Origin of the sequence: Devosia sp. (assembly GCF_030689745.1) — a bacterium.
In the GTDB taxonomy this organism is placed as follows: domain Bacteria; phylum Pseudomonadota; class Alphaproteobacteria; order Rhizobiales; family Devosiaceae; genus Devosia; species Devosia alba.
The window spans coordinates 1-41,522 of sequence record NZ_JAUYGL010000141.1 but is presented as its reverse complement, the minus strand read 5'-3'; the positions used below and the strand labels follow the sequence as shown (position 1 = coordinate 41,522).

The 41,522-nt window shown below is 61.2% G+C and carries 40 protein-coding genes; 8 read left to right on the top strand and 32 right to left on the bottom strand.

Annotated elements, in window-relative coordinates; translation table 11 throughout:
• The 7 genes from hflX to dusB all read right to left on the bottom strand — a co-directional run.
• A partial coding sequence (gene hflX / locus Q8O80_RS12470; protein ID WP_305579773.1) for a GTPase HflX occupies positions 1–1,208 on the bottom strand: 1,208 nt, incomplete at its 3' end.
• A gap of 9 nt (positions 1,209–1,217) precedes the next feature.
• Entirely contained in the window at positions 1,218–1,469 is a 252-nt protein-coding gene (gene hfq, locus Q8O80_RS12465; RefSeq protein WP_305579772.1) for an RNA chaperone Hfq, read from the bottom strand.
• Between the two features lie 182 nt (positions 1,470–1,651).
• Positions 1,652–3,034 (bottom strand): sigma-54 dependent transcriptional regulator, encoded by a 1,383-nt coding sequence (locus Q8O80_RS12460; RefSeq protein ID WP_305579771.1) that lies wholly within the window; start codon positions 3,032–3,034, stop codon positions 1,652–1,654.
• A complete protein-coding gene (locus Q8O80_RS12455; protein WP_305579770.1) occupies positions 3,034–5,370 on the bottom strand; it encodes a PAS domain-containing sensor histidine kinase in 2,337 nt (778 codons plus the stop codon). The genes Q8O80_RS12460 and Q8O80_RS12455 overlap by 1 nt, the downstream gene beginning before the upstream one ends.
• Before the next feature lie 229 nt (positions 5,371–5,599).
• Positions 5,600–7,048 carry a nitrogen regulation protein NR(I) gene (gene ntrC / locus Q8O80_RS12450; protein ID WP_305579769.1) on the bottom strand — a complete coding sequence of 483 codons (1,449 nt, stop codon included), beginning with the start codon at positions 7,046–7,048 and terminating at the stop codon, positions 5,600–5,602.
• A complete protein-coding gene (locus Q8O80_RS12445) occupies positions 7,045–8,178 on the bottom strand; it encodes a nitrogen regulation protein NR(II) (RefSeq protein ID WP_305579775.1) in 1,134 nt (377 codons plus the stop codon). Before Q8O80_RS12445 ends, ntrC begins: the two co-directional genes overlap by 4 nt.
• Entirely contained in the window at positions 8,178–9,176 is a 999-nt protein-coding gene (gene dusB / locus Q8O80_RS12440) for a tRNA dihydrouridine synthase DusB (protein WP_305579768.1), read from the bottom strand. The genes Q8O80_RS12445 and dusB overlap by 1 nt, the downstream gene beginning before the upstream one ends.
• A gap of 154 nt (positions 9,177–9,330) precedes the next feature.
• Between dusB and Q8O80_RS12435 the strand changes: the two genes are divergently transcribed.
• Together Q8O80_RS12435 and Q8O80_RS12430 are read left to right on the top strand one after the other, a co-directional pair.
• On the top strand, positions 9,331–10,542 hold the full coding sequence (locus Q8O80_RS12435) for a bifunctional 2-C-methyl-D-erythritol 4-phosphate cytidylyltransferase/2-C-methyl-D-erythritol 2,4-cyclodiphosphate synthase (protein ID WP_305579767.1): 1,212 nt from the start codon (positions 9,331–9,333) through the stop codon (positions 10,540–10,542).
• Positions 10,542–11,060, top strand: a complete 519-nt coding sequence (locus Q8O80_RS12430; protein WP_305579766.1) for a CinA family protein — start codon at positions 10,542–10,544, stop codon at positions 11,058–11,060. The genes Q8O80_RS12435 and Q8O80_RS12430 overlap by 1 nt, the downstream gene beginning before the upstream one ends.
• Before the next feature lie 6 nt (positions 11,061–11,066).
• Here Q8O80_RS12430 and Q8O80_RS12425 read toward each other — a convergent pair whose 3' ends face one another.
• The 15 genes from Q8O80_RS12425 to aspS all read right to left on the bottom strand — a co-directional run bounded on the left by Q8O80_RS12425 (position 11,067) and on the right by aspS (position 26,828).
• On the bottom strand, positions 11,067–11,510 hold the full coding sequence (locus Q8O80_RS12425) for a type II toxin-antitoxin system RatA family toxin (protein WP_305579765.1): 444 nt from the start codon (positions 11,508–11,510) through the stop codon (positions 11,067–11,069).
• A complete protein-coding gene (gene lipA / locus Q8O80_RS12420; RefSeq protein WP_305579764.1) occupies positions 11,510–12,463 on the bottom strand; it encodes a lipoyl synthase in 954 nt (317 codons plus the stop codon). The genes Q8O80_RS12425 and lipA overlap by 1 nt, the downstream gene beginning before the upstream one ends.
• 15 nt (positions 12,464–12,478) lie before the next feature.
• Positions 12,479–12,736 (bottom strand): GlsB/YeaQ/YmgE family stress response membrane protein, encoded by a 258-nt coding sequence (locus tag Q8O80_RS12415; protein ID WP_305579763.1) that lies wholly within the window; start codon positions 12,734–12,736, stop codon positions 12,479–12,481.
• 109 nt (positions 12,737–12,845) lie between these two features.
• The gene (locus Q8O80_RS12410) at positions 12,846–13,103 is read right to left on the bottom strand and encodes a GlsB/YeaQ/YmgE family stress response membrane protein (protein ID WP_305579762.1); all 258 of its coding nucleotides are present in this window, start codon (positions 13,101–13,103) and stop codon (positions 12,846–12,848) included.
• A 200-nt stretch (positions 13,104–13,303) separates the two neighbouring features.
• Positions 13,304–14,743: a dihydrolipoyl dehydrogenase gene (gene lpdA / locus Q8O80_RS12405; protein ID WP_305579761.1), complete on the bottom strand. Its 1,440-nt coding sequence runs from the start codon at positions 14,741–14,743 to the stop codon at positions 13,304–13,306.
• 30 nt (positions 14,744–14,773) lie between these two features.
• Positions 14,774–15,403 (bottom strand): SGNH/GDSL hydrolase family protein, encoded by a 630-nt coding sequence (locus Q8O80_RS12400; RefSeq protein ID WP_305579760.1) that lies wholly within the window; start codon positions 15,401–15,403, stop codon positions 14,774–14,776.
• Positions 15,404–15,568: 165 nt separating this feature from the next.
• The gene (locus tag Q8O80_RS12395; protein ID WP_305579759.1) at positions 15,569–16,957 is read right to left on the bottom strand and encodes a pyruvate dehydrogenase complex dihydrolipoamide acetyltransferase; all 1,389 of its coding nucleotides are present in this window, start codon (positions 16,955–16,957) and stop codon (positions 15,569–15,571) included.
• Between the two features lie 11 nt (positions 16,958–16,968).
• A complete protein-coding gene (locus Q8O80_RS12390) occupies positions 16,969–18,360 on the bottom strand; it encodes a pyruvate dehydrogenase complex E1 component subunit beta (RefSeq protein WP_305579758.1) in 1,392 nt (463 codons plus the stop codon).
• A gap of 1 nt (position 18,361) precedes the next feature.
• Positions 18,362–18,757 (bottom strand): hypothetical protein, encoded by a 396-nt coding sequence (locus Q8O80_RS12385; protein WP_305579757.1) that lies wholly within the window; start codon positions 18,755–18,757, stop codon positions 18,362–18,364.
• Between the two features lie 11 nt (positions 18,758–18,768).
• A complete protein-coding gene (gene pdhA, locus Q8O80_RS12380) occupies positions 18,769–19,788 on the bottom strand; it encodes a pyruvate dehydrogenase (acetyl-transferring) E1 component subunit alpha (protein WP_305579756.1) in 1,020 nt (339 codons plus the stop codon).
• A 115-nt stretch (positions 19,789–19,903) separates the two neighbouring features.
• Positions 19,904–20,305, bottom strand: coding sequence for a septum formation initiator family protein (locus Q8O80_RS12375; protein ID WP_305579755.1), 402 nt, complete (start codon positions 20,303–20,305; stop codon positions 19,904–19,906).
• A 225-nt stretch (positions 20,306–20,530) separates the two neighbouring features.
• The gene (locus Q8O80_RS12370) at positions 20,531–20,821 is read right to left on the bottom strand and encodes a Dabb family protein (protein ID WP_305579754.1); all 291 of its coding nucleotides are present in this window, start codon (positions 20,819–20,821) and stop codon (positions 20,531–20,533) included.
• Positions 20,818–23,109, bottom strand: a complete 2,292-nt coding sequence (locus tag Q8O80_RS12365; protein ID WP_371136186.1) for an NADP-dependent malic enzyme — start codon at positions 23,107–23,109, stop codon at positions 20,818–20,820. The genes Q8O80_RS12370 and Q8O80_RS12365 overlap by 4 nt, the downstream gene beginning before the upstream one ends.
• A 128-nt stretch (positions 23,110–23,237) precedes the next feature.
• Positions 23,238–24,848 carry an EAL domain-containing protein gene (locus tag Q8O80_RS12360; RefSeq protein ID WP_305579753.1) on the bottom strand — a complete coding sequence of 537 codons (1,611 nt, stop codon included), beginning with the start codon at positions 24,846–24,848 and terminating at the stop codon, positions 23,238–23,240.
• Positions 24,849–25,031: 183 nt separating this feature from the next.
• Positions 25,032–26,828, bottom strand: a complete 1,797-nt coding sequence (aspS, locus tag Q8O80_RS12355) for an aspartate--tRNA ligase (protein ID WP_305579752.1) — start codon at positions 26,826–26,828, stop codon at positions 25,032–25,034.
• A gap of 233 nt (positions 26,829–27,061) precedes the next feature.
• Here aspS and rnd point away from each other — a divergent pair, with 233 nt between their 5' ends.
• Positions 27,062–28,240 (top strand): ribonuclease D, encoded by a 1,179-nt coding sequence (gene rnd / locus Q8O80_RS12350; protein ID WP_305579751.1) that lies wholly within the window; start codon positions 27,062–27,064, stop codon positions 28,238–28,240.
• Positions 28,241–28,245: 5 nt separating this feature from the next.
• On the opposite strand, the gene Q8O80_RS12345 is transcribed toward rnd, so the two are convergent.
• Genes Q8O80_RS12345 through Q8O80_RS12330 form a run of 4 tightly spaced genes read right to left on the bottom strand, consistent with a single transcriptional unit; the run spans position 28,246 to position 33,784 of the window.
• On the bottom strand, positions 28,246–29,781 hold the full coding sequence (locus Q8O80_RS12345) for a Ppx/GppA phosphatase family protein (protein ID WP_305579750.1): 1,536 nt from the start codon (positions 29,779–29,781) through the stop codon (positions 28,246–28,248).
• A gap of 2 nt (positions 29,782–29,783) precedes the next feature.
• On the bottom strand, positions 29,784–31,940 hold the full coding sequence (locus Q8O80_RS12340; protein ID WP_305579749.1) for an RNA degradosome polyphosphate kinase: 2,157 nt from the start codon (positions 31,938–31,940) through the stop codon (positions 29,784–29,786).
• A gap of 1 nt (position 31,941) precedes the next feature.
• Entirely contained in the window at positions 31,942–32,688 is a 747-nt protein-coding gene (locus Q8O80_RS12335; protein ID WP_305579748.1) for a hypothetical protein, read from the bottom strand.
• Positions 32,666–33,784, bottom strand: a complete 1,119-nt coding sequence (locus Q8O80_RS12330) for an AI-2E family transporter (RefSeq protein ID WP_305579747.1) — start codon at positions 33,782–33,784, stop codon at positions 32,666–32,668. The genes Q8O80_RS12335 and Q8O80_RS12330 overlap by 23 nt, the downstream gene beginning before the upstream one ends.
• Positions 33,785–33,918: 134 nt before the next feature.
• On the opposite strand from Q8O80_RS12330, the gene purM reads away from it, so the two are divergent.
• Entirely contained in the window at positions 33,919–34,995 is a 1,077-nt protein-coding gene (purM, locus tag Q8O80_RS12325) for a phosphoribosylformylglycinamidine cyclo-ligase (RefSeq protein ID WP_305579746.1), read from the top strand.
• 44 nt (positions 34,996–35,039) lie between these two features.
• Positions 35,040–35,582: a phosphoribosylglycinamide formyltransferase gene (gene purN / locus Q8O80_RS12320; protein WP_371136184.1), complete on the top strand. Its 543-nt coding sequence runs from the start codon at positions 35,040–35,042 to the stop codon at positions 35,580–35,582.
• A 2-nt stretch (positions 35,583–35,584) separates the two neighbouring features.
• On the opposite strand, the gene Q8O80_RS12315 is transcribed toward purN, so the two are convergent.
• On the bottom strand, positions 35,585–36,067 hold the full coding sequence (locus tag Q8O80_RS12315) for a DUF1801 domain-containing protein (RefSeq protein WP_305579744.1): 483 nt from the start codon (positions 36,065–36,067) through the stop codon (positions 35,585–35,587).
• Between the two features lie 156 nt (positions 36,068–36,223).
• Here Q8O80_RS12315 and Q8O80_RS12310 point away from each other — a divergent pair, with 156 nt between their 5' ends.
• Together Q8O80_RS12310 and Q8O80_RS12305 are read left to right on the top strand one after the other, a co-directional pair.
• The gene (locus Q8O80_RS12310) at positions 36,224–37,114 is read left to right on the top strand and encodes a DMT family transporter (protein ID WP_305579743.1); all 891 of its coding nucleotides are present in this window, start codon (positions 36,224–36,226) and stop codon (positions 37,112–37,114) included.
• Positions 37,115–37,164: 50 nt separating this feature from the next.
• Positions 37,165–37,377 (top strand): hypothetical protein, encoded by a 213-nt coding sequence (locus Q8O80_RS12305; protein ID WP_305579742.1) that lies wholly within the window; start codon positions 37,165–37,167, stop codon positions 37,375–37,377.
• Between the two features lie 89 nt (positions 37,378–37,466).
• Here the strand turns inward: Q8O80_RS12305 and gatB are convergent, their stop codons facing one another.
• The 3 genes from gatB to Q8O80_RS12290 form a co-directional block, all read right to left on the bottom strand.
• Entirely contained in the window at positions 37,467–38,966 is a 1,500-nt protein-coding gene (gene gatB, locus Q8O80_RS12300; RefSeq protein ID WP_305579741.1) for an Asp-tRNA(Asn)/Glu-tRNA(Gln) amidotransferase subunit GatB, read from the bottom strand.
• Positions 38,967–39,049: 83 nt separating this feature from the next.
• Positions 39,050–39,562 (bottom strand): GNAT family N-acetyltransferase, encoded by a 513-nt coding sequence (locus Q8O80_RS12295; RefSeq protein ID WP_305579740.1) that lies wholly within the window; start codon positions 39,560–39,562, stop codon positions 39,050–39,052.
• Positions 39,563–39,573: 11 nt separating this feature from the next.
• On the bottom strand, positions 39,574–39,885 hold the full coding sequence (locus Q8O80_RS12290) for a chorismate mutase (protein WP_305579739.1): 312 nt from the start codon (positions 39,883–39,885) through the stop codon (positions 39,574–39,576).
• A 249-nt stretch (positions 39,886–40,134) separates the two neighbouring features.
• Here Q8O80_RS12290 and Q8O80_RS12285 point away from each other — a divergent pair, with 249 nt between their 5' ends.
• Positions 40,135–40,392, top strand: coding sequence for a YjhX family toxin (locus tag Q8O80_RS12285; RefSeq protein WP_305579738.1), 258 nt, complete (start codon positions 40,135–40,137; stop codon positions 40,390–40,392).
• Positions 40,393–40,515: 123 nt separating this feature from the next.
• Here Q8O80_RS12285 and Q8O80_RS12280 read toward each other — a convergent pair whose 3' ends face one another.
• Entirely contained in the window at positions 40,516–40,833 is a 318-nt protein-coding gene (locus Q8O80_RS12280; RefSeq protein ID WP_305579737.1) for a hypothetical protein, read from the bottom strand.
• Positions 40,834–40,953: 120 nt separating this feature from the next.
• A partial coding sequence (locus Q8O80_RS12275; RefSeq protein WP_305579736.1) for an amidase family protein occupies positions 40,954–41,522 on the bottom strand: 569 nt, incomplete at its 5' end.

Genomic DNA, 41,522 nt, shown 5'->3' with positions numbered 1-41,522 from the left:
ACCTGCACATGATAGGTTCGGCTTTTCTCGCCCAATGCCGTCTCAATGGCCAGCAGCAGGGCATCGATCCCCTGCCCCTTCACTGCTGATACGGGCACCACGGCGGCAACCTTGCCCACCGGCGTAATGCTGGCAAGTGCGTCCTCAAGCGGCAGATCGTCCCGTCCCAACAGGTCAATCTTGTTCCAGACCTCAATGATCGGCGTGGTTTCGGCCGAAACACCCAGATCGGCCAGCACACCGATAACATCCAGTGCCTGTGCCAGATGGTCCGGATTGGCGACATCACGGGCATGCAGGATCACATCGGCGTCGATCACCTCCTCAAGCGTGGCGCGGAACGCTGCGACCAGATCGGTCGGCAAATCGGCGACAAAGCCAACCGTATCGCTCAGCATGACGTCGCGGCCATGCGGCAGTTCCAGCTTGCGCACCGTGGTGTCCAGCGTGGCAAACAGCAAATCCTTGGCGAACACGTCCGATCGCGTCAACGCATTGAACAAGCTCGATTTTCCGGCATTGGTATAGCCGACCAGCGCGACAATGGGCGTACCTTCGCGTTGCGAACGCTGCTGCATACGGGTCTTCTTGACCTTCTCCAGCCGATCCTCAAGCAACACGATGCGGTCCATGATCTGGCGCCGATCGCTTTCGATCTGCGTCTCGCCCGGGCCACCCATGAAGCCGCTGCCACCGCTGCCGCGCTGGCGTTCAAGGTGGGTCCAGGAGCGGACGAGACGGCCCTTCTGATAGTTCAGATGGGCCAGTTCGACCTGCAGCACGCCTTCACGCGTTGCGGCCCGGTCGCCAAAGATCTCCAGGATCAGCCCGGTCCGGTCCAGCACCTTGGCGCCGGTTTCCGTTTCGAGATTGCGCTGCTGAATCGGTGTCAGCTGTGCATCAACCAGCAGCAGATCAATTGTCTCGTCCTTGACGCGCGCCGCCAGGGTCTCGGTATGGCCGCCGCCGATAAAGGTCGCTGGCTTGATTTCGCGGACCTTGATGACCTCGGAAAAGATGATGTCGAGCCCGATGGCCTCGGCCAGACCCTCGAACTCAGCCTGACGCGCCTCGATGGAATGCTGCGAGAAGTGCCCCCGTACATCAGGCACCACAACGCCGACGCGGAACGGCCGGTCCCGCTGGTCAATAAACGCCTTTGGGCCGCCCTTTTGGACGGCCTCGTCGTCGTCATCAAATTCGTTCATGTAAACTCGTTAGTCACTGTCTTGAGGCTGCTCGGGATCGAACAGCTGGATTGGCGCGCCTGGCATGATTGTCGAGATGGCGTGCTTGTAGACAAGCTGCGACTGCGCATCGCGGCGCAGTAGCAGACAGAAATTGTCAAACCAGGTGATCACCCCCTGCAGCTTGACGCCATTCACCAGAAAAATGGTGACCGGCACCTTCTGCTTGCGAACGTGATTGAGGAAGGTATCTTGTAGGTTTTGCTGCTTTTCGCTGCCCATGGAGGCCTCTAGTTTCGCGGCATTGCTTGTCGCTGTTGTCGTTGCGCTTGCCCGCCTGCCGGCAACGGACTGCCGCCCAGTCCGCCCGCTGTGCATTTATCACACACCCAGCACTATGGCACAGTTCCAATTTCATGCCTACCCGGACTAAACGCATGGCAGGGTACGAAAATTTACCTTCGCTACAACCCCAATGACTTGATCTTGCGGTGCAGCGCGCTACGTTCCATGCCAACAAATTCTGCCGTCTTGGAAATATTTCCGCCAAACCGTTCAATCTGCGCCAACAGATACTGCCGTTCGAACACTTCGCGCGCATCGCGCAGCGGCAGGCTCATCAGATGGGCGGAGGCATCGGTGTCGCCAACAGTTGGCAGCACTTCACCGATATCGGACGGCAGCATCGCCGCAGTGATCAAGCCATCCTCGGGCTGCTGGTCTTTCATCAGAATCAATAGCCGCTCGATGGAGTTGCGCAATTGCCGTGCATTGCCCGGCCATTCCTGCGCCTGCAGCACGGCCATGGCGTCGTCGCCGACGGTCAGGCGCTGCAGATTGTGCATCCGCGCCACCTGCTCAATGAACACCTGGACCAGTGGCGGCACGTCCTCACGCCGTTCCTTCAGCGGGATCAGGGGCAGCGGCACGATCGAGAGCCGGTGGAACAGGTCCGAGCGGAACTCGCCACTCTCGACCTGGGAAGCCACATTCTGTGAACTCGAGGCGATGATCCGGACGTCGATTGGTACCGCCTGGGTGCCACCGACCCGGTTGAAACGGTTCTCCACCAGGGTGCGCAGCAACAGTGCCTGGGTCTGGGCCGGCAGCGTGGTCACCTCGGACAGATAAAGTGTGCCCCCATGGGCCTTCTCGAGTGCCCCGACCTCCACTTTTAGAATGCCGCTCTTCTCGCGCATTTCGCGCCCGAACAGCACAACGGGGACTTCTTCGGGAGCATAGAGCGAGGCATTGATCTCGACAAAGGGCGAATCGGCGCGCGGGCTGCGCTGATGGATCATCCGCGCTACCAGACCTTTGCCGGCCCCCGATGGGCCGGAAATGAAGATGCGCGAATTGGTCGGCGCCGACTTCTCGATGGTCGCCCGGATCGCCTGCAATGCCCCTGAGGTACCCACCATGTCGATGTTCTTGCTGGCTGAGCGTTCCTTGAGCTCTGCCACCTCATTGCGCAGCCGCGTTGCCTCCATTGCCCGCTGGGTTATGTGCAGCAAACGATCAATCTTGAAGGGCTTTTCGATATAGTCATAGGCACCGCGGCGAATGGCCGAGACGGCGGTTTCGACATTGCCATGCCCCGAGATCATCACCACCGGCATGTCCGGATGCTGGCTCTGGAAAACATCAAGCAATTGCAGCCCGTCCAGCCGCGATCCCTGCATCCAGATATCGAGGAACACCAGGCTGGGCCGCCGCCTGGCGATTTCGTTCAGACCACTATCGGCATCATGGGCCTGCCGGGCCTCATAGCCCTCATCCTCCAGAATGCCGGCGATCAGGTCGCGGATATCGTCTTCGTCATCGATGATCAGGATATCGAGTGCCATTATTTATGAACCGCCGCTGATTGGAGCGACTCCTCCTGTGGAGCAGTCGGAGCGGACAAACCTGCCCCCTCCTCTGCCGCTAACGTCTTGATGGGAGATTGCAAAGGCAGCGTGAAAGTCACGCAGGCCCCGACCCGACCGGTGGCGTCGGGCTCAGCGTCGACCAGCTCAACGATACCGCCGTGCTGCTCGATGATTTTGGCCACGATGGCCAGGCCAAGGCCGGTGCCCTTTTCTCTTGTCGTCATGTAGGGCTCAAGCAGGCGCTGCCGGTTTTCCCTGGGCCAACCCTTGCCATTGTCCGATACTGAAATTCGCGCATGGTTACCCTCAATGTGACCCTCCACGGTAATGACGGGTTGCAGATCTTCACTGCGATCGACCAATTCGAACGATTCCACAGCGTTCTTGATCAGATTGGTCAGCGTCTGGGAGATCAGCCGGACGTCACACCACGCCACGATTGGCTCATCGGGCAATGTGGTGACGATGGAGATTTCCGGCAACCGCACGCTCTCAAGAAACACTGCCTGCCGCACGGTGTCAGAGAGGTCCGCAAGTTCTGGCGCCGCTTCGGGCATGCGCGCAAAGGCCGAAAACTCATCGACCATGCGGCCAATATCGCCCACCTGCCGCACAATGGTATTGATGCACTTGTCGAAAATTTCGCGGTCACCCTCAAGCTTGGAGCCATAACGGCGGCGCAAGCGTTCGGCGGACAACTGGATCGGGGTCAGCGGATTCTTGATTTCATGGGCAATCCGGCGGGCCACGTCGGCCCAGGCGCTGATGCGCTGCGCCGATTCAAGGTCGGTGATGTCGTCAAATGTCAGCACGTAGCCCTTGGATTCGGTGATGGACCCTTCCCGCGTCAACTGCACCTGATAGGTCCGCCGATCGGCTTCATTGCCCAGCTGGATCTGATCGCGAACCTGGCCACGCCGCGCCGAACGTGCCCGCTCCAGAATGGGGGCCAGTTGCGGCATGGCCACCTCAATGCGCTCACCCATCAGGCCGATTTCGTCGCGTCCCAGCATCTCGCAGGCCCGCGCATTGACCAGCGTCACGGTGCCGAATGGATCGAGCCCGATAATCCCGGCCGACACGCCCTCCACTACCGCCTCGGTAAACTGACGGCGCTTCTCGTTCATTTCATTGGCAGCCAGCAGAGCTTCGCGCTGATACTTAAGTTGCTGCGTCATGCGGTTGAAACCGCTGGACAAATCACGCAAATCTCCTCGGCCTTCTTGCACCGGAACCTGGACGTCGAGGTCACCGCCGCGCACACGTGTGGAAGCGATCATCAGGTTGCGGATCGGGTCCACGAAACGGTTGGCCAGGGCAATGCCAATCCACAGTGCCGCCAGCAGCAGCACCACGGCCAGGCCGACATACATGATGGTGAAGGTGATCTGGAACACCAGCCGATTGGAGGCATATTGCCGATATTCGGTAATGTTCTCCTCGGTCAGCCGCATATATTCGAGCACTTCGGCTTCCACCGGTCGGGCCACGAACAGAAAGGTGTCGTCATAACCGCGCAGCTTGATCACCGAGCCGACCAGATTGACCCGCCCCGGGGCAATGGCCGCCGGAACGCCTTCAACCAGCCCGGTCGTAATCCCGTCAGGCAGTTTTGGGTAGGCGCCCTGCACCGCAATCTGCGCCCGCATCAGAGTCTCGCCCTGGCTGTTGACCAGTGAGGTAAACGGCAATGAACGCGTTACGGCCAGGGCCGTCAGAATGCCCTGAAACCGTTGCGGATCGCTGTCATAGGTCGGCTTAGCCTGCTCGAGTTCAGTGGCGGTCCAGATAATGTCATCGCGCAGCACCTGCGCGTGTTCGAGCATGTAGGAGCGCGCCACCAGCCGCGAACTCTCCACCATGGCGCGTGTCCGTTCGCTGAACCACTGATCAAGCCCCTGATTGAGCGCAATCGTCGCCACAACCGCCACAATGGCCGCCGGGATCGCCGCCACCAGGGCAAACATCGTGACCATGCGGATCTGCAAGCCGGCGCCGGCCTGTTTGCGTATGCGCGCCTGAAACAGCAGCGCCGCCTCGGTCACCACCAGGGCAATCACCAGCAGGACCAGCACACCCGTGACAATCCAGATCACGGTCCACACCGTGGCCGATGGTTCAATATTGGTCGCGCCCGTCAGAATCAGGAACGAGATTGAGGACATCATCACCGAGGCAACGACGACCACAAAGCCCAGGACGCGGAGCGGCGCATTGCTGCGCATGCCGAATAGTGGCGCGCGTGCAGGCTTGCCGGCGTCATCTCCCGAAGCCCGCCTTGGCTCGTCTTCGCTGGTGGTTAGATCACTCATAAATGCCGAATGGCACTCCATTTCCGACCGCAAGCGGCGAGCCTGACGCAATTCGCCGGACCCTTCAAGACAATTGTTGCCAAAATGTGACACCGATCGCCGTCGTCGATGGCGGCAAAACACACCGGCGGCGTGTTTTCAGGCGATCGGGCGCAAAGCGCTACGCTCGCAGGGCCAGATTGTACCACAAAACCGATCTGGTGGGCTCTGGTGCCAGGACCTGGGGTCTCTAACCGTTCCGCCGGCTGTGCTTGACGATCTCAATGCTATGCGTGCGGATTTTCTTGCGCAGCGTGTTGCGGTTGAGCCCGAGCAGGTCCGCTGCCTTGATCTGATTGCCGCCGCAGGCATTGAGCGCCATGGCAATCAGCGGTGCCTCGACCCGGTCGATCACGCGCTGGTAGAGCCCGGGAGGCGGCAGCTCGGGTTCATACTCGCGCAGCACCTGGCCGACATGGGTTTCTACCGCCATGGACACATCGATCGGCCCCGCTGGACCGGACGGCGAGTTGTGCTCGACGATGTTGAGCTCGTTCTGCACGATTTCGGCTGAAATGCTCTCATCGGCATAAAGCGCCGACAGCCGCCGCACCAGGTTCTCCAGCTCGCGCACATTGCCCGGCCAGGAATAGTTCTGCATCAGCTTGATGGCTTCCGGCGAGATCGACTTCACCGGCTCACCCTCGCGCTGCGCCACCTTGAGAAAGTGCAGCGCCAGATCGCCCACATCGTCAACTCGCTCGCGCAAGGGCGGCAGGCGGATCGGCACCACATTAAGCCGATAGTACAGATCCTCGCGGAACAGTCCCTGCCGGATCATCTGGCTGAGATCGCGATGGGTTGCCGCCACGATGCGCACATTGGTCTTGATCGCGCTACGACCGCCAACCATGGTGTATTCGCCCTCCTGCAGCACGCGCAACAGTCGGGTCTGGGCATCCATCGGCATATCCCCGATCTCGTCGAGAAACAGCGTGCCCCCCTCGGCCTGCTCGAACCGGCCAGAAGAGCGCGTATTGGCGCCGGTGAAGGCACCCTTCTCGTGGCCGAACAGTTCAGCCTCAATCAGATCGCGCGGAATGGCCGCCATGTTGATGGCCACGAACGGGCCGTTGCGGCGCTTGCCGAAGTCATGCAGCGCCCGCGCCACCAGCTCCTTGCCGGTGCCGCTTTCGCCGGTAATCATCACCGTCAGATCGGTCTGCATCAGCCGCGCCAAGGCTCGATAGATGTCCTGCATCGCGGTAGAGCGGCCCACCAGCGGCATGGTTTCACCGGGCTCTTCAGCATCGCGCTCGGCTTTGGTTGGCTTTTTGGCATCCGCCAGTGCCCGCGCCACCACCGAGAGCACTTCGGTGATGTCGAAGGGCTTGGGCAGATATTCATAGGCCCCCACTTCGGAAGCACGGATGGCCGTCATGAAGGTGTTTTGCGCACTCATCACGATCATCGGCAGATCGGGCCGCAGCTTCTTGATCTTGGGCATCACCTCAAAGGCGTTGCCATCGGGCATCGCCACGTCGGTGATCAGAATGTCGCCCTCGCCCCGGCTCACCCAGTTCCACATGGTGGAGATATTGCCGGTCGGTCGGACCTCATAGCCGGCGCGGGTCAACGCCTGATTGAGTACCATGCGGATGGCGGCATCGTCATCGGCTAGCAGGACAACGTGGCTCATGCCATTCCCTCTTTTTGTGAATTCTGGGCGGGACCGCTCGCCACGGGTAGTAGAATGCGGAATTTGGTGCGGCCGGGCCGGCTGTCACAATCAATCACCCCGCCATGGTCGCCGACAATCTTGGCGACCAGCGCCAGACCCAGGCCGGAGCCGTTCTGCTTGGTGGTGACAAAGGGATCAAACAGGAAGGGCAGGATATCGGCTGGCACACCCGGACCATTGTCCTCGATGGTGATTTCGAGCGGCAGCGATATACGCTCGGAAACGCCGGTCACCGCAATGCGAATGCCGGGCCGGAACGCCGTTGAGAACTTGATCTCGGGATTCTGTGTCCGATCAAGGGACTCCGAGGCGTTCTTCACCAGGTTCAGGAAGACCTGGATCAACTGGTCGCGGTTGCCATGCACCGGTGGCAACGATGGATCATAGTCTTCCGAGAAGGCAATGCCGCGCGCCACGCCATTGCGCGCCAGCAGTTTCACCCGGTCCAGCACGACGTGGATATTGATGGGTTCGCGCTCCATCGGCCGTTCATCGCCAAACACTTCCACCCGGTCGATCAGATGCACGATCCGGTCGGTTTCCTCGCGGATCAGGCGGGCCAGCGGGATTTCCTCGCTGGTCACGGTCTGCTCCAGCAATTGGGCCGCACCGCGAATGCCCGAGAGCGGGTTCTTGATCTCATGTGCCAGCATCGAGGCGAGCCCCGTCACCGACCGTGCAGCGCCACGCGACACCATCTGCCGGTCGATCTTGTCGGCCATGGTCCGTTCCTGGATCAGCAGCGCCACTCCCCCGTCATTGTCGGTCAGCGGGCTGGCGAACACGTCGGCGATACGTTCATCGCCAAACCGCGACGACCCCACCAGCACCCGATACTCCGTCATCGGGGACCGCCGCAGCGCCACGGTTTCAACCAGGCTGATAATGGGCGAACCAAAGGCGATCAGATCGTCGAGCCGATGGCGGATCAGCACACTCTGGGAGGCGCCAAAAAACGCTTCAGCCGCATAGTTGACGAAAACGATCTGCCGATCGTCGCCGCACACGATGATCGGCTGGGGCAAGGCTTGAATGACCGCTGCGGCAGATACCGAAATGGCCGCGTCTTTGGCCTCAATTGCGCTCATCATGCAGCCTTCCGGTCGTCTGAAAAAATGTTGCCGATCATGGTGAGTACCGCGGCGGGGGTGTCGTTATTGAGAAGCGCAGCGCGGGTTGGCTTGTCCAGATCAATACCCGCTGCCGCCAGATACCAACCCAGATGCTTGCGCGCGGCCCGCAGGCCGACGGCCACGCCGTATTCGACCAGCATGTCCTCATATTGCTCGCAGATCAGCGCCACCAGCGCCGCGCCGCCCGGCTGCTCCAAGGGCACCTTGCCACCCAGTGCCGCGCCAATCTGGCCGACCCGCCAGGGTTGCCCCTGCGCCCCCCGCCCCAGCATCACCGCCGCTGCCCCCGATAGCTGTAACGCCTCGCGCGCCGCATCGAGGTCCACAATGTCGCCATTGACCACCACAGGCACGTCAACGGCCTCTACCACGGCACGCACCAGTTCCCAGCGCGCACTGCCCTTGTAGAATTGCTGCCGGGTGCGGCCATGCACCGAGATCATCTGCACCCCTGCGTCGACGGCCCGCCGCGCCATCTCGGCGGCATTGAGGCTGTCATCGTCCCAGCCCAGCCGCATCTTGATGGTCACCGGTAGCGGCGTCGCCGCCACGACGGCATCCGCCAGGGTCATGGCGTGGTCGGGCACCCGCATCAGCGCTGACCCGGCAAAGCCATTGGTCACCCGCTTGGAAGGGCAGCCAAAATTGATATCGATAATGTCGGCGCCGGCATCATGGGCCAGCTTGGCGCCGCGGGTCATCCACTCAGCCTCGCAGCCAGCCAGTTGCACCATGTGCGGCAAGTGGTGGGGCTTGCCCAGCCGGCGCGCCATATCCTTGTTGCCGGTAGCCAGCGCGGTGCTGGCGATCATCTCGGAAACCACCATGCCTGCGCCGTAGCGCTCCGCCATCTTGCGGAATGCCAGATCGGTAATGCCGGCCATTGGCGCCAAGAAGGCATTGTTGTGGACCGAATGGTTCCCGATGCGCAATGTGGAGGCATTTTCAGACACGAACTGCCCCATAAATGGTCAAAGGCGGAAATATGCCTGTATAATAGTCAAGCGCCATCCTGGCGCAATAGCTTTCTCAGTCCCGCACCGTTCGGCAGCCCTGCACTTGCCGCATGGGAGAGCCGACGCTAGACCATCCCAATGTGACTGTTTCTTGTCCGAGTTCCTGGCTGCCATGCGCTCAAAATCCATTGCCGTTATCATCGTCGCCGCAGGTAAAGGCGAGCGCGCCAATGCTCATACTGCTCCCGATCCGAAACAGTATCGCCCGCTTGGCGGCGTTCCCACGCTCACCCGAACGGTTGGCGCCTTTCTCGCGGTGCCCGAGATCACCAGCGTGGTGGCGGTGATCCACCCCGATCATGCCGACCGTTACGCGGCGCTCAATCTGGTGGATGATCGGCTGCTGCCGCCCGTAATCGGCGGCGACAATCGCCAGGCCTCGGTATTGGCCGGTCTCAAGGCGCTGGCACCCGCTCGACCCGACCTGGTGCTCATTCAGGACGCTGCACGCCCCTTCGCCACCCCAAAGCTCATCAGCGACGTCATCACCGCGTTAGCCCGGTATGACGGCGCCCTGCCCACTCTTGCCGTCACCGATACCATCAAGCGGTCATCCGATGGCACCCAGATCGCCGCCACCGAGGACCGCCAGCAATTATTCGCGGCCCAGACGCCGCAAGGCTTCCGCTTCGGACAGATTTTTTCGGCTCATATGCGCGCCGCCACCATCCGGCGACAATTCACCGATGATGCGGAGATTGCCGAATGGGCCGGGCTCGGGGTGGCCATGGTCAAGGGCGATCCCAACAACCTCAAATTGACCTATCCCGGCGATTTCGCGCGGGCCGAACGCATCTTGTCTGGAGATCACGTCATGGAAACGCGCATTGGCACCGGCTATGACGTGCACTCGTTCGAGCCTGGCGACCATATCTGGCTTGGCGGCGTCCGTATTGCCCACAAGGCCCGGTTGAACGGGCATTCCGATTCCGATGTTGCGCTGCATGCCCTGACCGACGCCATCTATGGCGCCATTGGTGCAGGCGACATTGGCGTGCACTTTCCCCCTTCCGACATGCAGTGGAAAGGCGCTGCCTCCACCATCTTCCTCAAGCACGCCGGCGGACTGGTCGCCAAGGCGCAGGGTCGGATCGTCAATCTCGACGTGACAATCGTCTGCGAAGAGCCGAAGATCGCTCCACACGCACCCGCCATGCGGGCTGTGATCGCCGAGACCCTGGGGATTGCGCCCGCGCGCGTCGCCATCAAGGCAACAACAAGCGAGAAGCTCGGCTTCGTCGGGCGCCAGGAGGGGATCGTGGCTATGGCCAGTGCCAGCATCGAAGTGCCGAGGGTCGATTGATGGTAGGCAAAACTGCTTCTGCTGCCGCCACGACCACTGATGCGGCCCGCCGTGTCATCGAACTGCTGACCGACGCCAACCGGACCATGGTCACCGCCGAAAGCTGCACCGGCGGCATGCTTGCCGCCGCGCTGACCGATATTCCGGGTGCATCGGAGGCGTTTTTCGGTGGCTACGTCACCTATGCCAATGAGGCCAAGTCGCGCATGATCCATGTGCAGGCCCGGCTGATCCGCGATTATGGCGCCGTCAGCAATCAGGTCGCCCGCGCCATGGCCGACGGCGCCCGCAACACGGCGCACTGCGATTATGCCGTTGCGGTGACAGGCATTGCCGGGCCCGATGGCGGATCCGAGAAGAAGCCGGTGGGTCTGGTCTATATCGCGGTCTCAACCGAATTGGCGACCGTGGTCATCGAGCACACGTTTGGTGATCTTGGTCGCGCCGAGATCCGCAAGGCCAGCGTCGCCGCGGCACTTGAGCTGGTGATCGAGGTGCTCACCAGCACGAATGACTGACTGCCGCTAAGCGCCGAAGCGCCGGTCTGCCTCTTCGACGAATGCCTGCATGATCTGTTCCTGCTTGGCCGCGAAGGCGGGCTCAGCCACGGCGGCGACAAACGGATTGGAGATCTTGAAGTCGATCTCGAAGCGCACCCGCGTCCCCATCCCTTCCGGCTCAAACCGCCAGACGCTGTCGAGATAGGCAAAGGGACCGTCAACTGCTGTGGCCCGAATGGTCAGCGCCTCCCGATCGGCCGTAACCCGGCTGGTATAGGCTTGGGTGATGGGCCCGAAAGCCAAGGTCATTTTTGCCAGTCTGATGTCTGCCGCACCCGCTCCTGGGGCCTGACGCACCTCCATCGCCCTGCAGTTGGGGATGAAGCGGGGATAGTCGCCGAGATCGGCGACGATCTCGAACATGCGCTGCGGCAAATGGGACACATGCCGTTCAAAGTATCGCTTCATCAGTGACCGAGCTTAGCCATCCGCGCTGCCTTGAGCGCAGCAAAATCTTCGCCGGCATGGTGCGACGAGCGGGTCAGCGGGCTGGAAGACACCAATGAAAAGCCCTTGGCCGTTGCTACAGTTGCGAACGACTTGAACTCATCGGGCGTCACGAAGCGGATCAGCGGTGTGTGCTTTTTGGTGGGCTGCAAATATTGCCCGATCGTCAGAAAATCCACCTCGGCCGAACGCAAATCATCCATCAATTGCAGCACTTCATTCCGCTCTTCGCCCAAGCCCACCATGATGCCCGATTTGGTGAACATGGTGGGGTCGAGTTCCTTGACCTTTTGCAGCAGCCGGATCGAATGGAAGTAGCGCGCGCCGGGGCGCACTTTGAGATATTTCGACGGCACGGTTTCCAGATTGTGGTTGAACACGTCCGGTTTGGCCGCCACCACAATCTCCAGGGCCCCAGGCTTGCGCAGGAAATCCGGCGTCAGCACTTCAATGGTGGTTTTCGGGTTACGCGCCCGGATCGCCAGGATCACATCGGCAAAATGCTGTGCCCCGCCATCGGCCAGGTCATCACGATCCACCGAGGTGATCACCACATGCTGCAGTCCGAGCTTCTCGACCCCGTTGGCGACGTTTTCGGGTTCCCTGGGGTCCAGCGGCCCCGGCATGCCGGTGCGGACATTGCAGAAGGCGCAGGCGCGGGTGCAGATTTCGCCCATGATCATCATGGTCGCGTGCTTCTTGCTCCAGCACTCACCGATATTGGGGCAGCCGGCTTCCTCGCACACCGTCACCAGCCCGTGCTCGCGCACAATGGCCTGGGTTTCCTTGTACACGGGCGACCCTGGCGCTCGAACGCGGATCCAGTCCGGCTTGCGCAACACTACGCTGTCAGGCCGATTCGCCTTTTCCGGGTGACGGGGCTTGAGCGCTGAGGTGTCGATCAGAGTGACCACGGGATGTCCTGACTTCTATGCAATCAACCGTGCCAATAGCACGACTATGATGGCGCCAATCGTGGAAGTTACAATTTGCCGCACCAGTGCATTGCTGATGCCCAAATTGATCCCCAGCGCCGAAAACAGATAGCCCCCGACAAACGAGCCGACCAGGCCGCTCACCAGATAGGTGATCAAGCCGCCGCCGCCCACCACAAGGCTGGCCAGAAACCCGGCAACCAGCCCGATACCGATGAACATCAGCATTGATCGATTATTGGTGTCGCCCATCGTAAAGCCCCTGCCCGTGGTTTGTCGTTCCGGTAGTGCCATCTTCAGTCCCCCTGACGTTGTCCGCGTGATATTGCCACGCACAGGTCAGGCTTCAAGGTCCCGCCCTCTACCGCGTGATCAACCGCGCCACCAGAATCACCACCAGGGCACCAATTGTGGCGGTGATGATCTGGCTGAGCAGCATATTGCCGATCGGCAGTGAAATATTGGCCACCGAGAGCAGCCAGCCGCCGACAAAGGCACCGATCACCCCGACGATCAGATTGCGCAGCAGACCGCCGCCGCCCAGCACCAGTCCGGCCAACCACCCGGCCACGAGGCCAATGGCGAGGAAAATAAGCAGTTCCTGCATACCGACAGTCATAGCGTCATCTCCGTGTTGCGTTGCATCCCCATCCAGACCTCCACTGAGGTGCTGTCAGTCCTGGCTGTGCGAAACCGCGAACTTCGGGGACAACCAACCCCGAGACCGCTGTGATCACAAAGCTTTCCGACGCTGCCATTGGGCTGGCACCTGTGGATAACCTGTTGAAAACCTGTGCACTGATCGTGCCCCGGCCTTCGCTACATGTTCAGCGCGCGACCATAGGCGTCCAGCACGCTTTCCTTCATCGTCTCGCTCAGCGTGGGATGCGGGAAGATTGTGTGCATCAGTTCTTCCTCGGTGGTTTCCAGATTCATCGCCACCACAAAGCCCTGGATCAATTCCGTTACTTCCGCACCAACCATGTGCGCGCCGAGCAGTTCGCCGGTCTTGGCGTCAAAGATGGTTTTGACCAGTCCGTCCGGTTCGCCCAGCGCGATCGCCTTCCCATTGCCGATGAAGGGGAAGCGACCCACCTTGATCTCGCGCCCGGCTTCCTTGGCCTTGGCTTCGGTCAGGCCGACGCTGGCCACCTGCGGTTCACAATAGGTGCAGCCGGGCACCAGCAGCTTGTTCAGGCCGTGCACCTTCATGCCGGCGATCTTTTCCACGGTGATTACCGCTTCATGCTCGGCCTTGTGCGCCAGCATGGGTGGACCGGCGACGTCGCCAATCGCCCAGATGCCCGCAACGCTGGTCTGGCCATAGTCATCGATGACGATGGCGCCGCGCTCGGTTTTCACCCCGACCGTCTCAAGACCAATGCCCTCAATATTGCACATCACGCCAACCGCCGAGATCAGCTTGTCGCCGGAAATCTGCTGCGTCTTGCCGTCCTTGAGTTCGACATGGGCGGTGACACCGTCCTTGGTCTTTTCGACTTTCGTCACCTTGGTATCGGTCAGTATCTTGATGCCGCGCTTCTCCAGCCGCTTGCGGGCCAACGCCGAAATCTCGGCATCCTCCACCGGCATGATCTGCGGCAGCAGCTCGATGATCGTCACTTCGGCACCCATCGAGCGGTAGAAGGAGGCGAACTCGACGCCGATGGCACCCGAGCCCATCACCACAAGTGATTTGGGCATGACGGCGGGCTTCATCGCCTCGAAATAGGTCCAGATCTTGTCGCCATCGGGCTCAATGCCCGGCAGCACACGGGGGCGCGCGCCCGTCGCGATGATGATGTTCTTGGCCTTGTAAGTGCCCTCACCCAATGGCTTTTTTGGCACCGGCCCCTGGGGTTGCACAATGGTCTTCCTGGTCGGCGCAACCTTGACTTCACCGGGCTTGGTGATCACCGCCTCGCCCCAGATGATGTCGACCTTGTTCTTCTTCATCAGGAACTGGACGCCATTGTTCATCTGCGCCGCAATGTCGCGCGAGCGTTTGACGACACCGTCCAGATCGAAGCCGAATTTGTCAGCAGTCAGCCCATAGTCCTTGGCGTGGCTCATATGGCCGTAGATCTCGGCCGTCCGCAGCAGCGCCTTGGTGGGAATGCAGCCCCAGTTGGAGCAGATGCCGGCCATGTGCTCGCGCTCGATAATGCCTACCTTCATGCCCAATTGCGCGCCGCGAATGGCCGCAATATAGCCGCCGGGACCGGCGCCGATAACGAGAAGGTCGTATTGGTCAGCCATTTGGGCCTCCAGAATGGTCGATGAAGCGGGTCATAGACCCAGCATGGATTTGACGACAGGGATCAGTCCCTCGCCGATGGCGCGCGTATTGGCCGCGTCGAGATGGACCCCGTCGATGGGCGAGGCCGTGGCGACCGAAGCCGCATTGAAGTAGCCGACGCCGAGGTCGCTTGCCGTCTGGGAATAGTAGTGATCGAACAGGGCATCATCGGCGCTGCGCGGTGAGACGCTGGCCGGCACTGCATTGCGCGGCGATGGCACGGTCAGCGGCGGCGCCACCAGCAGCACTTGCGGCGCGTCACCATAGCCATATGGGAAGGTACGGACGATTTCGGCGAGCCGCTTCATGCCATTGGCGGCCGCGAAGGCCGAGCCGGTGACGAAGGTCTTGATGTCATTGCTGCCAAGCATGATGACGACGAGATCAAGCGGCTGATGCGTATCGAGCAACGTCGGCAGCACCCGTGCTCCATTGCGGTCCGACGCCACGGTCCAGTCGTCGGAAGCGGTGGTCCGGCCGTTGAGCCCCTCGGCGATCACCCGTGCCTCGCCAAGCCCGGCCTCCAGTACGGATGGCCAACGGTCGGCATAATCATGCCGGCCGCCCTTGGGAGAAAAGCCCCAGGTCAGGCTGTCGCCAAAGGCGAGGATGGTCTTCATGCGCCCTCCCCTTTGGTGGCGAGATAACGGATAAACCAACCACCCACCGGGTCATTCCCGCGTAGACGGAAAGCCTCGTTGTCCTGCCACTGCATCGCCAAAGGGACGTTCCCGCCCGCGCGGGAATGACTCTGTGGGTGAACGGGCGAAATCATCGCAACCATCCTAGGCCAGCATCATCACGGGGTTTTCAATCAACCCCTTGAACACGCCGAGCACTTCTGCGCCCAGAGCACCGTCAACTGCGCGGTGATCGCAGCTCAGCGTCACCGTCATGAAACTGCCGATCTTGATCTCGCCCTTGTCGGGATAGACCCGCTCCTCGCCCACGCCGACCGCCAATATGGTGCCATGCGGCGGGTTGATCACTGCCGCAAAGCTGGTGATGCCGAACATGCCAAGGTTGGAGACCGAGGAGGCGCCGCCCTGATATTCATGCGGTGCCAGCTTCTTGGACTTGGCGCGCGTCGCCAGGTCCTTCACCGTCTCGGAAATCTCGCGCAGGCTCAGCGTGTCGCAGCTCTTGACCACCGGGGTGAACAACCCGCCGGGCACCGCCACGGCAACCGCCACGTCGCTGCGCTTGTGATAGAGAATGCTGTCGCCTGCCCAGGTGGCATTGGCCAGCGGCACGCGCTGCAGGGCAACAGCCCAGGCCTTCATCACGAAGTCATTGACCGAGAGCTTGTAGGCGGGCTTGCCCTCCTTGCTCTTGGGCGCCTGGGCATTGATCTGTTCGCGCGCCGCCAGCAGGGCGTCGATGCGGCAATCCAGATTCAGGTAGAAATGCGGCACGGTCTGCTTGGATTCGGTCAGGCGCGCGGCCACCACCTTGCGCATGCCATCATTGGGCACCGCCTCGTAGCTGCCTTCTTCGTACATCGCCAGGACCTGCGCCTTCTTCATGCCCGTCGCGGCCACGCCTGCAGCAGCGGGTGCTCCGACGGCAGAAGGCGACGCGGCCTTGAGTGGGGTCGCGCCGGACTTGGCCGCTTCCACATCCGACTTCACCACGCGGCCCTTGGGACCGGTGCCTGAGATGGCGGCAACATCAATGCCTGCTTCCTTGGCGAGGCGCCGCGCCAATGGGGACGCAAACACCTTGTCGCCGGCCGATTTTGTCTGGGCCGACGCTGCCTTCGCACTTGGTGACGGCGCTGGCGCTGCCTCGGTCTTGGTGGCCTCGGCCTTGGCTGGCTCGGGAGTCTCGGCAGTCTTGGCGGGTGGCGCTGCCTTGGCTGCATCGTCTTTCGGCGCTTCGGCCTTTGGCGCTTCCGCCTTGGGCGCCGCAGTCATATCATCGGCGCTCTCACCTTCCTGCAGCAACACCGCAATCACGGCATTGACCTTCACATTATCGGTGCCTTCAGCGACCAGGATCTTGCCGATCTTGCCCTCATCGACCGCCTCGACTTCCATTGTGGCCTTGTCGGTTTCAATCTCGGCGATCACGTCACCGGAGGAGACGGTGTCGCCCTCCTTGACGTGCCACTTGGCAAGCTTGCCCTCTTCCATCGTCGGAGAGAGCGCCGGCATGGTGATATCGATTGGCATCCCGGATCTCCTTACGAACGGTAGGTGACGGCATTGACCGCCGCGATGACGTCATCGACATGCGGTAGTGCCAGCTTTTCAAGGTTGGCGGCATAGGGCATCGGCACATCCTTGCCGGTCACGCGCATGACTGGCGCATCGAGATAGTCGAAGGCCGCCTCCATGACGCGGGCTGACAATTCAGCGCCAATGCCGCCCTGTGGCCAGCCTTCTTCCACGGTGACCATGCGACCGGTCTTTTTCACCGACTCGATGACCGTATCACTGTCGAGCGGCCGCAGCGTGCGCAGATCGATCAATTCGACATCGACCCCAGCCGCGACCAGCTTCTCGGTCGCCTGGCTGGCGTAGCGCATACCCATCGAGAACGAGACAATGGTGACATCGGCGCCCTTGCGGGCGATGCGGGCCTTGCCGATGGGCAGCAGGAAATCGTCCATCTTGGGAACGAGGCCGGTCGAGCCATACAGGATTTCGTTTTCGAGGAAGATCACCGGGTTGGGCGAGCGAATGGCGGCTTTCAGCAGGCCCTTGGCGTCGGCCGCGCTATAGGGCGCAATCACCGTCAGGCCCGGAACATGGCTGTACCAGGCCGAGTAATCCTGACTGTGCTGCGCACCAACGCGCGAGGCGACCCCATTGGGACCGCGGAACACCATGGGCGCCGTCACCTGGCCGCCCGACATATAGAGCTGTTTGGCCGCCGAGTTGATGATCTGGTCGATCGCCTGCATGGCAAAATTCCAGGTCATGAATTCCACGATCGGCTTCAGCCCGGCAAAGGCCGCGCCAACCGCCAGACCGGCAAAGCCATGCTCGGTGATCGGGGTATCAACGATGCGCTCGGGACCAAATTCCTGCAGCAGGTTCTGGGTGATCTTGTAGGCGCCCTGATATTCGGCGACCTCCTCACCGATCACGAATACATCCTTGTCGCGGCGCAATTCTTCGGCCATCGCCTCGTTCAGCGCCTGGCGCACAGTCATTTCGACCATTTCCACGCCCTCGGGCAGATCAGGGTCGTCCTGCGCCACAAACTTAGGTGCGTCGGCCGCTTGCGGTGCCTTGGCCTCAGCCGGCACGGTGGCCGCAGCGGTCTCGGCCGCTGGTTCGCTTGTTGCGGCCTGCTCGGCGACCTTGGGCGCCGCCTCGCCGGCTTGCTCGCCCTCGCCCAGCACCAGAGCGATCGGGGTGTTGACCTTCACGCCCTCCGTGCCTTCTTCGATCATCAATTCCTTGACGACACCGCTATCGACAGCTTCGACTTCCATCGTGGCCTTGTCGGTTTCGATCTCGGCCAGCACATCGCCGGGCGACACGGTGTCACCGACCTTGACCAGCCACTTCGACAACGTCCCCTCTTCCATCGTGGGCGACAGCGCGGGCATCAGGATTTGAGGCATATCAGCTCTCCGAAAGAGGGACGCCGGGCATGGCCACACGGCGAAGGTCAGTATTAAAGGCAAATTCGGCGGGAAGAACCCGCGGATCGTTGATCAACCGGGGCGCGGCGGTGGCCTGTGCCCCCGAACCCTGGTTGACCGCCCATCCGCTGAGCAACACACCCAGCACGATGAAAATCAGAAAGGCGATGGTCGCCCGCTTGTAGATCGCGATCTGGGCCACTGCGGCCGGACCGGCCTTGGCTTCCAGCGTGGCGAACTTCCACCAGCCCAGCACCATGAACGATCCCAGATCTTCGCTCGCCGGCGCCTGTCGCACGATCCTGATGGCCTGCAGGGCCGCCACAACCAGCGACAGAAGGGCAAAAACGGCGATCACTCCAAGCAGCACGCTCATCGATGAGCCCCTCAGGCGCTGATGGTGATGTCAGTCCACAGTTCTGCGGGATCTGGCTCGGCATCATTGGTGGCAAATTCAGCGGCCTGGGTCACAATCGCCCGAATTTCACTCTCGATAACCTTGAGCGATTCTTCAGTCTCGGCCCCCGACTCCAGCAGGCGCGCCTTCACCTGCTCAATGGGATCGCGCTCCTGGCGATATTTGGTGACTTCGTCCTTGCTGCGATACTTGGCCGGATCGGACATGGAGTGACCACGATAGCGATATGTTAGCATTTCAAGAATGTATGGCCCCTTGCCGGAGCGCGCATATTCAATGGCGCGCTGGGCGGCATCATACACCATGCGCACATCCATGCCGTCGACCTGCTCGCCCGGAATATCGAACGACGCGCCCCGCTTGGAGAAATCCGTCGTCGCCGAGGAACGCTCGGTCGAGGTGCCCATGGCGTATTTGTTGTTTTCGATGATGAACACGACCGGCAGCTTCCACAACTTGGCCATGTTGAAACTCTCATAGACCTGGCCCTGATTGGCTGCGCCGTCGCCGAAATAGGCCAGCGCGACCGTGCCGTCGCCGCGATACTTGGCGGCAAAAGCCAACCCGTTGCCCAGCGACACCTGCGCGCCCACAATGCCGTTGCCGCCATAGAAACGGTGCTCATTGGAGAACATGTGCATTGAGCCGCCCTTGCCGCCCGACAGCCCGCCCTGGCGGCCGGTCAGTTCGGCCATCACGCCCTTGGGGTCGAGCCCCATGACCAGCATGTGACCATGGTCACGATAGCCGGTGATCTGCGCGTCCTTGCCCTTCTCGGAGGCCATGGTCACGCCAGTGACGACAGCTTCCTGGCCAATATAGAGGTGACAGAACCCCCCGATCAGGCCCATGCCGTACATCTGGCCGGCCTTTTCCTCGAACCGCCGGATCAGCAGCATCTCGCGATAGGCTTCGAGCTCCTGCTCTGGCGTGAGTTGAGGAACATTGGTTTGCGTCTTGGCTTTGGAAGCCACAGCCTTACGCGCCATTGAGAACGCTCCGCATCGGAATGAATTTGTCGCTTCGGCCAGTTTGGCCACAGATGCGCACCATAACGCAAGCAAACCACACAACGCAACGCTCAATCAGCGCAAACCACGCCTATTAAAGTGTTGTATCTGCTTCGATAATTGCGCTTAACTCATCCGTGGTTAAGTTTTGGAATTTACCGGATATAGGTTCACCAGTGTTCCGGTCGACCATGATGATGATGTCGTCCGCATTGGCCATATTGAGCAGCGCCCGGGCCCGCTCAGTAACGATATCGGGGTCGAGCCGACGCGGGTCCATCAGTGTGGCCCGATGCCGATAGTCATCGATCTCTGCCTGCAACGCTGACGATTGGGCCCTGAGTTGATCGATATCGAGCAGGATTTCAGTCCGGTTCTCGATGCCGAACTGACCGCCAATAGCCGAGAATCCCAGATAGCCCTGAAAACCAAGCAGGGCAACAGTGAGCGCCAGGGGGCGCCAGATGGCAGGGCGTTTGAGGCGGGTTGTGGGCATAGGGCGAACCAGAGCTGAACGCCGTCACTATGCCTCACAAGGACTTAACGCCGCGTTGCAATCCCCAGCCTGGATGCAGGGCGCCAGCCATCTGTCGGCCCGCCAGGCGGGCACGAATTCGATTGTCCGCTCCCGCTGAGCCAGCAGGGCCGACGCCCACCGGACCGTGCTGGCGCGGCCCCGGTTGGCCGCACAAGCTCGGGCAAGGCCCCATGTCTGCGGCCCCTATAGCGGCTGGTAGTCGATCTCCATGAAGCGTTCGACTTCCGGCTGCCAGCGATCGCGCACGAAGGCCACATGGTCAGGATGCTCATTGTAGCTGGCATAGGCAGCTGCGTCGGCAAAGCGCATGGCAAAACCAAAGGCGAAATCGGTTTTTGGGCTGACCTGCCGAAGCTGTTCAAAATCCTCGACGCCCGGAATACCGGCCAGCACTTTGGCATCGCGCAGAAACGCCCCCTCCTCTGCCGATCTGGCCGGGTGCTTGAGCGTGAATACCACCGTATGCCGGATCACGTGTCGGCCCCCGTCGCTTCGGTGGCGGCAATAGCCGCCATATTGACAATGCCGCGGCTGGTGGTCGACGGCGCCAGAATGTGGGCCGGCGATTTTGGCCCCATCAGGATCGGCCCAACCGAGAGAGCATTGGTCATCTCCTTGAGCAGGGTCATCGACAGATTGGCGGCATCCAGATTGGGGAACAGCAGCAGATTGGCTTCCCCGTGCAGCACGGAGTCAGGCACATAGCGCTCGCGCAACTCCTGGCTCAGCGCCAGATCGCCCTGCATTTCGCCTTCAACGATCATCTCGGGCGCGATCACTTTGAGCTTGTCGTACACTTCGCGCATCTTGTAGGCGCTCTCGCCATCGCGCGAGCCGAAGTTGGAGTAGCTCAGCAGCGCCACCTTGGCCTCAATGTTGAAACGCTTGAGGTGATTGCGCGCCTGCAGCGCGATGCCCACGATTTCGTCGGGCGACGGATCGATATTGACATAGGTGTCGGCCAGGAAGAATGCGCCACGCGGCATCAGCAGCAGTGACAGCGCCGAAACATCGGCAACGCCCTCCTGCAACCCGATGACCGAACGGATATCGCGCACATGGCGGATGAAGCGCCCCTGCAAGCCGCAGATCAGGGCATCGGCCTCACCCCGCCGCACCGCAAGCGCCCCGATTACCGTCGGGTTGGTCCGCACCACCTGCCGCGCCGTATCGGGCGTGACGCCATCACGCCCCACCAGTGAATGGAACAAATTGACATAGTCACGATAGCGCGGATCGTCCTCGGGGTTGATCACCTCGAAATCCCGGCCCGGCTTCAGGCTCAGGCCGAAGCGCTCGATTCGCGCCTCGATCACCGAGGGGCGTCCAATCAGGATCGCCCGGGCAATGCGTTCTTCGATCAGCACCTGGGTGGCGCGCAGCACCCGTTCGTCCTCGCCGTCGGCAAAGGCGATCCGCTTGTTCTGTCCCTGCGAACGGTCGATGATGGGCTTCATCACCAGTCCCGAGCGGAACACGAAGCGGTTCAGGCCATCCAGATAGGCCGGCCAGTCCGTGATGGGGCTCTTGGCGACCCCGGACTCCATGGCGGCCCGCGCCACGGCAGGTGCGATACGCAGGATCAGCCGCTGGTCAAACGGATTGGGAATGATGTGGTCTGGACCAAACACCGCTGGTGCGCCCGACGGCGACACCTCCAACCCCGGTTCGTGTGCCAGCTTGGCAATCGCCCGCACCGCTGCCAGTTTCATCTCCTCGTTGATCGTCGTCGCCGCGACATCAAGTGCCCCGCGGAAAATGAACGGGAAACACAGGACATTATTGACCTGATTGGGAAAATCGGAGCGCCCCGTACACACCATGGCGTCTGGCCGCGTCGCCTTAGCCAGATCGGGCAGGATCTCGGGATAGGGGTTCGCCAGCGCCAGAATCAGGGGCTTGGGCGCCATCTTGGAAAGCATTTCCGGCGTCAGAGCGCCGGCCGCTGACAGGCCCAGAAAGACATCGGCGCCCTCGATCACTTCCGCCAGGCTGGTGGCCTCGCTGGTACGGCGAAACTGGCCGCGCCATTTGTCATTGATGTCATTGCGCTTGTGGGTAACCAGGCCGTCCTTGTCGGCCACCCAGATATTCTCGTGTTTGGCGCCCAGTGCCAGCAGCACATTCAGGCAGGCGATGGCCGCAGCCCCTGCCCCGGAGGCGCAAATCTTGACCTCGTCGATCTTCTTGCCCTTGAGCTCAAGGCCATTGAGCACTGCGGCGCCGACAATGATCGCCGTACCATGCTGGTCATCGTGAAATACCGGGATCGGCATCCGTTCGCGCAACGTCTCCTCGATCTCAAAGCAATCAGGGGCGCGGATGTCTTCCAGATTGATGCCGCCAAATGTCGGCCATAACGGTGCCACGGCTTCGATGAATTTTTTGGGATCGAGCTCGTCAATTTCCAGATCGAACACGTCAATGCCGGCGAACTTCTTGAACAGAACCGCCTTGCCTTCCATGACCGGCTTTGACGCCAGCGCCCCGATATTGCCCAGGCCGAGGACAGCGGTGCCATTGGAGATCACTCCCACCAGATTCTGGCGCGAGGTGTATCTCGCCACCGTATCGGGATCGGCCGCAATCTCCTCGCATGGCGCCGCAACGCCAGGGGAATAGGCCAGCGCCAGATCGCGCTGATTACCCAACGGCTTGGTCGCCTGAATCTCGAGTTTGCCGGGCTTGGGAAACTCATGGAAATGCAGCGCAGCGTCGCGCAGGGCCTTCCGCTGTTCATCGACGTCAGTAGACACAGACACCTCGAGCTCCTTTTCCGCATTCGCTCAGAACAAGCCAATGCAACCGATATGTGACCGCGTTGGTGCCACTAATTGTCCGCGATGAAAAGGGAATAAGTCCACAAGCGGCAGCATCTATTGGCAAAGCGCTACGCCGCGCTGGCGACAATGGCATCAGCCAATTGGATGCGCACCGGACCGGGCTTATTGGCGTGCAGCGCCAGGGCAAGCTCTTTGAAGGCGCTGTTCTTGAGGGCTGGCGCAAAGATGAACCCCTGGGCCTGCAGCACGCCACGCGCGCGCAGATACAAGGCCTGGGCCTCGGTCTCCACGCCCTCGGCGACGATTTCGCAATCCAGATCCTTGGCCATGGCGATCAATCCATCGAGCACCGGCACCTGCGTCGTTCCGGGCTTGATCATATCGACAAAGATCCGGTCGATCTTGATGATGTCGATACCCAACGTCCCCAGATAGGCCAGGTTCGAATGCCCGGTGCCCATGTCGTCCATGGCCAGGCGACAGCCCAGTGCGTGCAATCCCGCAATCACGCTATTGGCCACCATCGAATTGGCTAGCGGATGCCGCTCGGTGATTTCAAATACCAGTTGTCGGTAATTGACCGACGTGTCGCCGAAAATCGCCTGTACATCTTCGACAATGCTGTCGTCGCGAAAGTGCCCCTCAAACAGATTGATGGCGACCTTCATATCCGGCATCAGCATGCACAGATCGGCCAGATCGTACTTAACCTGCTGCATCAGCGACAGGGTCATCGGAATGGCCAAACCGGTGATCTCGGCATAGTCGATGAAGGCCCCCGGAAACACGATCTCACCGTTCTTCTTTTCCCACCGGCATAGTACTTCGCAGCCGACCAACTCGCCGGTGCGCAAATTAATTACCGGCTGGTAATACGGCTTGATCTCGCCACGGGCGATACCACGCTCGAGGTCGAACGCCGGCACCCGCGAAGTTCGCACATACTGGAGTGCCATGATCAGAAAGGCCGCACTCATCAGGCATGCCAAAACGGTAAAGCTGACGTCCAAATCGGCATAACCGGCGCGCGCCATGGCGAACGGCATGGCATATTCGACCTTGAGCGGCAGTTCACCAGCAAAGCCCTGGGCATAAACGAAGTCGGTCGATGTGCCGCGTCGGTCAAAACCCGACGCGTCGCCAATCGTCATTATCGCGCTGCCATCGGTCAGTGACACCCGCATCATGCCACCGGCATTGATGCCCTCGGCCAGCGTCTCCTTGGTCTGTCCCAGCAGGGGGAGGAAGGCCGAGACCCGGCGCAAATCACCAAAGCCCTGGGTGATCTTGAGCGCCGGCATATCCATATCACCCAGCTGCACCATGGTGATGGTTTCAGTGCGACCGGGAACCGGCAACGCCCTGGATAGCGGCGAATAGCTAACTGTGCGTCCAAACGCATCGCAATACTGCACGCCGTCAGCGTTCTCGACCAGAACCTGCTTGATATTGAGACTGGTTTCGATCGCCACCTGCACATTGGCGACGAAGGTTGGCGTACATAGCGAGGGACTTTCAGCCAGAATTCGCCGCAGCGCAGCGATAGCATCATCGGAAGCTATGGCGATCTGCGAAGTAATCGTTCTAACGTATTGCTGAGATGCGTCTTTTTCCCGCACCTGAACGTAAGCGTCCAATAGATAGTCCACAGCCAGAATGGGCACGAACGCCAATACGGCGCCCGCCAACATCAGGATATGGGAGTATCGGGTCTTCACTTGGCGAATCCGAAACGACGAAAATACCACCCATCGGTAGCAACCCAGCCTTTAACGGATCATTAACGCTGATTAATTTCCGGCAACCTTTGCAGGGGTCCTGTCCAAATGCAGAAAAGGCGGTCCCCGTCTCCGGGAACCGCCCTCAATGTTGGACGCGCCAACTCTATTTGGGCGTCAGGCTTACTTTTTCTCTTGCACGTTGAGCCGGATGCTCAGCTCCCGCAATTGCGACGGCGACGCCTGGCTCGGCGCCCCCATCAGCAGGTCTTCGGCCTGCTGATTCATCGGGAATGCCGTGATCTCGCGCAGATTCTGCACGCCGCACAGCAGCATCACCACCCGGTCCACCCCGAATGCTGCCCCGCCATGCGGTGGCGCGCCATACTGGAAGGCCCGATACAGGCCGCCGAACTGCTCTTCGACCTCGGCGCGACTCTTGCCGGTCAGCTCGAACGCCTTGACCATGGTGTCCGGCAATTGGTTACGGATCGAACCGGAGGCGATCTCGTAGCCATTGCAGACCGCATCATATTGATAGGCCTTGATGGTCAGCGGGTCCTGGTGGTTCAGCGCGTCGATCCCGCCCTGCGGCATCGAGAACGGGTTGTGCGCGAAGTCGACCCGCTTGTTTTCCTCATCCCACTCGTAGAACGGGAAATCAACGATCCAGCACAGCGCGAACTGCTCGGTGTCGATCACGCCCAGGTCGGTGCCGACCTTGGTGCGGGCATCGCCAGCGAACTTGTAGAACTTCTCTGGGCGCCCCGCGACGAAGAACACGGCATCACCGTCGTCCAGGCCCAACTGCGCCTTCAGCGCTGCCGTCCGCTCTTCGCCGATATTCTTGGCGATCGGCCCCGAGCCCTGCCCGTCCTTGAAGAAGATATAGCCCAGACCGGGCTGGCCCTCGCCTTGCGCCCAGCCATTCATGCGGTCACAGAACGCCCGGCCGATTGACTCGGCACCGGGCTTGTTCTTGGCCGGAATCGCCCAGACTTCCACCTTGGGATCCGCCTCGATCTGCCCGGCAAAGACTTTGAAGCCCGAACCGGCAAAATGCTCGGTCACGGCCAGCATCTCGATCGGGTTACGTAGATCGGGCTTGTCGGAGCCATATTTGCGGATTGCCGTATCATAGGGAATGCGCGGCCAGTCTTTGGTCACGCGCTTGCCCTCGGCAAACTCTTCGAAGATGCCGGTCATGATCGGTGTCATCGTGTCCCAGACGTCTTCCTGGGTAACAAAGCTCATTTCCATGTCGAGCTGGTAGAATTCGCCGGGCAGGCGATCAGCACGCGGGTCCTCATCGCGGAAACACGGCGCAATCTGGAAATAGCGGTCAAAGCCAGCGACCATCAGCAATTGCTTGTACTGCTGGGGTGCCTGCGGCAGGGCAAAGAACTTGCCGGGATGAATGCGGCTGGGCACCAGAAAGTCACGCGCACCTTCCGGCGAGGAGGCGGTCAGGATGGGTGTCGAATACTCACCAAAGCCGGCCTCACCCATGCGGTTGCGCATCGAGCTGATCACCTTGGTGCGCTTGACGATGTTGGCGTGCAGCTTTTCCCGGCGCAGGTCGACGAAGCGATAGGTCAGGCGCACATCCTCGGGATATTCCTGATCGCCGAACACCGGTAGCGGCAATTCCTTGGCCGCCGAGAGCACTTCGATCTCGCGGATGAACACTTCGATGGTGCCGGTGGGCAGATTGGGGTTCACCGCGGCGGCGTCGCGCAACTTGACCTCGCCGTCAATGCGGATGACCCATTCCGAACGTACCTGTTCGGCGGCGGCAAAGGCCGGCGAATCGGGGTCGACCACGGCCTGAGTCAGCCCGTAATGGTCGCGCAGGTCGATAAACAGCAGTCCGCCATGGTCGCGGATACGGTGGGCCCATCCGCTCAGTCGGACGGTTTTACCTGCGTCCGCAGCTGTCAGGGCCCCGCAAGTGTGCGAGCGGTAACGATGTGACGTCATGTGATAAAGCCTGCAAAAAGACCGGAATCTTGGGCGGAAAAGCGCATGAGAGCCCCCGATTGTCAAGTTGATCGGGAGTTGGGCGGCCTGATCGGCGCCGCTGCGCGCCAAGCCCTGCATGCCGCACGGCAAATCCGGTCACGCCGCGCGCGTGCTGCGCGGCAAATCCGGTATGGAGTGCACCTGCCGCACCTGCTACTAACAATATTGACTAATTTAAGACGGACGCTCGCATGGACCTCATAGTTTCCACAGATGTGCTCGCAGCCTTTTGCGAGCGCGCTGCCAAGTTTGATTTCGTGACGGTCGATACCGAGTTCCTGAGGGAAACCACCTACTGGCCCAAACTCTGCTTGGTTCAGGTCGCCACCGATGACGAGGCGGTGTTGATTGACCCGTTGGCTGCCGGTTTCGATCTGGACCCGTTCTACGCCCTGTTGGCCAACCAGGACATCACCAAAGTCTTCCATGCTGCCCGGCAGGATATTGAGATCTTTGTCAAAGCCACCGGCAGCGTTCCCGCCAATATTTTTGATACGCAAGTGGCCGCCAGTGTTTGTGGCTTTGGCGACAGCGTGTCCTACGACAATCTGGTGCGCTCCATTACCGGTGTAGAACTCGACAAGTCGAGCCGCTTTACCGATTGGTCAGTTCGCCCGCTGTCGGAGAAGCAGCGCCTCTACGCCGCCGCCGACGTCACCCATCTACGCGACATCTATCGCGAACTGCGCAAGCAGGTTGCCGCGACCAAGCGGGGCGGCTGGGTTGAGGACGAGATGAGCGTCCTGCGCAGCGTCGACACCTATGTGGTCCAGCCCGAGCAGGCCTGGGAACGGCTGAAGATGAAGATCAACCGCCCGCGTGACCTTGCCGCCCTCAAACGGCTGGCGGCCTGGCGCGAGCAGCGCGCGCAGGCTACCGACCAGCCGCGCAGCCGCGTGCTCAAGGATGACGTATTGTTCGAACTGGCCATGCAAAGGCCCCTGACTTCTGAAGCCTTTGAGCAGCTTCGCGCCGTGCCGCGCGGCTTTGGCCGCAGTTCTGTCGCCGCCGATATCGTCGCCCTGCTCAAGGACGTCGAGGCCATTCCCAAGGCGGACCTGCCGATCTTGCCCGAACGCTACCGCGGCCCATCGCCCAAGGGTGCCGTCGGCGATCTGGTCCGCGTGTTGCTCAAATCGGTGGCCGAACAGCACGGCGTTGCCGCGCGCATCATCGCCACGTCCGACGAAATCGACGCCCTGGTGCTTGATGATGAGGCTGATGTCCCCGCGCTCAGGGGCTGGCGCCGCAAGCTGTTTGGCGAGAAGGCCCTGGCCATAAAACATGGCCGCATCGGGCTGGTGGCCACGCGCAAGGGCATCGTCGAATTCGAGCTTAAGCCAGAAGACGCGACGGCAGCGGCCGAATAATCGGGCTACTGCACCCGCACCTGAGCGGTTTTGAAGCCGGCGACATTGGCAAATGTCGCGAACCGGTTTTGCAGGTGCTCGCCATCCAGGAATGCCAGGTCATCCGGTAAAATCAGCAACAGACGGGCATCATCGACGACGCAATGAATGCGCGGCAAAATCCCGGGCATTGCGGCGGTAATCGGATAGGCAACGCGGAGCAGGCTACCAATCAGGCGCGCGCGCTCGGTCAGTGCCGCATTGCCGAGCGCCACCAGCGATGACGCAGTCTTGCTCTTGAGCCCGTCATAGCGAATGGCAATGACCTGAGCCAGAAATGCCCGCCCGGGATGGTCCATGCCGCTCAGCGAGCCATAGGCCACTGCGTCGATGCTCTGGGAACCGCGATAATCGGGATGCGCCCGCCAACCAATATCAGCCAATAGGCACGCAACCGTCCGCAAGCGCGCCTCTTCGGTCGTTTCCTGCACGCCGGTCACAGCCAGCAATTGAGCGGAGAAGGCGATCAGATCGTTGGCATGGGCGGGCGAGCGCGACCGCAGCACCGAGAGCTCCTCGGCACCTTGTATCAGTGGGTCGATCGCCTGCTCCTGCGCATTCAGCTTGCCGTAGAGGTAGCCTTCACGCACGCCCAGGGCCGAGAACACCACATCCTTGAACTGGCCCGCCTTGAGCACTTCGGCCAGTACGGCGGCGCCAAGCGGCACCAGTTCGCGCCGTGACGAACTGACCCGATCGGCCCCGCCATAGGCCTTGCGTGAACTTGCCCCGATGATTTCATCGCAAAAGGCAATCATCTCATCAGCCCGCACCACGTAATGCTGCACCATGTGCAGCGGATATTTCCGCATGACCTGATGCAGCTTGGCCAGTGCGCGCCAGGTCCCGCCAATGGCAGCGAACGATTCTCCTGCGCTTGACTGGCCCAATTCAGCACCCTGCAGCCGCTCGCGGATAATGGCACTGACCTCGCTGGGCGAGCCATTGCTGTCATCCTGCAGTCGAATGACGCCGAGCTCGAACGATTTTCCGTCTGTGTCGCGGCCGTCGACAATGCGGGACGTCTCGAGGCTTCCCCCGCCCAGATCGCCCACTATGCCACTGAAGCCAGGCATGCCAGCAACTGCACCAAGCGCGGCGTAGTGCGCCTCCTGCGCACCGCTCAGCACCTGAACCTTGCAGTCCATCAACGCTTCAACAGCGCCAACGAACGCGTCGCGATTGGCTGCGTCACGCACCGCCGAGGTCGCCAGGATGAAAGTCTTGCCCACCCGCATCAACCGGCACACCAGCGCAAAGCGCTTGATCGCCTTGAGCGCTTTGGCCATGTTGGCCTCGGCGAGGCGGCCGGTCTTGCCCACGCCGCGCCCGAGGGCGCAGGCCGATTTCTCGTTGTAAAGCGGCGTCAGGGCGCGAGCATGCCGCTCATAGACTACCAGACGAACGGAGTTCGAACCGATATCGAGCACGGCTACGGGCTCGGCGCCCTTGATGCGGCCTTGTGCGGTCGGGTCGGCGTCGACACCCCAGAACTTGTTCACACCTAGTCCTCGTCTGGCTCGACCATGCCGGCACTGCCGCGTCCCGACAGCGAGGGGTTGGTCATGAAGTAGTCATGGGCGTTGAACGGCTCTTCACCGTCACCCACGCGCACGCGGTGCGAACTGACATCGGGCAGCACTTCCCAGCTCTGCTGGTTGTCACGCAGATAGGCAACCAGAATCCTGTCGAGGATCTGCTTATGGACGGTGTTGTTGAGAATGGGCACCATGACCTCGACCCGCCCGTCAAGGTTGCGCCCCATCAGATCAGCCGAGGAAATATAGACCTTGGCCCGCGGGTTGGGCATCGCCTCGCCATTGCCGAAGCAATAGATCCGGCTGTGCTCCAGGAACCTGCCGACAATCGATTTCACCCGGATATTGTCGGAGAACCCGGGAATTCCGGGCCGCAGACAGCAGATGCCGCGCACGATCAGATCAACTTTGACCCCAGCCTGGCTGGCGTCATACAGCGAATCGATGATCAGCGGATCCACCAGCGAGTTCATTTTCAGCAGAATGCCAGCCGGTTGGCCATTGCGGGCCAGTTCGATCTCGTGATCGATATCGTCCAACAGGCGCTGGCGTAGATTGACCGGCGAAACCGCGATGGTTTCCAGCTCGGTGGGGCGCGCATAACCGGTGATAAAATTGAACACCCGCGCCACGTCGCGGGTTATCGCCGGATCGATGGTGAAATAGCTCAGATCGGTATAAATCTTGGCAGTAATCGGGTGATAATTGCCGGTGCCGATATGGCAATAGCTCACTAGCTTGCCCTTTTCGCGCCGCACCACCTGGCTCAGCTTGGCGTGCGTCTTGAGCTCGATGAAACCGAATACGACCTGCGCCCCGGCCCGCTCCAGATCGCGCGCCCAGCGGATATTGGCCTCTTCGTCGAACCGGGCCTTGAGTTCCACCAGACAGGTCACCGACTTGCCCGCTTCGGCCGCCAGCACCAGTGCCTTGATGATCGGACTGTCGGCCGAGGTGCGATACAGCGTCTGCTTGATCGCCACCACGTCAGGGTCGCGCGCCGCCTGCATCAGAAACTGCGCCACCACGTCAAAGCTCTCGAACGGATGGTGCACCAGGATGTCCTTGGCGCGTATGGCGGCGAAGCTGTCGCCATTATAGTCACGGATCCGCTCAGGGAACCGGGCGTGATAGGGCGTGAACTTGAGGTCGGGACGATCGACATCGCACACCTTGCTGGCATCGGCGAGGCCCAGAAACCCCTGGACCTCAAACACATCGGCGTCCTTGACGCCCATCTGTTCACCAATCTGGCGCTTGAGCGCGCGGGGCATCGATTGTTCGATTTCCAGCCGGATCACCTGGCCGCGTCGGCGCTGGCGCAGCGCGCTCTCAAACTCCACCACCAGATCGGCCGCTTCGTCGTCGATTTCGATTTCGCTGTCACGAATGACGCGGAAGGCGCCCGAACCGACCACGAGGTGGCCGGGGAACATCTTGTGGAAGAACAGCTTGACCAGCGTATCGATGGTCACCACTTCGCTGCGCCCCTCCGACACCAGAGAACTGGGCAGGTTGATGAAGCGATCCAGATTGCCGGGAATACGCACCAGCGCCGTCAATGGCTGGTCGCTATCCGGCCGCTTCAGCTCAAAGGCCAGTGCCAGACCGAGATTAGGGATGAAGGGGAATGGATGCGCCGGATCAACCGCAATCGGCGTCAGCACCGGAAAAATCTCTTCACGGAACAGCTTTTGCAGATAGCTCACCTGGTCAGGCGTCAAATCGTCCTGCTCGTGGATCACCACGTTCTGCGCGAACAATTCCTCGCGCAGTTCCTGCCAATGGTCCTGTTGCTCAAGCTGCAAATGCTGCGCCAGCGTGGCAATTTCCTCGAGCTGCTCGGCTGGCGTCAGGCCATCGGCGCTTTGCTTGGACAGCCCCGCCCGCAGCTGGCCTTTCAGACCCGCCACACGCACCATGAAGAATTCATCGAGATTGTTCGCCGAGATCGACACGAACCGCAGTCGCTCCAGCAAGGGATGATGCACATTGCCCGCCTCTTCGAGCACGCGCATGTTGAATTGCAGCCAGCTGACCTCGCGGTTGACGAACCGGGCCGGGCTGGTGCGCAGCGCTTCAGAGTCGGGGATCGAACTGTCGTTCTCAGAAAAGTCGCTCATCTCATTCATCGGCTTGTCTATCCCAGTCCTGTTCATCGCCCGATGCGCCGCGCTGGATGCGGCGGCGATCGAGTGCTTCGGCAGCGATCGCACGGGTAACGGCGCTGCCCTTGGCCAGCGCCAGCCTATCCATCAAATCGGCAAGAAGCACGGCTTCTTCGCTAGAGCGCTCCATGCGCGCCACCAGATAAAAGATGATCTTGGGATCAACCGTGACCTGGCGGTCCCGGAACAGTTTCACCAGCATCTGTGACAATTGGATGTCGTCGGTCAGTTCGAGCGTAAACGCCGTGGCCCGCCGGACCCGCGAGCGCACATCATCGGTGCTCAGCGACCAGTTCGCAATCTCGTCACGCGCCGTCATCAGGATTGGCCTTTGCTCGCGCAGCGACTGGTTCAGCAGATGGAACAACCCCACTTCATCATAGCCGAGTTGGTCAACATTCTCGACGATGAGCGGGTCGCGCCCCCCTTGGGTGGCCAGCGCCTCCAGCTCATCGACCCCGGCAAATCGGGCGCCACTGCGATCGGCAAAGATGCGTGCCAGATGCGATTTGCCTGATTTGGCGGGCCCCACCAGCAGTGTTACCGGCTCGGACCATTGCGGAAACGCCATGATCCGGCCATGCGCCAGCGCATTGCCATCCCCCACCAGAAAATCGGCCTCGCCCTGGGCTGGAACGTGTTCGAGTTCAAGCGCGAGCTGTCGTGTGGTGTTGGCGTCCTCAGGGAGCACGGGCAACGTCATCGGTTTCACCATGCCGCCCCGTCAGCAGCGCATTGCCATTTAACCCCAGATACAGGCTGCTCGACTTGTACTTGGCTACCCCGTAGCGCACCAGCACTCCGACAATCGCCGCCAATGGCACGGCCAGCAGCAGCCCGACAAAGCCGAATAGCGCGCCAAACGCCAACAGGGCGAACATCAGCCAGACCGGATTGATATTGATGCTGGAGCCAACCAGCTTCGGATACAAAATGTTGCCCTCGACAAACTGCCAGCCCATGAAGATCGCGGCGACGGCCACAACCATCCAGTAGTTGGGCCAGAACTGCACCAGCGCAATACCGATCGACAGCGCGAACCCCACGGCAAAACCCATGAACGGCACAAAGCTCAGCAGGCCGCTGATCAACCCGACAGCCAAGCCGAAATTGAGCCCCAGCAGGCTCAGTGCCGTCGCATAATAGGCGGCGTCAATGAGCAGCACACCGCCTTGCCCGCGGATAACGCCGGCCATCGATTTATCGATGTCGTCCAGAATGCGGTTGATTTCCGGCTTGTGCTCGCGTGGCAACAGGCCTTGCAAGCCGCGCACCATGCCTTCCCAGTCCAGCAGCAGGTAGAACGCCACCACCGGGGTCAGCAACGTCACCCCGATCACCGCCGCCCCGGTATAGCCGATATTGACCAGTTCGGCCGGCAATGTGGCGATAAAACCGAGCGCCTGCCCCGCCAGATCGTTGATCGAGGTCTGGAACTGCGCTGCCCGCTCGGGCCCAAGCCATTCATTGACGGATGGCGACCACTCGGTGATCAGTTCCTGCAAATCCGACACATAGCGCGGCAGGCGCTGCAGCAGCCCGATGATCTGCTGGCCCACCATGGGCAGGAACACCAGGAACATACCGACAAAAATGGTGATGACGCTGAACAGCACCACCGCAGTGGCCCAACCCCGATTGAAGTGCCAACGCTGCAAGGTGTTGACCAAAGGGTTCAGCAGATAGGCCAGCGCCGCGCCGACGACGAACGGCAACAGAATGCCGCGGAACAGCCAGAGCAACAACACCAGCACCACAAGAAACGCGATCCAGATCAGCACTTGATTTCTGAGGGTCATGGTGTCGTGCAGCCCTTGCGTCGCTGTGGTGGAGAAGCTATCAGGCCGTCTAACTTCCGGCTCCGGAATTGGCAACTGCCTTGGTCGACCGGTGACGGCATTACGCACGCTTTCCCCATTGAGGTCCGAGGCCCATGTCTGACAAGCAAAACCTGACATCAAACGGCCTTTCATACAAGCAGGCCGGCGTCGACATCGATGCAGGCAATGCGCTGGTGGAAGCCATCAAGCCGGCAGTGCGCTCGACCCGCCGTCCCGGTGCGGATGGAGAGATTGGCGGCTTTGGCGGCTTGTTCGATCTCAAGGCAGCCGGCTTTGTCGATCCGGTGCTGGTGGCGGCCAATGACGGGGTCGGCACTAAGCTGAAAATTGCCATCGAGACCGGCAATCATGCCACCATTGGCCAGGACCTGGTGGCGATGTGCGTCAACGACATCATCGTCCAGGGCGCCGAGCCGCTGTTCTTTCTCGATTACTTCGCCACCGGCAAGCTCGATGTCGAACAGGGTACTGCCATTGTCGAGGGCATTGCCCAAGGTTGTCGCCTCGCGGGCTGCGCGCTGATTGGCGGGGAAACCGCTGAGATGCCCGGCATGTATGCTGGCAAGGATTATGATCTGGCCGGCTTTGCCGTCGGCGCCGCCGAACGCGGCACGCTATTGCCGCGCCCCGATATCGCCGCTGGCGATACTCTGGTGGCTATCGCTTCCTCGGGCGTGCATTCCAACGGCTATTCGCTGGTCCGCAAGATTGTCGGACTGTCGGGCCTCGACTGGACCGCCGACGCCCCCTTCGCGCCCGGCACCCAGCTCTCGGAAGCCCTGCTCACGCCCACCCGGATCTATGTGAAGCCGCTTCTGGCCGCGCTCAAGGCCGGGCTTGCCATCAAGGCGCTGGCCCACATCACCGGCGGCGGCTTCATCGACAATATCCCGCGCGTACTGCCCGACCATTTGGCCGCCCACGTCGATCTCAATGCCGTCACCGTGCCCAAGGTATTTGGCTGGCTGAGCCGGGTCGGTGGCGTTGATCAGCATGAAATGCTGCGCACCTTCAATTGCGGCGTCGGCATGCTGGTGGCAGTCGCTCCCGACGATGCCGAACGGCTGGTCGAGCACCTCAACGCTGCTGGCGAAATCGCCGCCGTGGTCGGCACGCTCACCGCGCGCAGCGGCGAAGCGGTAACCTTCACCGGCACGCTGGCGCTGTGAGCCGCAAACGCGTCGCCATCCTGATCTCTGGCCGGGGCTCGAACATGACGGCTCTGATTGAGGCCGCCAAGGCACCCGACTATCCTGCCGAGATCGTCGGCGTGCTGTCCAACCGCGCCGCCGCGCCGGGCTTGGTGACCGCCGCCGAGCACGGCATCGCCACGGCCTCGCTGGCGCAGAGCAAATTTCCCAACCGGGAGATGTTCGAAGACGTCATGACCCAGACGCTGGAGAGTTGGCATGTCGACATCGTCTGCCTAGCTGGCTTCATGCGCATTCTGGGCGAGGATTTCGTCAATCACTGGGCCGGGCGGCTGATCAACATCCATCCCTCCCTGTTGCCGCACTACAAGGGCCTCGATACCCATGCGCGCGCCTTGGCCGATGGCGTCACCACCCATGGCTGCACTGTCCATTTCGTCACGCCGGGTCTGGATGAAGGCGCCCCGATCCTGCAGGCCGAAGTGCCCGTGCTGCCCGGTGATACACCGGACACCCTGGCCGAGCGCGTGCTCGTCGCGGAACACCGTATCTACCCCGAAGCCCTGCGCTTGCTCGCCTCCGGTCAGGTGGCTGTCCGCGCCTGACTTCAGCCGCTCTTCTTGACGTTCTTCTTGAGCGTCGCGACCTCCTGGGCCTTGGGCGCCAGATAGCCGGGCAGCGCGGCCGCCTGCCGCACCCAGGCGGTAAACTGGGCTTCGTCGAACGCCCCGTCGGCGCCGATATGCAGATAGCGCGTGTTAGGGTCCTTGGACCCCACCGGCGGCTCAGGCGTCAGCGCGACACCCTGAAAGAAGGCAATCTTGATGTAATTGGTCAGGCAGTGAAGGCCGAGAAAATAGCCCTGCCCCGGCACGCCATAAAACGGCGAGTTCCACTTCACCGCCTTGGTGACATCGGGCAGCACCGCCACGATCAGCGCGTCCAGCCGCTCGCCCACGCCGCGCTTCCATCCCGGCATGGCCACGATATAGGCCTGCACGGGCCCATCGCCATCGCCCTTGGCAATCTGCGGATTGCCGCCGGACAGCAAGACCGGCTCCGCCGCTGCCTTCTGTGTGCTCTTGCTCACCACGGCGTGCCTCCTGTAGCGTCCACTCATCAGGACAGGCTAACGCCGCAGATATTGATGCGTCCAGCCATCACCAATTTTGATCCCTCCCATTGTCAAAATCGGTTCGACCTTGGTTCCGCACAGGCATAGCGTGCGCAGCCTGGGGAGGAATCAATGGTTCGTCGTGACTGGTTCTGGATTATTCTGCTCGGCGCCATCTGGGGCTGCTCGTTCATCTTCAACGCCGTGCTGATCCGCGAAATCGGCCCGCTCTGGGTCACCTCCTTGCGCGTCGGTATCGGCGCGCTGGGCTGCTGGGCCGTCATGGTGGCGCTGCGCAAACCCATTCCCCGCGATCCGGTGCTGTGGCTCAAGCTGGGCGGGCTGGGCGTGCTGGCCTATGCCATTCCCTTCGCGCTGTTCCCGCTGGCCCAGGCCAATCTGGCCAGCGGCGTCGCCGCCATAATCAACGCCCTTACGCCACTGGTGACCGTCATTGTCAGCCATTTCTGGCGCGGCGGCGAAAAGGCCTCGCGCATCAAGATTGCTGGTGTCGTCGTCGGCTTTGCCGGCGCCTTCATTCTGGCATGGCCGGCGCTGAGCAGCGGGGGCGATTCCCGGCTCTGGGCCATCGGCGCCTGCCTGCTCGCCACGCTGTGCTATGCGCTCTCGCTCAACATCACCCGCAGCTTCAAGGCCATAGAGCCTACTGCGCTGGCCTCTGTCGCCCTTACCGGCGCGGCCATCATTGCCATCCCGATCGCCTTTATTACCGAGGGCACACCGATCATGGTGCGGGCTGAATCCTGGATGGCGGCGCTGGCCATCGGGCTAATGTCGACCGCCTTCACCTTCCAGGTCATGTATCGCATTCTGCCGCGTGTCGGTGCGACGAACTTCGCCACAACCACCTTCATCGCCCCGATCTCGGCAGTGATACTGGGCGTTACCATCCTGCGCGAGACGGTCCTGCCGATCCAGATTTTGGGCATGCTGGTGATCTTCACCGGGCTGCTGCTGATCGATGGCCGCATTGGCAAGCTGTGGCGTCGCGTCGCGGCCTGACGGGGAACGACAACTGTGCTGGGACGTTCCTCCAACCAAAGGAGCGCCCCATGTCTCAGCCGATCAACGAACCCCGCCCCGATATCGATCCCGTAGCTCCGCCCGAGATCATTCCCCAGCCCGAGCCCGCGCCGCCGCAGCCGGTTGATCCCGTGCCACCCCATCCCGAGGAACTGCCCGATACACCTCAGCCGGTGGAAGATCCCACGCCCGGCCAGCCTGACCCCATTCCGGGCGACGACCAACCGCCGACCTGGAGCTAGTATCAAAAAAAACGGCGCCTCATGGCGCCGTTGCTGCTTCTCGATCATCTCAGCTCAAGTTTGTCGGCGATAAACGACGCCGTGTGTGATCACTCGAGCCCGAGCTTCTTTTTCATCAGCGCGTTCAGCACCTGCGGATTAGCCGTGCCGCCCGAAGCCTTCATCGCCTGGCCGACGAACCAGCCAATCATTGACGGCTTGACCAGTACCTTGGCGACCTGATCGGGATTGGCGGCGATGATCTCGTCGACAATGGCTTCGATGGCGCCCATATCGGTCATCTGCTTCATGCCGCGCCGCTCAACGATCTCGGCCGGATCACCCTCGGGTTCCTCGGCAATGATGATCTGCAGCAAATCCTTGGCGCCCTTGGACGAAATCGTCCCTTCCGCCACCAGATCCACGATTCCGGCCACCTGTCCGGGCTGCAGATGGGTCTCCCAGATCGCCAGCCCCTGACTATTTGCAAAGGCGGCAACATCGGCATTGAGCATATTGGCCACGGCCTTGCCGTCGCGCTTGGTGTCGCCGAACGCCACCACAGCCTCAAAATAGTCCGCGGTTTCACGATCCAGCGTCAGCACCATGGCGTCATAGGGCGTCACGCCAAAATCGCTGATGAACCGAGCCTTCTTTTCGTCCGGCAGTTCGGGCAGGCCGTCGGCCAGTTCGGCCACGAAGGCATCATCGAATTCGAGCGGCAGCAGATCGGGATCGGGGAAGTAGCGATAATCATGCGCCTCTTCCTTGGAGCGCATCGAGCGCGTCTCGCCAGCCTTGGGATCATACAGCCGGGTTTCCTGGTCGATAATGCCGCCATCTTCGAGAATATCGATCTGACGCCGTGCCTCAAATTCAATCGCCTGACCGGCGAAGCGGATCGAGTTCACATTCTTGATCTCGCACCGCGTGCCGAATTCGCCACCGGGCCGACGCACCGAGACATTGACGTCGGCGCGCATGGAGCCCTGCTCCATATTGCCGTCGCAAGTGCCCAGATAGCGCAAAATGCTCCGCAGCTTGGCCAGATATTCCTTGGCTTCCTCGGACGAGCGCAGATCTGGCTTGCTGACGATTTCCATCAGCGCCACACCCGAGCGATTGAGATCCACAAAGCTCATATTGGGATGCTGGTCATGGATCGACTTGCCGGCATCCTGCTCCAGATGCAGCCGCTCAATGCCGATCTCGATACTGCCATCAGCCATATCGAGCTGAACGGCGCCTTCGCCGACAATCGGGTCCTTGAACTGGGAAATCTGATAGCCCTGCGGCAGATCGGGATAAAAATAGTTCTTGCGGTCAAACACGCTGCGCTTGTTGATCTGGGCCTTCAGGCCCAGGCCGGTGCGCACGGCCTGGCGAACGCATTCCGCGTTGATGGTGGGCAGCATGCCGGGCATGGCCGCATCCACAAATGACACATTGGCATTGGGCGGATTGCCAAACGCAGTTGATGAACCCGAGAACAACTTGCTCTCGGAAGTCACTTGCGCGTGCACTTCCATGCCAATGACGACTTCCCAGTCACCGGTCGATCCGGTGATGAAGCTTTTCGGGTTGGGTGTGCGCGTGTCGATGAGGGTCAATTGAGCATCCTGCGAGGCAAGGCGAAACGATGCCAAACGCATAGAGCGAAGGGCTTGGCGATGCAATGGTTTGGGTGGCCAGGCTAGTCCTCGTGGCCGATATCGCCGTCGAACGGCATGAGGCGCTTTTCCAGATGCACGCTCATGAAGGGTTGCGGCATGCCGCGCCCGTCCGGTCGCAATGCCAGGATGCGATAACCCTGCTTCTCATAGAACTGCACTGCGGGCACATTGTCGGCGGGCGTTTCCAGATACACCCGCTCGGCGCCGCCGAGTTCCAGCATCGATTCCATCCGCCGCAACAACATCGAACCGATTCCGTTGCGCTGTAGTTCCGGCATCACGAACAAGTAGGGAATATAGGCCCGTCGCGACGCGCGCGAACACCAGCCCACGACAATGCCATCGACCTCGGCAACAATGATCCGGCTGAGCGTCTCGGCGACCACTTGTGAGAGCCGATACCGCTCGGCGTCACGCAGCCCCGGTCGCGCCGTCAGCAGCGGCAAAATGCCCTGTTCCCAAGCACGATAGGCTATCTCGGCCAGTCGCCGGGCATCGGCGCCTTCGGCCTTGCGAATGGTGATGCCTGGCATGGTGGCCTCCGTTATCTGCGGCGCCGCGCCGCAATAATGCCCTTCTCGTAATTGATGTTCCAGTCGATCAGGGTCCGCCACACAAGTTCGGCCTGATCCTCGTCAAGATCAAGGGCCAAACTGCGTTGCCTGATCTTGGCAATCACCGCTTCGATGCGAACCGGGTCATGTGCCTCATGTGGATCGGTCTTGATCTCGGCCATCCGCGTCACATACTGATGCCGCTCGGCAAACAGGTTGAGCAGCAGACTGTCGATCCGGTCGATTTCGGCGCGGACGTCGTCCTTGGATTGGCAGTCGGCGGGGGCGTTCTGAGCGGTCACGGCAGATTCCAGTGCGATTGGGACTTGTTGCAGGTTTGCACCGCCCCGCCGGTGATTTCAACTGCCCCCCTTGCGCAAATTCCCGGCAATTGGCTATCACACGCAAATGTCTAGTCAGTCTGAGACCGCCTGAAGCCTCGTCCAAATGCGACGAGGCACAATGAACCAGTCAACCGCCGAGCGCGATGCCGGTCGTTGATCGTGTTTGTTCGCGGGTCCTGGCCCGCGCCCTATGGCGACAGACGTTCTATGGATATCTCAAGAAGTGAACAGCGGGTGCTGCATGCCCTCGCGCAGGGTGGCCGCATTGCGCTCATCCGCAATCAGGCGGGCAAAACCACCGGCCTGGAAATGTTCAACCGCGAAGGCTGGTTGATGAGCGATTGCACCATGCTCTTGTTTAAAAAGCTCAAGGCCAGGAAGGCCATCAAGTCCTGCAATGGCCAACCTTACCGCATTACCAAACGCGGCCTGGAACTGGTCCGCAGCGAATATGACAACCGGTAGCCCTGCGCTTGCCACACGCCGCCCGAACCTGACAGACCTGCCCCTCCCCCTTGTGGGGAGGGGTCAATGGCGAACATGGCTCACAAAAAGCTTGAGGCCCACCCGTCGCCTGGCAATCGGGGATTAGTGCTTGGTGACGCCGCTCAGCGCCGCGGCGATGTGTTCCCATTCACTGGCGACGCTGGCGGTAGCGCGCTTCTTGCCAGCGCGGCGATACCAGTAATCGGCATTGCCCATATCGGCCTCGATCCAGTGCATCAGCGCATGCACCCAGTCAAACGCCGCCACACCTTCCATCGACTGAACGATATTGTGCGCCTGCTCCCATTCCGGACCCACGCGCAACTCCCCCTTCTTGAGCCACCACATCGCCTGGAGCGGCATGCTCAGGTCCTTGGGCGGTTCGGACCAGTCCTGGGAGGTAAAAATGTCAGTGGCCATCGAAGATACTCTTGTCGGCCCGGACGCCGTACCCGACGGTGTCACAACCAGTTTCAATTTGTGCATGCCCGCCAAATAAGGCGGATCGGCGCAGCAATCAAGTAGCGCCGGCCTGCGGGGCTACCACCAGGGCTTGGGGGAGAAGTCCATATCGGCGCTGCGTTCGATGACGCGCGCGGCGGCAAACAGCGTTTCCTCATCGAACGGCTTGCCGATCAACTGCAGTCCCAGGGGCAAGCCCTGACCATCCTTGCCGGCCGGAACGGCAATGCCCGGCAGCCCCGCCATGTTCACTGTCACGGTGAAAATGTCGTTGAGGTACATCTTGACCGGATCATTGGCCATAGCCTCGTCGCCAATGCCAAACGCCGCCGAAGGCGTGGCTGGCGTCAGGATGGCGTCGACGCCGGCGTGGAAGGCGTCCTCGAAATCTCTCTTGATCAGCGTCCGCACCTTCTGCGCCTTGACGTAATAGGCGTCGAAATAGCCGGCCGACAGCACATAGGTGCCGATCATGATGCGGCGCTTCACCTCGCGGCCAAACCCGGCGGCGCGGGTCAGTTCATACATGTCGGTGATGTCCTTGCCGGTGCCGCGCAGGCCGTACTTGACGCCGTCATAGCGCGCCAGATTGGACGAGGCTTCGGCGGGCGCCACGATGTAATAGGCCGGTAGCGCGTATTTGGTGT

Bases quoted from the DNA above. Each gene is read 5' to 3' on its own strand.
- Q8O80_RS12340 (WP_305579749.1), bottom strand. From the start codon at position 31,940: ATGAGCGACTTTTCTGAGAACGACAGTTCGATCCCCGACTCTGAAGCG.
- Q8O80_RS12425 (WP_305579765.1), bottom strand. From the start codon at position 11,510: ATGAAGCGATACTTTGAACGGCATGTGTCCCATTTGCCGCAGCGCATG.
- Q8O80_RS12375 (WP_305579755.1), bottom strand. From the start codon at position 20,305: ATGCCCACAACCCGCCTCAAACGCCCTGCCATCTGGCGCCCCCTGGCG.
- rnd (WP_305579751.1), top strand. From the start codon at position 27,062: ATGGACCTCATAGTTTCCACAGATGTGCTCGCAGCCTTTTGCGAGCGC.
- lpdA (WP_305579761.1), bottom strand. From the start codon at position 14,743: ATGGCTGACCAATACGACCTTCTCGTTATCGGCGCCGGTCCCGGCGGC.
- purN (WP_371136184.1), top strand. From the start codon at position 35,040: ATGACGGCTCTGATTGAGGCCGCCAAGGCACCCGACTATCCTGCCGAG.
- aspS (WP_305579752.1), bottom strand. From the start codon at position 26,828: ATGACGTCACATCGTTACCGCTCGCACACTTGCGGGGCCCTGACAGCT.
- pdhA (WP_305579756.1), bottom strand. From the start codon at position 19,788: ATGGCGCGTAAGGCTGTGGCTTCCAAAGCCAAGACGCAAACCAATGTT.
- Q8O80_RS12310 (WP_305579743.1), top strand. From the start codon at position 36,224: ATGGTTCGTCGTGACTGGTTCTGGATTATTCTGCTCGGCGCCATCTGG.
- hfq (WP_305579772.1), bottom strand. From the start codon at position 1,469: ATGGGCAGCGAAAAGCAGCAAAACCTACAAGATACCTTCCTCAATCAC.
- ntrC (WP_305579769.1), bottom strand. From the start codon at position 7,048: ATGAGCCACGTTGTCCTGCTAGCCGATGACGATGCCGCCATCCGCATG.
- Q8O80_RS12280 (WP_305579737.1), bottom strand. From the start codon at position 40,833: ATGGCCACTGACATTTTTACCTCCCAGGACTGGTCCGAACCGCCCAAG.
- Q8O80_RS12410 (WP_305579762.1), bottom strand. From the start codon at position 13,103: ATGACTGTCGGTATGCAGGAACTGCTTATTTTCCTCGCCATTGGCCTC.
- Q8O80_RS12295 (WP_305579740.1), bottom strand. From the start codon at position 39,562: ATGCCAGGCATCACCATTCGCAAGGCCGAAGGCGCCGATGCCCGGCGA.
- Q8O80_RS12305 (WP_305579742.1), top strand. From the start codon at position 37,165: ATGTCTCAGCCGATCAACGAACCCCGCCCCGATATCGATCCCGTAGCT.
- Q8O80_RS12335 (WP_305579748.1), bottom strand. From the start codon at position 32,688: ATGACGTTGCCCGTGCTCCCTGAGGACGCCAACACCACACGACAGCTC.
- Q8O80_RS12385 (WP_305579757.1), bottom strand. From the start codon at position 18,757: ATGAGCGTGCTGCTTGGAGTGATCGCCGTTTTTGCCCTTCTGTCGCTG.
- Q8O80_RS12455 (WP_305579770.1), bottom strand. From the start codon at position 5,370: ATGAGTGATCTAACCACCAGCGAAGACGAGCCAAGGCGGGCTTCGGGA.
- Q8O80_RS12415 (WP_305579763.1), bottom strand. From the start codon at position 12,736: ATGGGCGACACCAATAATCGATCAATGCTGATGTTCATCGGTATCGGG.
- Q8O80_RS12395 (WP_305579759.1), bottom strand. From the start codon at position 16,957: ATGCCAATCGATATCACCATGCCGGCGCTCTCTCCGACGATGGAAGAG.
- Q8O80_RS12330 (WP_305579747.1), bottom strand. From the start codon at position 33,784: ATGACCCTCAGAAATCAAGTGCTGATCTGGATCGCGTTTCTTGTGGTG.
- Q8O80_RS12390 (WP_305579758.1), bottom strand. From the start codon at position 18,360: ATGCCTCAAATCCTGATGCCCGCGCTGTCGCCCACGATGGAAGAGGGG.
- Q8O80_RS12430 (WP_305579766.1), top strand. From the start codon at position 10,542: ATGGTAGGCAAAACTGCTTCTGCTGCCGCCACGACCACTGATGCGGCC.
- Q8O80_RS12400 (WP_305579760.1), bottom strand. From the start codon at position 15,403: ATGAAGACCATCCTCGCCTTTGGCGACAGCCTGACCTGGGGCTTTTCT.
- purM (WP_305579746.1), top strand. From the start codon at position 33,919: ATGTCTGACAAGCAAAACCTGACATCAAACGGCCTTTCATACAAGCAG.
- Q8O80_RS12445 (WP_305579775.1), bottom strand. From the start codon at position 8,178: ATGAGCGCAATTGAGGCCAAAGACGCGGCCATTTCGGTATCTGCCGCA.
- Q8O80_RS12285 (WP_305579738.1), top strand. From the start codon at position 40,135: ATGGATATCTCAAGAAGTGAACAGCGGGTGCTGCATGCCCTCGCGCAG.
- Q8O80_RS12460 (WP_305579771.1), bottom strand. From the start codon at position 3,034: ATGGCACTCGATATCCTGATCATCGATGACGAAGACGATATCCGCGAC.